Origin of the sequence: Halobacillus sp. B29 (genome assembly GCF_052246755.1) — a bacterium.
Lineage (GTDB): Bacteria > Bacillota > Bacilli > Bacillales > Halobacillaceae > Halobacillus > Halobacillus halophilus.
Genome location: NZ_JBQQCM010000015.1, coordinates 1 through 57,671, shown reverse-complemented (window position 1 = coordinate 57,671; position 57,671 = coordinate 1). Strand labels below are relative to the sequence as shown.

Sequence of the window (57,671 nt, the reverse complement as noted above, 5' to 3'; positions counted from 1 at the left end):
AATTTTTAATTATCGGTGATGGCCCTCTAAGGAAGGAAATAGAAAGAAAATATGCTAATTCAAATATAAAATTCTTAGGTAAAAAGAGTAGAAGTGAAACACTACATTATTTTAAAAAGTCTGATATATTTATCTCTTTGAATCCGCATGAACCTTTCGGTCTTGTATATCTAGAAGCTGTTATAAATAAATGTAAAATTATATGTCCTAATACAGGGGGGCAAACTGAGTACTTAAAGTTCAAAAATGATGTACTATTTATAGATATTAATAACCCTCAAAAGCACAAAATGGATATTATCAATTTAATTCAAAGGAATGCTTATAAGGATGTTAACTTGAAGGATTTTTTTGATTATTATAATTATCAAAGGGTTGCGAATGATTTATTGAGATTAACCTAATCGAGATTTGAAAAATAACTTTAATGGTGGTGTTTTATTTGAAAATATTAATTATTTCTAACCATTATCCGCATGGTGAGAATAATGAATATATTTTTGTTAAGCAATTAGTTGATAAATGGGTGTTACAAGGTCATGAATGTACAGTTATCTCTCCTGAAAGTTTAACAACCAGTATAAAAAATAAACGTAAGTTAAGGGGATATATTACAACTTATAAAGTAAGTAATGATAAAAGTTATAAGTTGTATTCTCCTAAGTTTATGACATTTTCAAATTTTGCTTTTATAAAGAAGTTAGCTAACAAACTTTTTAATAGGGCTGTGATGTCAACTGTAAAAAAAAATGAGATTGAATTTGACTTAATATATTCACATTTTCTTAGTCAGGCAGGAGCCGCAGCTTACGAATGTTCAGTTAGGTACCAAAAACCATTTTTTATAGCCTTTGGGGAAAGTGAATTTAAATTTCAAAAGGATTATAGTAGGAAGATGATACAAGAAATTTTTAATAGTTGCTCTGGATGTATAGCGGTATCAAATGAAATGAAAGAAAGGCTTTTAGATTTACCATATAAAATAACGGAAAATAAAATATCTGTTCATTCAAATGGATTTGATAAAGAGAAATTTCACAATATTAGTAAGAGTACGGTTAGAAATGAATTAAAAGTAAATGAGGAAGACTTTGTGGTCATTTTTGTAGGAAGTTTTATAGAAAGAAAGGGAATTAAGAGAGTAAGTTCTGCTTTAGAATCTATAAATAATCCTAAAATCAAAGCAGTTTTTATTGGTGATGGTCCTCAAAAGCCTAATTACAGATATACTATATTTAGTGGAAAAGTTAACCATGATAATATAGTTAAATGGTTAAATGCTAGTGATGTATTTGCTTTGCCTACCTTAAATGAGGGGAGTTGCAATGCTATCATTGAGGCAATGGCATGCGGTTTACCAATAATTTCTTCCGATAGACCTTTCAACGATGATATATTGGATCCTGCATTTGCAATACGCATAGATTCAATGGACATTGTAAGTATAAAGGAGGCTATTTTAAAATTATATAATGATAATCTCTTAAAAGATAATATGAGTAGAAGTGCATTAGAAGCTTCTACATCATTTAATTTAACCAAAAGAGCTACAAATATCCTTTCATTCTTAGAGAGAAAGGCTAGTGAATAATTCAGGTTGAGGTGCATTATGTCTTTATATTTAAGCAAAATAATCTACGTGTTTTTAATAATATATATGCTCTGGTTTCAAGTTATATTCTTTTCAATACCAAACTTTTTACTGGGCTCTGGAATTGGCTTGTTAGGACTTGTTTTGTTTCACGCCTACACTCAATCTACTAACCTTAAAGAAGTATTACCAATTGAAATAAGATTTTGGATTTTATTCACGTTGGTATCTTTGATGGTTGGAATGTTTGTAGCATTAGATAAGGTCCTAATGATAAATTCAATAATTACCTATCTCCAATTTTTAATACTGACTTTTGTAATTATATATGTATCGATTGTAGAGAAGAGTGTCGAATTCTTCGTTAACACATTTATCTTTTTAGTTATAATTTGTGCTATAACAACTTTGTTTTGGGGAGTAGATTACGGCGGTGGTAGGATAACCATGAGTCCAACGAATAACCCTAATACCCTTGGTTTAACTATGACCATAGGAGTAGGTTTTATTTTATATAAATTAAATATAAAGGAATTATTTTCTTCAATTTTATATTTGTCTTGTATATTAATGTTTATATATATCATCCTCTTTACTGGATCAAGAAAATCACTATTAGCAGTGGCTTTACTCTTAGTTTCTTGGTTATTAATGATTAGCATCTCTCAACTTAAGTTACTTACGATAGCAAATAAGGTTAAGTACACAACTCTAATAATAGTATTAATAATATTATTATCTAATGTGTTATATCCTTTATTACAAGATTCAGTATTATTAACCCGACTTATGGCCTTTTTTGAATCTGGAGACAGTACAAGGGAACAAATGTACAGGGAAGCATTTTCGATTTTTGCGAATAACCCCGTGTTTGGTGTAGGATTTGATCAATACAGAGTTATTTCTATATTTGGCACCTATTCACACTCTACTTATGCTGAAATTTTAGCTAACACGGGTTTGTTAGGTGCGGTATTATATTTTTCACCATACTTTGTTTTAATGAAAAACTATACCATCCAATGGTTTAATAAAAAAAATAATTTTATAACTAACCAAAGATATAGAGTGCTTTTCATTATGTATGGTGTTTTGTTGTTTTTAGGATTTGGGGTTATACATATTTATGATAAAACTTCTATTCTCTTTCTAGCTATTTTGATAGCTTTTTATCGAGTAGAAGTAAAAAAATCTAAAATAATTAAAAATGGTGGTATTTATGAATAAATTAAGAGTGCTAAAAAAAATAGTGAGTAATCCTTTTTCAATAGTTAGGATATTAGGAGAAAAAAATTTATTTAATTGGTTGCCTGATAGCCTTTACTTAAAGTTAATTTATAGAGCAGAAACTGGGAAGCAACTGAACATTAAAAATCCTAAAACTTATAATGAAAAACTTCAATGGCTTAAACTCAATGCCCGTAACTCTACGTATAGTAAGTTAGTAGACAAGTATGAAGTACGTAATTATATAAAAGACACTATAGGTGAAGAATATTTGATACCAATTTTAGGTGTTTATAATAACGTAGAGGAAATCGACTGGAAAAGACTCCCTGAAAAATTTGTACTTAAGTGTACACATGGCTCAAGCTCAAACATTATTTGTACAAATAAAAGCAATCTTGATATAGAGGGAAGCAAAAAGAAATTGAGAAAATGGATGAAGAAAAATTGGTACTGGTTTGGTAGAGAGTGGCCCTACAAAAATGTTAATCCACGGATTATTTGCGAAAAATACATGGTAGATGAGTCTGAGACAGAACTAAAAGATTATAAAATATTTTGTTTTAACGGCAAGCCAAAGTTAATCCAAGTGGATTTTAATAGACATATTCATCATAAAAGAAACTTATTTACCGTAGATTGGAAATTGGTTGACGCGAAAATAAAATATGATAATGACCTTTCTAAAGAAATTCCTAAACCAAACAGGTTAGAAGAAATGCTTACCCTTGCCAAGAAATTATCTCATAATTTCCCACATGTAAGAGTAGATTTTTATTCGATAAAAGATAAATTATATTTTGGTGAAATTACCTTTTATCATGGATCTGGTTTTGAACAGTTTGATCCTCCAAACTTGGAAAAGAAAATGGGAGATTGGATAAAATTAGATAATTATGATGAGCAAGTATTTTAATTGAGGTGTAGATAAATGGATATAATTATAGGTGGGGATTTAGTACCTACTAGTTCAAATATGAATCTGTTTGAAAAAGGTAATGTGACCGAATTATTAGGTGAGGATTTGCTATCAAAATGGGAATCTGTTCAACATAGGATATTTAACTTGGAAACACCGCTTGTTGACCATGAAACACCTATAAACAAGTGTGGGTCTAATTTAATTTCCAGTACAAAGGCAATCTCAGGGATAAAGAACTTAAAACCTTCATTAATTACATTAGCTAATAATCATATTTTAGATCAAGGAAATAATGGTTTAAAATCAACTGAAAATATACTGAGAAATAATGCTATCTCTCATATAGGAGCAGGGGATAACCTAGAAATAGCTAAAGCTCCTTATATATTTAATCAAGAAAATACTAAAGTGGGGGTTTATACATGTGCTGAGCACGAGTTTACGATCGCTACAAAAGCGGACCCTGGGGCAAATCCATTTGATCCATTAGAAAGTCTAGACCATATAGTAGAGCTTAAGAAAGAATGTGATTATGTCATAGTTTTATTTCATGGTGGTAAAGAACATTATCGATACCCTTCTCCTCTATTACAGAAAATTTGTCGAAAAATGGTGGAGAAAGGTGCCGATGTAGTAATTACTCAGCATAGCCATTGTATAGGGTGTTATGAAGATTACCTAGGTTCTAAAATCATCTATGGTCAAGGGAACTTTATTTTTGATAATTCTGAAAGCGATTTTTGGAAAACTAGTTTGTTAATTAAATTAAAGCTTAATAATTCGTTAAATATTGAATATGTTCCTTTTGTGAAAAAGAATAACTTGGTAAGACTAGCTAATAATAATGAGGCTGAGAAAATATTAAATAATTTTTATTACCGATCAGAGGAAATAAAAGAAATTGGCTTTATAGAAAAAAAGTATAAAAAATTTGCGAGTGAGAAAATAGAGGAATATTTAAGAACATTTGTAGGACATGGAAGGTTAAAAACGAAACTTGATCGAAGGCTAATGAAAAATTCTATTCTAAAAAGTCGTTACAGTAATGACAAGTTAAATCAAATACGTAATTATATAGAGTGTGAAGCGCATAGGGAGCTATTGTTAAAAGGTTTAGAAGGAGACACTTGGGGTGGAAGCTGAGAAATTGCAACGTAAGATATTTAGTGCAACAAAATGGTCAACAATAACTGAAGTACTTGCTAAATTAATTGTTCCACTAACAAATATTATACTGGCACGTATACTTACACCTGAAGCATTTGGTATTATTGCTACTATTACTATGATCACTAGCTTTGTAGAGATGTTTACTGATTCCGGATTTCAGAAATATCTTGTTCATAAAGAATTTAAGACGGAAGAAGAAAAAAAGAAGAGTGCTAATGTTAGTTTTTGGACAAATATGGGACTTTCTCTGTTAATCTGGGCTTTAATAGTAATATTTAGTGCGGAAATTGCCCGAGCTGTTGGAAACCCGGGGTTGGGGTTTGTGATAGCAATTGCTTGTGTGCAGTTACCTCTAACTTCTTTTTCAAGCACTCAATTAGCTTTATACAGAAGAGACTTTGATTTTAGAACACTATTCGGAATAAGAATATTCGCGATTCTAATTCCATTTGTAATTACTATACCATTAGCCCTTTTAGGTTATGGCTACTGGTCATTGGTTATAGGTACGATCAGTATGCATGTAAGTAATGCATTCTTACTTACATTTAAATCTAAATGGAAGCCAAAGTTTTCTTATGACATTAATACGCTAAAGGAAATGATGTCGTTTAGTCTATGGTCTCTGATAGAAGCTTTTTCAATATGGCTTACAGCCTGGGTAGATGCGTTTGTCATTGGTTACTATTTAAATGAATATTATTTAGGGATATATAAAACTTCTACAATTATGGTTAATTCATTGTTGGCTTTAATTACTGCTACCATTGCTCCTATACTTTTTTCAACGCTTTCCAGATTACAAAATAATGAAAATGAATTTAAATCCATGTTCTTTAAATTCCAAAAATACATAGCGATGTTAGTTCTACCTATAGGTGTGGGCGTATTTATATATAGAGATTTAGCTGCTGACTTACTTTTAGGGAGCCAATGGGAAGATGCAGGAGGCGTCATAGGTTTGTGGGCTCTAAGCAGCTCTATTATGATAGTATTTGGACACTTTTGTAGTGAGGTTTATAGGTCAAAAGGGATGCCTAAATTATCTTTTAATGCGCAAGTTCTTCACCTGATATTTTTAGTGCCGACATGTATAATATCTGCTAAATACGGATTTTGGCCACTGGTTTTTGCAAGGTCTCTGATAAGACTTCAATTTGTTGCGGTTCATTTAATGATAATGGAAATAATAATGAAAATATCAGTTTATAAGACTTTCAAAAATATTTTTCCTTCTCTAATAGCAGTAACTCTGATGGGTGGATTTGGTTTTTACCTAACAACTTTAAGTAACAATATATTTTGGAGTGTAATATCAATCATTTTATGTGTGTTTGTGTACTTTGGAGTATTATTACTATTTTCCAGCGTAAGAAAAGAATTAGTAAGTATAAGGTCTAATATTATTGAAAAGAAGTTTTAGTATTTTTCCTGTTAAGATTAAATAATAAATTCATTTTGAGGTGAAGAAATGTATAAAAAAATCGCAGTTGCAGGAACGGGATATGTTGGTTTAGTTGCAGGCGTGTGTTTTGCTGAAATGGGGCACAAAGTTACTTGTGTAGATATTGATGAGGACAAAGTAAAACTTCTGAAATCTGGAGTTTCTCCAATTTTTGAAGAAGGATTGGAAGAACTTATGAAGAAAAATCATGCTGCAAGTCGAATTGATTACACTACAGATTATCAATCGGCATATAAAGATGCTGAAGCTGTGTTTCTCGGTGTTGGGACTCCCGAGAAGGTCGATGGGTCTGCGGATCTTTCCTATATAGCAACCGTCGCTAGACAAGTAGCTGAATCTGTAGAAAAAGATTGTCTAGTAGTGGTGAAATCCACAGTACCTGTGGGAACTAATGATAAAGTGGAACAATTCATCCAGGACTTCTTAGTTAACGACGTAAATGTGGAAGTAGCTTCTAACCCAGAGTTTCTTGCTCAAGGGTCTGCTGTTCATGACACCCTTCATGCGGAAAGAATTATTATTGGTACAGAGACAGAGTGGGCTGAACAAATGTTGAAAGAAATCTATGAACCTTTCAATCTTCCAATAGTTTCTGTGAACCGTAGATCGGCTGAAATGATTAAGTATGCTTCTAATGATTTCTTGGCATTGAAGATTTCTTATATGAACGATATCGCGAACCTTTGCGAATTAGTTGGCGCAGACATTAAAGATGTTGCAGAAGGTATGAGCTACGATGAACGTATTGGTTCGAAGTTCCTGAATGCTGGTATCGGCTTTGGAGGGTCATGCTTCCCGAAAGATACACAAGCTCTTGATTACTTAGCTCAGCAAAATGGCTATGAGCTTAAGACAGTGAAGGCAGCTATTGATGTAAATAAAAATCAAAAAACTTCCCTTTATAGGAAAGCAAGTAATCGATTGATTACGTTTAATGGTCTTAAAGTTGCAGTCTTAGGTTTAACCTTCAAGCCGGGAACGGATGACCTGCGTGAATCGCCATCACTTGATAATGTACCTTTACTATTGGATCAAGGTGCTGAGATCTATGCATATGATCCAGTAGGAGCAGACAACTTTGCAAAAGTTTATCCCGAAGGTCCTAACCGTCAGGGTTCGATTACGTATGTTAATAACGTAGAAGAAGCATTAGAAAATGCTAATGTTTGTTTTGTGTTTACGGAATGGGGCGAAGTAAAAGCTGTTACTCCAGAGCTGTACCGTGGCTTAATGCGTACACCGTTAGTCTATGATGGCCGGAATATCTATGATATCGAAGAAATGAAAAAGGCTAAGGTAGAGTACCACTCAGTTGGTAGAGAACCAGGGAGAGTGGAAGTGACGAGAGGAGAAGCATATGAGCTACAATCCACTAGATCCTAATAAAACTTATCTTGTAACCGGCGTAGCTGGCTTCATTGGTTATTACCTCTCGAAGAAACTGCTTGAGGAAGGGTGTAAGGTAGTCGGGCTTGATAATATGAATGATTATTATGATGTAGGACTTAAAGAAACACGTCTAGGTTTACTGGAACCGTATGACGACTTTTCATTCCTTAAGAAAAACTTAGCAGATAAGGAAGCTATTGATTCAGTCTTCAAAGATTATCAACCCGATATTGTTGTTAATTTGGCAGCCCAGGCTGGTGTACGGTATTCTATTGAGAATCCAGATGCTTACATGGAGAGCAATGTCATTGGCTTCTATAATATTTTAGAAGCTTGTCGTCATAACCCTGTAGATCATTTAGTCTACGCGTCATCTAGTTCTGTGTATGGAGCGAATAAAAAGGTTCCTTTTGAAGAAACAGATTTTGTTGATCATCCGGTGTCCTTATATGCATCGACTAAAAAGTCGAACGAGTTGATGGCTCATACCTATAGCCATCTTTACAATATCCCTGCAACGGGCTTAAGATTCTTTACAGTATATGGCCCTATGGGGCGCCCGGATATGGCTTATTTCGGATTCACAGATAGATACTTCTCAGGGGAACCTATAAAGATTTACAACAATGGTGACTTTGAAAATGATCTTTACCGTGATTTTACTTATATCGATGATATTGTAGTTGGAATTGAGCGACTTTTGAGCAATGAGCCGAATAGAGAGCAAGGTGCTCCGCATAAAGTTTTCAATATTGGTAACAACAGTCCTGAAAAGCTAATGACGTTTATTGAATCATTAGAAAAAGCACTAAGTAATGCTCTAGGAGAAGATATTGAGTTTAAGAAAGAATATGAGCCTATTAAGCCAGGCGATGTACCTGCTACTTATGCTTCTACTGATCAACTACAAGAAGCTGTAGGGTTTAAGCCGGAAACGACTATTCAGGATGGCTTGCAGAAGTTTGCTGACTGGTATGTGGATTACTACAATAAGAAGTAAATTCTATTGACTGACACCATAAAGTTAGACAATTAGGATGGAGTAACACCAATATTTTCGAATTGGTGTTACTCTTTTTTTTATTATAATTTATATTTTTATATGTTCATATAAAATATATGAAGATCAAGGTCTCATACCCGGTACATTAACATTCTAAAAATATTAAAATTTATAATATTAAAAATCTACCAAAAGGTGGTTGGTTATGGTAAATTATTAAGATTTTATACCTATAAAAAACACTTGTATTGATTAGTCTAAATGTATTAAGGAGGAATTAAATGAAAAAGTTTAGTAAGAAATGGATTGTCAGTTTAATGATGTTAACGGTTAAGAATATGGATATTACTCAACTAGATAAGAGTACAATCCCTAAGGTTCCCTTATGATTGGAGGTTCTCCTTGCCAAGGGTTTAGTAATTCTAATAGGAAGAAAGGAAAGAATTACTTGGATGACCCTAACAACAAGCTTGTTAAGGAATACATCAAATCCATTAAGGCGAATGAGAATTGCCAGGTCTTCGTTCTTGAGAACGTCCCACAAATCTTTAGTGCTGGAGAAGGTCAGTTTAGAAATGAAATTTACGATGCTCTTAGTGATTTTGAAATCACGTCTGGTATATTAACAGCAGCGGATGATTACGGTTCGGCTCAATTGCGACGGAGGGCTATCTTTATTGGTTCGAAAATAGGTAAAATTGAATTACCTGAACCAGAAGTTACTCCTGAGAACTATATGAGTGTTCGAGAGGCATTTGATGGAATCACGGACGATATTGAAAACCAAATTGATTACTCCATACCAAGACAAAGCACGATTGATAGGATGGAATGCATTCGTCCGGGTGAAAACTGGAAAGCCATCCCCGAAGAACTTAAGACTAGCAAGATGAAAGAAGGAAGTGGTCCACATAGTTCAGTGTATCGTCGTTTAGTGATGGATGAACCATCGATTACGATAACAAATGTAAGGAAGTCGAATATTACACACCCTATTCTAAATCGTTCTCTTACTATTCGAGAATGCGCCAGACTATTCGGATTACCTGATAGCTTTGCCTTTAAAGGTAGTCTCGATGCTATGCAGCAACTAATTGCCAATTCAGTACCAGTGGATATGGCACGCTCGATAGGTAATGTGGTTAAAAAAGCGATAACGCAATTCAACATCAGAAACAAAGATGTCGCTTTAGTGTAAACATGAAATTATAAGCAAAAAAGCCAGTAGCTATTTACTGGCTTTTTTATATATGGTTTCAATAAGGATTAGTGAAGATGCTTAAAGATATCATCACTTCCCCGCCCCCTTAGCCAAATCATATATGAATGCTTCGAGGAATTATGGGTTTTTTTATCGCTTATGAAAGAAATGCATTATCATTTAAGGGCAAAGATGAAAGTCTTTGAAAACAATATAAAAGGAGCGATTTAAATGAGTGCATTTGAAGCATGGGGAGAAGCGGGCGTAAACTTTATTAATTTATCCGAAGAGGAAATTGTTCAATTAAGGAACAAACCAGACGAAACGATTCCTGTTTTAATGAGGAAAGGCAAAGTGAAGTTAAACGGAACGGTATTCTTCCCTCCAGAAAATGATGATAATGATGATTTGTACGAAGGTCATGATACGGAAATTGAAGGGATATTCAACCCACAGGACATTTTAGATATTGGACAACGTTTCCCGAAATAAATCATGTATTATTACAGCAAATTACTATCCATAAGATTGTCGCTTTTGTAAGTAAGAAATTATAAGCAAAAAAGCCAGTAGTTATATACTGGCTTTTTTATGTGCCGTGCGATTCTCTTGTTATCGGTATTTTACCAGGCAAAGTTAAAGACATTGCCCATGGCTTCTCTTACCTCGTTGATGGAACGAAGCGTTTTAATTTGACTTGTTATGGCTTGAAATACTTCTTCGCGGTTCTTATAGTCAATGTGGGCAAGTTCTGTGTTTAATTCATGCCTTACTTGTTCTTCTGTGTATCCATCAAGGATAGCTGCAACTAAACTCACAATGTGGTTTTTAGTCTCATTAACTGCTTCCATCCGTCCCCACTTGGTCTTGAAACCATTATATTCTTCCATGATTCTACCTCCTAAAGGGTCATCAGAATCCATGAGATTTATCAAGTGTTGCTCAAAAACCTCTTCTTCTTCATCATTTAATTCAAGGTATTCATCAATAAAAGCTAGTATAACCTCTTTGGTGCTTTCCACAGGGTCATGTACTGAATACAACATATAAAAAGATTGGTATTTCATAAGTGGTCTTTCTTCTTCATGGTGCTTCATCTTCCCTACTAGAGCGATGGCAGCAAGGTTGTCAGCGCGTTGGAGCAGGGTTTCTCTCCATTCGAAATCTTTCAAATGTTTCTTTCTATAATGGTACTGGGAAACAAACGGTAGTTCGCCCTCTACCGAACCGAGTACAAATTCGTCAGGAGTGTTTACCGGGCATCTGTCGGATAAAATGGCTAATGGTATATACTCCACTTTATTTCCTTTGTACTCCTTGTATTCCCTTTTATAAGGAAAGTAATCTCCGTACAAACCATACAGACGACAGAAGTATTGAAACATCCGTTGAGCGAACTTATCATGATACTCCCCTTGGCGATAGGATTGAAACTCAATATGGACAACAAAGACGCTGTTCGAGTTACCTTCATCAGTATTTCCTTTCGGAGGGCAAAGTAATACAGTATCGTAAAAAAGTTGATTGTGCATGTGGGCCATATCATTTATGCCTTCTGTCACCATTATAGATTCTGAAAGGTCCAACCATTCACATAAATCTGGAAAGGTTAGCTGAACTAATCCTTCGGGAGCAATTTTTGAGAGTTGCTTAAACAAGAAGTCGTGGTCTTTATATTTAGACACCTAAGGGTCACCTCTTTGTATGATTTGGTTATTCGTTCTCTTAGGTGGTGTATCCATCTAGTGTTGCTGATGGTTTAAGTTTACCATAAATTTCATGTAACATTAATTGAATTTTCAGAATTGTAGGTATGAATAAGCGAATAACTTCTTCCTCTCGCGCATTTGTATGTTTTTGCCTTCATTGATTAGATGCGATTCCTATCTACTACAAGGGTGATTGTGCCGCTAATTGGAGTTATAAAGAAATCAATGGGAGTAACTTCGAAAATAGAAGGTCACTTGTTCAATAAGGGGTTCTTTGAATAACTACTATATAAATCAATGATTGGAACGGGGGTACTGAAAGGTGCAAATTTTTAACATTAGGGAAAACATAGGGAAAACATGAGGATTGGGGCGACCTTTTTTTCCGGCAAAGCCGGTTATGGGGATACATCTTAGAAAGACATTAAGAAAACACTTAAGATATAAATAGTGATATTTAAGATGAAGCAATCGATTGGATAACGAACCAAACCATTGAGAAAACAGGGGGAAACCACTAAGAATGATGGAACGGTCCTCTCCGTGATTTACATCTTAGCTTTTCCAATTAAGATAGAAACGGAAAGTACTAAGATAGAACTGAGTTATATACCAAGACTTATAAGAGCTGTGTATTCGAGGATTTCTCTTGGGAGGTTGCTGATGAATCAAGTACATCAAGTAGTATTGTATCTAATATTCAAGACGCCCTGTCTAATGTACAAATCCCTTTACAGGTAGCTAGTCTATTCTCTGGAGCGGGTATCATGGACCAAGGGTTCAAGGAAAGTGGATATGACATACAGTACGCTGTTGAAATGGATAGATCCATAAAGGAAATTCTTTGTTTCTCCTTTTTTTCTCAAGTCGTTTTACAATCTATAGGAACCAAAAATATCATAAAGGGGAATGAACAATGAATCTTAAAACCAATCACTTTATTAAAGGACAGGAAATCGAAATTGGAGATATTTTAGAAGGGGAGACCATGTACCCTCAATATGTAACCATCAACGATGATGGAAAATTGGTTACAGAATGCATCCGAAGAGAAGGGAAGGATGGAGATGGGATATTTGAAAGGGAACAAATCACACGAATGGATATATGGCATGATTTAGATGTCATCTTGAGTAGCTTAACCCTTATCCCAGCTAAATCTAGGAAAGTACACATGGAATAATGGGTTCAAATGCTATCTTCTTTACCAAAAATTAAATTAAATGAGGAGTTTTTTATAATGAAAAGTAGGTTTTGTCTAAATTGGATGGTTTTACTACTCGTTATGACCCTGGGGGTTCTTTCACCATTTCAAGCAGTTCAAGCTGCATCCAAAGAGTTTGTAGATGTAAAAGAAGGTTCGGTTTATTATGAGCCTATTCAGGCTTGGGCTGGAGAAGGAATTATCAGTGGGTATGAGGATGGGACTTTTAAACCTGGAAATCATATAACTAGAGCAGAAGCTGCGATAATCTTAGCTGATCTGTTTAACCTTAATACTGAGGATGTACCTGCTACATACCACAAAGATGTTAAACAAGGGGTCTGGTACTCTAAGGCCATTAATGCCTTGGTTGATGAAGGAATTTCTTCTGGAATAAGTGAAGAGAAATTTGGTCCTAATGAGAAAATTACTAGAGCCATGCTTGCCAGATTTATTGTAGAAGGATATAACCTGGAATTGAAAGGCGATGGAGAAACGCCATTTACGGATGTAAAGTATAATGTATGGTATACTCACTCCATCAAAGTTTTATATTCACACGGTTTAATATCTGGAACCACGCCAACGACGTTTGAGCCCAATGCCCCAATGAAACGTGCAGATTTTGCTTTACTATCCTATAATACAGAATCTAAATACGGAACTCGTTTCCTGGAAATTGATGAAATCGAGCCGCAAAATGCAAACAAAATCACTGTTATATTTACAAATGATACCCGAACAACTATTGAATTAGACGAGCCGTTGAAAGATGGAGAAAACGAATTATCTTTCACTTATAAAGGTAAAGTTTTTGAGGTCACCTTGGATTACGATGCTCCAGACACAGAAGCCCCAGTGTTATCTTCTGAAGGGCTTTCTAGCTATTATATCCAGGCGGGATTGGAGTTCATCCTTCCACAAGTGACCGCTGCAGATAATGAAGATGGAAATGTAGAAGTGCTTACAAGCATTGAGAATAGTAGTGGGGAAGAAGTAGAAAAATTGGATACAAACAGTTCAGACACTTATACAATTACCTACCAGGCAAGTGATAAAGCAGGAAATGAATCTGAGCCTGTCGTTGTAACGGTTAAGGTTAAAGACCAGGTGGCAGAAGTAGAAGCTAAAGATCGTAAACATCTAAATGTTACTTTGCCAAATGGCACCATTACAGATATCACTTTGGAAACCGCTCTGAAGCATGGAGATAATGAAGTTTCTTTCCAGGTTGAGGATGAAGGATACAAGATGATAGTGAACTACGATGCAATAACTCCTGCCATAGAAGCTGCGGAGAAAGCCATAGCCGAGCTTCCAAATGACATTAATCCTGAGGATGAAGAAGTGGTAGTAGCAGCGCGTACCTTGGTAGAGGAAGCGTTGGCCATGGATTCATCTATTTCTATAAAAGGAATTGAGAAGTTAGAACAAGCTGAAAAGATGATCGAATATTTTAACGAGGGTTATCTTTCTCTTAATAAAACACGTGATGAATTGAAACCAGGGTCTACTGTTCAGTTAAACGCTACAGTTACACCAGAACTCCCTACAATGGCTTATTCCTGGAGTTCCAGTGATCCTTCTGTTGCGACAGTTTCAGAAGATGGGTTCGTAACCGCCATTAAAGATGGTCAGACAACGATTACGGTTAAAGCAGCCGGAGGTAAAACAGCAACAAGTCAGATTACCGTAAGAAACAAGCCGTACCTAACATTTAGCAACGGAACTGTAACTATTAACAACGTTATTAAAAAAGTGAATACCTCTTTCAATAACTATAGTCACAGAAACGTAACGGTTGAAAAAATAGAAATCTATGAAAACAATAAGGTGAAATCTGTGTACATCAATAGTTCGCTTAAGAATAATGGAATAGATACGGAAATAGGTTATATGGAAAAATTCGACCTCAGTATTTCCTATAATTTTGGCGGTCTAAGGACTACAAATGATAATAAATTAAAATACACCATTAGAGATGGAGAAGACACCTTTGAGTATGAATTTTCCATCCGCTAGAGAAAAACAAACCTGGCCTAGCTGGGTTTGTTTTTTTTAAATAAAACACTTTATTATCAATTAAACGATCTAATTGGTAAACATATAGATACATAAGTTTGAAATTGGATATTCCAAAACGGTAACCCCGAATAGGAAAGAAGCAGTCAGATATCCATAAAATAAGGTATAATATAACATCTCCCCACCGTTTCATGGTAAAATATGTGTCGGTATTTCACTTAAAACGGAGGCTTTAGATGAATCTATCCAAAGAGACGAATAGGAAGTTTAGGCCGGAGATTGAAGGGTTACGCGCGATAGCTGCCCTATTAGTTGCCGTGTACCACATCTGGCTGGGAAATGTTTCAGGTGGAGTGGATGTGTTCTTCGTTGTATCCGGATTTTTAATAACAACATCGCTTTTAAATATGTATGAAAGAACGGGTAAAGTTGACGGCATTGGATTTCTCCTTAAACTAGGGAAGAGGTTATTTCCAATAGCCTTTGCGGTACTCGCATTTGTCATTATTACGAGTTTTTATTTCTTACCTCAAACGCAATGGGTAACCATTATTAAAGAAGTCGCAGCTTCTTTAATCTATGTAGAGAATTGGCAGCTGGCCAGTAATTCAGTTAATTATTTGGCGCAGAATAACGCCGCTAGTCCTGTGCAGCACTTCTGGGCGATGAGTACCCAGTTTCAGTTTTATATCATTTGGACCTTAGTACTGCTAACTGTAATAGGGATTGCAAGGAAATTAAATAAGAATATTAGAGTTCTATTTTTCTATACTTTAATCGGGATGTTTGTCGTATCCATTGGCTATTCCGTGTATATGACGGGCGTTAATCAACCGTGGGCTTATTTTGATACGTTTGCGAGAGTATGGGAATTTGCCGCTGGCGGAATACTTTCCTTGCTTATTGCCCATATTTCTTTTAATAAATGGATGAGCGTAGTGGCTGGCTGGATCGGGCTGCTTGGCTTAGTTACCTGCGGACTGCTCTTACAGGTGGGGACGATTTTTCCCGGCTATGCGGCTCTTTGGCCGGTGATGTGTGCCGTTTTAATTTTAATCGCGGGAAACAGTGGTGGAAAGCTTGGCGTCCATCATCTCCTCAGTGCGAAACCTTTAGTGAAGTTCGGCGGGATTTCGTACGGTTTTTATCTATGGCATTGGCCGCTGTTAGTACTGTATTACAACATCACGGGGAATCAGACCGTATCTGTCGTTCACGGTTTATTAATCATTGGACTCGCCATAGTCGTTGCGTATGCAACTACGAATCTAGTAGAGAAACCAATCCGAAACAGAAAAATACAATCTAAACCGAAATTAGCACTCATCTTACTTGGAATCGCTATTCCTGTGGTGGTTTTAAATGGATCCTGGACGTATTACGTAAAAGATACACAAGCGGCCTCTGCTAGTGTTGAAATCACGAATACAGATTACCCCGGAGCTGAGGCGATGGAACCAGGTAAAGAATTTAGTACCGATGAACCGTTTAGGCCCACCATCTTACAAGCAAAGGACGAAGTGCCGATAAGTTACGGTGATGGGTGCCACCAGGGGATGGAAGAGTCAGAAGTGATCATGTGTGAATATGGAGACGTCGAGGATCCGGAATACACCATCGCTTTAGTTGGGGGTTCTCATAGTGCACATTGGTTAGCTCCATTGAAAATATACGCGAACAACAATGATATAAAAATATTGAACTACACCCGGAGTGCATGCAGGTTCTCCAGCGAATCTTATCGATTGACCACGAAACTCGATCAGGAAACGTGCGCTGAGTGGAATGAAACGGTGATGGATAAATTAATCGAGAAACAACCGGATTTAGTTTATACACCGGCCGATGCTACGGAATGGGAAGGCATACCAGAGGGCTATGTCGATCAGTGGAGAGAACTGAATGAACATGATATCAACGTGTTTGCCCTGAAAGACAACCCGAGAGCTGAGTTTGATATCCCGACGTGTATTGATAAGAACGGTCCAAATGCTGAAGAATGTATAACGAAGAATAACCTTGAGGATTTATCAAATGAAGTCGATCAGCTAAATCTCGACAATGTGTACTATGCTGATTTGACGGATAAATTCTGTAATGAGGATGAATGTAAGCCGATTATCGGAAATGTACTCGTTTACCAGGATGGTCACCATCTAACGAGAACGTATGCAAAAACGTTGGCGCCTTATGTGGGCGAGAAAGTAACGAAAGCGTTGAATCATTTTTATGATGAGTAGCCGGATTATATGGTTATGGGAAGAGCACCTCTTTTGGAGGTGCTCTTTTTAATGTACGCGGTAATCATGTGAATCCTTCCTCTATTGCTTAAAACCGGGATTTAATGTAATTGTTTGAATTTACTAATTTCACCATTATAATTAAAAGAAAAAAGGTGGAGATATAATAGTGAAAATTCCTGTAAAACCAATAGTAGATATAGCGAAGAAAAACGGCCCACATCTGATTAAGCAATATGGACCTTCTCTCTTGGGGGCGATTCCGAAGGGTTCTTTATCAAAAAAACTACCTCACCATAGAAGAGAAAGATTTAATACACATGTAAAAGAAACACTTCAAAACTTAGATTCCTATAATAGAGAACAGTTAATCAGTCTCGAACTAGAGGTAGAGGAGTTTTTATTGCAAATCGAAGATGAAAAAGCAAATAAAAGAGTACCACTTAATCCGAGGATTAATAAATGGAAAGATAATTAGAAAAATATACTTAGACAGGTTTCAGCGAAAAGAAAGAATAAAGATTATATTGAATATATCAAGATATATAATAATCCAGATTATCATAGTGAATATTTCGTAGGTTATGAAGGTCATATTAAAAAGTACAAGGAACTGATTAGAAAAGAAGAACAGAGAGAGTTAATAGACTATATTATAAGTCAGACGGGGAAAAGTGAAGAAGAAATAAATAGAGTGATATTTTAATCTTTTAAATCATGGAAATTCTAAAAACTAGTTTCTTAAATTTAATGCTGGGAGTGTATTTGGTTGAAACCCAATTTATTTGATTACGCGACTTCAGAACTTTCTCAAGATGCCTTTCTTAGCTGGTTCGTATCATTTGCTTCTTCTGAGTTTAAGGACTTATTCCCTTTGTTACACCAAGCGTCTATAGAATTTCTAGAAGAGTTGTTTGAGTTGCATGACCTTACATTACCCCCTATAGAAACCATTGATATTACGAAACAGTTTGGCAGTATAGATATTCTAATAGAAATCAATAATCACTGGGCAATTTTGATCGAAGATAAAACATTCACTAAACAGCACTCCAATCAATTAAAACGATATAGAGATCATATGCAGCAAGAAAGACCCCATCTTCATCAAGTTCCTATCTACTTAACCATTAATGAGCAAAGCAATCTTCAACCTGTACTTGATGCTGGATATCAAGTCTATCCACGGTCGCAGTTCCTGCAGTTATTAAACCGCCACAAGCATATCACCAGCGATATTTACCAAGATTACTTAACATATTTAACTAAAATAAATAACTCATTTTATCGATACAAAGATGAACCATTCAATAATTGGAAAAAAGAAAATTGGGTTTGGTTTGGTGTTTATGAGTCCCTAAGAAGTGCAGGTATTGAAGGGAATTACGGTTATGTGGCCAATCCAAGAGGGGGCTTCAATGGTTTTTGGAGCAGATTAGACATAGATCATTCATTATCTCCTTACATACAATTAGAAAAGGAGAAGCTTTGCGTGAAAATAAAGAGGAATGACCCTGAATTTGGAATTAAACAATTAAGAAGGTGTTCATCGTATTTAACAGAAAACATTGATGAACTGACACGTCCGGCACGTCTCAAAGTAGGAAAATCCATGACAGTAGCTGTAGCAGATTATATAGTTACAGACTCTGTTGATATAATTGATGTGGATTCAACAGTAAGAGTAATAGCGTCTTTGAAGGAAAAGATAAGAAATCTTGGTTTGATTCCTTCTGCAAATCTATGAGGTTAAGGCGATTGAGTACGAGATGGGGCTTATGCCTAACACGTATACTGTAGGACTTGTAGGTGAAAGAGATAAAAATCTTTATGAGAAATTAATAGAGAATGGCGCTGTAAAAGTAAATCTGCTGGATGAAAATGAAGAAGTGATTAAGTCAAAAGTAATTAATACCTTTGAGATAGACATGTGACCAGAAGATATATAATGGAAAAATCTCAAGCTAGGAAGGGTAAACCACTGATCCCCGGAGGCCCGGGACCACACGTTTTTTCATGCTATTCATATTCTAAGGAGAAGTAAATTTGGATAGGGGAGAATCAGGTGGGAGATTTAATTCCTTTTCGACCGTCAGGAAAAGAAGGACCTGACGATGTTTTACAAAGCTACAGAATGCATGTGAGGAAGCTGCAGGAAGCGGAAACAAGAGCGGAAATGAATTACCATTATCATCAAGCCAAGAACATCCTTGAAAAGGCAGGATATAGGTTAGAAGATTGAGGCCTTTAAGTTTTGTTCGGATATAGGCCATTGGTATTTCAGAATGCGGCAATGGAGCTTCAAGCATCCCAAAGGGGGTGCTTTTTTATTTTGGAGATTATTATAAGGTAAACGTAATGCTCGGGTAGGGTATTATTTACTAGGTTCTTTATACTTCATAAATAGTAATTATTGTATATTTCAGGTTTACATAAATATTACTATCTTATAACATGGAGATTACGAGTCTTGTTCATGCATACATAGGAAAGAGCATTCCACTGAAGATACCTATCAGAATAAGGTTGCTCGTGGTTTCGTCTTCTGTATGAGGTGAAACTTCCTAACTTTCGAGTACATGGTCTTTAGGCTCAGGAAAAGTGATGCAGATTATTTTAATATATTCGCAGCATCATAGTCCTATAGTTTTCCAAACCAAAATCTAGATAAATCCATTTTAGGAGGAGATAAGAATGAACAGTAAAAAAATAATCGTTTCTACCGCGCTAACCGCATCCCTTGCACTTGGTGGGACATTCGCAGCGCCGAACGTTATGAATACAAATGTGGTACAAGCAGAAACATCCTTCGATCTTACACAGGATTATGCGGATCAATTAAGCAATGAAAATACAGCTTTTGATTCAGTCGTTGATGAACTAGGAGAACCGGATCAGCAAGATAATATAGAAGGTATTCAGTCTGCTTCCTGGACAGACGGTGATGGAGATTTCTTAACCGTGAGTACGGGTATAGACGGTGAGAACGTTGAATCCGTCGTGTTCTCTGAATCTGGAGATATGGATTTTGAAAGCGTCGATGCTGACCTGGCAGCAGCATTTGAAGAGATAGAAGCTGGTGATTCTTATGAAGATGTGGTGGATATTATCGGCGCAGAAGGTACCAAAGGTGCTTCAAGTAAAGCACAATTTGAGGATATGAGCTCTACATCTTCCGTTTACACGTGGCAGACAGAAGACTTAGACATCCTTTCTGTGGCTTTCTCTGATGGTGGCATGATTGCGATGACGTTATTCAGTGATGGAGAAACGGAAAACTTCGTAGCTGACGGCCCAGAAGTACCGGAAGAAGAGAATGATGATACCGATAATGATGCAGAAGAAGAGCCTGCTGAAGAAGAAAATAACGACAGTCAGGAAGATTCCGCTGATGAAGGCTCTGAAAGTGAAGAGCAGGAAGATCAGTCCGGTGATGACAGTGAGCAAGAAGAAGCTCCTGAATCCGAAGAAGAGAATGTTTCTGAGGAAGACTCCGGTGACATGAAAGATGAAGAAGCTGCTAATGATGAAGCATCTAACGAAGAAGCAGCAGATGAAAATGAAGAAAGCGCAGAAGAAAAAGAAGGCGGCGAGCTGCCAGACACTTCTTCTTCCCTTCCGCTTGGAATGTTAGCTGGTTTGGGTGTAGCGCTCCTGGGAGCAGTAGGCCTGGGCATTCGTAAGACTAAATCTCAATAATGAAGAAGGCAGGCGTTTTAACGCCTGCTTTTTTTTATGGATAAAGGGCGGGGATGTGATAATTCGTAGACTGAGAGTGTTAATGTTTATTATAGGGATCATATTTGTGAATAGCGCCCTCATGGAATAAACTATAGAGAGTATCAGAGTAGATGGAGGTAGCCCTATGATTATGGTTGAAAATACGGAATTAAATGCGGGCGTAGAGGTTTCAGGAGACTATCATGACTTTGAAGCCTTGTATGAAGCATTACATAATATTGTAGGAGAAGAAGGGGAATTTCCTCCCTATGAGGGGGCACGACTTCACGTGCTGGCGGTGTGCTATGATCTTCGTCATGCCATGATGGGAGATCGTTCATTTAAACGAGTGGAAAACGGGTTGGATCGGGAGAAAATGAGATACGTATCGATGATCGCAAGTGAAGAAAATATCTATTTAACGATTCAGGTTCTGTGGCCGGAACTTCTATTTGTAACGATGGCCCTCAACGACTTCATTAAGGAACATGCTGGCAAAAATGCCCGGCACACAAGTATTTCCTTAGAGCATACGAAGAACATTTGGAGTGAGGATATCGCTCTCGTGCGGATGTTTCAATCGCAAATTGCTAAAGCAATTGCTGCGGTGGTTTCCCCATCTTCCTACACACGTATGATGAACATGCTGAACAAGAATGATTATTGGACCATGAATTATACCACTCAATACCTGACCGTGTTAAATAGCAAGTTTATCAATATGGATGCCGATGAACGAGTGAGAAATCTGACCATTGTGGCGAAGCGTTTAACCGAAGCTGGTAAAGAATATAAGGAAGTAAAGGAAGAAGTACGGGAAGCGGCGAAGAACTACCAATGCTCTCCACGGGACATTCGGCTGAAGGTGCATTTTCCGGAGGAGATTGACTGGTAGAGACAGAATTGATCTTAAATCGATTGGTGCCTGACTGTGGGGTCAATCTTAGACGGAATCAAAAGAGGCGGTGAAAGTGGGCTTATTCAACTAACGCCCCCCGAGTGTTTAGCACTCGAAATCGCGATATGTTACATATAAACTTCAGATTACATCTTAAATGCCTGAACTGACGACCAGATCCCAACGCTATGTCTTGTTTGGAGATGGTTCGCACTTTTGGTTTTTCCATGCGCAATCGAGGCATGGACCCTAAAAGATTACGAAAAAATCCTTTTTTATTACTCATTACTTTCGTGAGCAGAGATTTTTTTACAGGTGTTTGGGGGACTTAGAGAATCTTTTCTACCTCTAGCTATCTATGGTAAAATATGACTATGCACACATTGATGATGGAGGGGTTGTATGTCGTTAACAAAAAAGATTAGTAGTTCCCAAGAGAATGATAAAAAGTTCAAGGATATTCTCTTAAAAGTCACACCTAAGAAAAAAGATTTTCATACCATGAGCGGGAATGCTCCGTTTTCTAAGGTTGAATACGAACTTCTTGTACCCAATAAACTGACGAATCAAGGCTTATCTAGTTTGGTAGGTACAGCTTTTGATTACCTAGCCAGGTTTAAGATTGGACAATTCATCGGTGAGCCAGGGGTAACGGAAGATTTGGTCGCTTACGAAGCTATCCCAAAATTAAACAGCGTTTTGAATGTGGAAATTGACGAAAAACCAGTTAGGGAGTGGAAGGAAAAAATTGATTCATTCCTCCAGGATAAATCTGCTTCTATAACCTCCATTTACACTGAAGCTGTTCGTTTGGCGAGACTAGAACACGTATTTAGAGCTCCAATTAAAAAAGAATATATTCAAGTAGATGACCTTCTCTATGGAACCCCACCACAAGATACCATTCAAGAATTGGATGGTCTTATGAGCCTATTTGAACAGAGATTCTTAATACCTGAAATTATTACTCCTGAGAGTGAAGTTATCTTCAATCCTCACTTTGGTGCAGCTTCTTTCTTGGTAGAGGGAGCGGATGCTGACATTTATATTGATGGAACACTCTATGATTTTAAAACGACTAAAAAAGAAGGATACGCTCGTAAAGATGTCTTGGAGCTTGTGGGATATTACTTCCTAAATGAATTCGCGATAAGAACAATGTCTGACGAAAATGGCTTCCCTTATAAGGATATGGATATCAAGAGAGTATCCTTATACAAAGCGCGTTTTGGAGAAGTGGAATATTTCGATGTAGGAGAAAAACTCTCTACAGAGGAGAAAGAGAATACAATACAGGAACTTGCAAAGTATTTCCAACCCTATGAGAAAAATCTTCATTTTAACGTGATGGCGGATACTAATGCAGTTAAGAAAAGATTGAAAGAGATGAGAGAAAGTCAGAGAGTATAATCTATATTCATTCAGTAGAAAGTCATGGAGAACCAAAGACGTGTTATTATTCCATAGAACAATTGTTCAAAGATCCAACAGCAAACTTTAATAGAGCCATTTTATGAAAAAATGCTTATATGCATAAGGACGTTTTACATAATTAATAGTGAATAGTTTTAAATAAGAAACTGAGGTCTGACCCTAAGCAGGATTAACATTTTAAACTTCTAATTATATAGCAATAGATCATAAACACTTGGTTCTCAGGTAGCAAATCATACCTGTCGAAACCAAGTGTTTTTTCATTGATTTCGGGGCCTGTTCCCCCGGTAGACTATTTAGAATCGTCAGATGGATGAAAGAGAGTCACCATAGACGATGAATGACATCTTAATGTTAGTTAGCAGAATCGATTGTACTATTGTGAATAGGTGTACGAGCCAGCATGTTGGGAATAGAAAGACAAGAAATCGTTTTATAGAAGGAGGACCTAGACGTGATTGATCCGTCCGAATTACCCCTGGAAATCGTCCGGGATTTTCAGGGGTTTTTAAACTATATCGACCAGGAAAAAGTAACCCTCACCAAAACAAAAGGGTATATGCAGCGCAAGCATTGCCATCAGTTGAACCAGAGGTTTGAAGTGCAGAATACGGGCGTTACGGAGAAGAATGATCAAATCTACTATCCACGAGTTCATTTGTTCTATTATCTGGCCCTGAATGGAAAATTGATGACGCGTAAACGCAACCGCCTTATCTTACTGGACCGGGTCAACGACTATAACCAGTTTTCCGATGTGGAGAAGTATCTATTTTTACTGGAAACGCTATGGGTGGATACGGACTGGATGGTGTTTACCGACCACGGGGAATCGGTCTATCGATCTGTCATTCAAGTTTGCGGCGGGGTGCTCACTCAACCTCCTGAACAGGAGATCAACGTGACCGGGGGAAGGTTTGCTGGTTCTCTCTTTGACATGGGGCATATGGTGCCTGTGCTTTCTTATTTTGGCGTATGGGATTACACGCTTTCGGAAAAATTGGAATCGTTCAAACAAAATATCCATCCAGCATCCATTAAGTCCACGAAGGTGGGCTGGAAGATCCTGCAGATTCTCTTGCTCACTCGTCCGGTATCCGTTTGGAATATTCCAGCAAGAAGGCTGGAAGGCGAGTGGATGGTCACCCCCGGGCGTCATCCGGAAGATGGGAGTAGTCTGATGCTTGTGGAGGATTTCGTCGCAGCAGATTATGGTTTGTCCTTCTCCCGGGGTGATGAGGATGATCGATTTATCGATCGTTTTCAAGATTTGTTTGAAGCGGATGATCTGCAGCCGATTTTTCCGAGAAAAGGGGAAGAGCCGTTTCAAGGTACCTACACGTTTCTAACCACCCTTGGGGATGCGAGCGCTGAGATTCAATGTTCTGGCGTTGACACTATGGAAGATCTTCATATGGCCATTCAACAAGCCTATGGGTTTTGGGAGGGGCATTTGTACAGTTTCTTCATGACCGGGAAAGCCTGGACCGAACCTTCCATCAGCAGTCCGGAAGAGGGGCCGGCAGAACGATCGGCTGATCAAATTCTCATTGGGGAAACCGGGTTAAAACAAGGCGATACGATCCTTTATCTTTATGACTATGGTGAAGAGTGGCGAGTGAAGATAATGGTGGAAGAGATGGTAGAAGACAGCTGAAGTCATGTAGTGAATGAAACCACTGAGTGGGTATGGACTGGATATACCACATAATCAATTATTGATCAAACTGACCCTCATTTATCCCTTTCAATCTGGTAAATAGAAACGCTCTTAAACTTTGATCCAAATGCGATATTTCTTCCGGGTAGTAGATAAGATATTGAGCCTTCCGGATGTCGAGGATATGGATACTCCTGTGCCCGTCATTCTCAAGTTCGGTACGCGTTAAAATATAATCCATTGTATAATTTCTTCCTTCCATTTTAGTAGTAAGGCAGCGCAGCAAATCGTGTATATTGCAGCGCTGCCTTGTTCTTCATTGAGCCTTACTGTGAAGAATGTCTTCTATACTCCTTTCAGGAAACTTATTCCGGAGATTTATACAAATCATCCGGTACGGTTACGTCATTGAATAAGGCAGCAGGACTGACGCCTAGGGCAAAAGAGATCGCAATGATCTGGTAGATGCCGGGATGCCTGTCTGCTCGTTCAATATACCCGATATAATTTGGTGACAGCTCGACTTTATCGGCGAGCTCTTCCTGGGTCATGCCCAGTTCCATTCGTGTTTTACGTACTTGGGTGCCGAATATGGCAATGGCTTCTTCAATAGGTTCTTTTCTCATACTAAAATTTTCGTATGCAATGGGGAAACTTACCACAAACTGAGCGTGATATTTTTACATATATAGTAAATAGTGAGGTGTTTTTTCTATTTATTTCTTAAATGAGGTGGGGAAGGGGAAAATCTCTTAAATAAATGGTAACAAGCAGGGAGGCTGCCTTTTCACAAATTAATTCCATTCTTACAGAATTAGGGTAGAGAAAATTTAATGTTAGAATCTCTTTTTAATTTTAAGATACAGTAATTTTAGTCAGGTTTATTTCAAATTAATTAACAATTTATGATACTTTTATACTATAATAGAGTTTGTGTGAATTAGTATGAATACATAAAAAGAAGGAATTTTCTTCGCAAAGGAAAGAAGGAGAATGAGTTAATGGTATTTGAAAAAGTAAAAATGCAGCGAGTATTTCGAATAGTGATTTTAGCACTTATCATTTCTTTAGTAGCTCCAGTGGTTAGTAACGCAGCTTCGGATGTTACTCCACCAATACTAAATAATTTAAGTGTTTCGAAACAGGAGGTTACAGTAGGAGATAAAGTGAAAGTTACAGCTGATGTAAGTGATAATTTATCAGGTGTGGAGAGGGTCAGCGTAAAGTATGAAGCACCTGCGGGGACATCAAATAAGTATGTATATTTAAGCTTAAACTCTGATACAGGAAAATATGAAAGCAGTTTTAACATTGGAGAATATGACGCAGCCGGGCATTGGAAGATCGATTACATTACTGTCCGTGATAAACAGGATAACTATTACTATTACTATAATTCCAACGGTGGATCAGAATATCAAAGAGAAACCTCGGAGTATATAGATCTTAGTCAATATGATGTAGTCATAGAAGAAACAGACAAAAGTGCACCAGTAACAAGTATCGATCTTACATCTTCCACGCCACTGAAGAATGAATGGTATCCTTCAAATGTTACCGCTGCTCTAAGCGCTGCCGATGAAGAATCCGGTATTCAAAAGATAGAGTATCGGATAAATGAAGGAGACTGGATCGAATATACAGATGCTTTTGAAATTAGTGAAGAAGGCAAAATTCAGCTTGATTACCGAAGCGTGGACCACGCGGGTAATGTAGAAGAAATCCAAACCGAAACCATTAAAATAGACAAAACAACACCAGTGACGACCACTTCTGAAGTTCCTTCCGAGTGGGGAAATGAAGAAGTGGAACTATCCTTATCAGCTAAGGACGAATCGTCAGGTCTGAAATCTATCGAATACAGAATTAATGAAGGCGATTGGACAGCCTATAGCGATCCTATTACGATAGATCATGAAGGATCAACGACAATAGAATATAGAAGTATCGATCAAGCAGGTAATGAAGAAGATATTCAAAGTATCGTCATCAAAATTGACAAAACCTCACCGGTCACTACAGCTTCTGAAATTCCTGTCGAATGGGTGAATGAAGAAGTGGAACTGACATTAAAAGCCAAGGATGAATTGTCAGGCCCTGCTTCGATTGAATATAAACTTAACGATAGTGACTGGAATGCTTATAGTGGCACTGTGACGTTGAGCAAAGAAGGCGAAAACGTGGTTGAGTATCGAAGTATAGATAAAGCTGGAAATGAAGAAGATACGAAGAGCTTAACCTTTAAGCTTGATTTTACTGCTCCAGAAACTTCGATTAGCGATGTAAGCGATCAGTGGCATGGTAAGAGTGTAGAGTTCGCGCTGAGCGCCACGGATTCGTTAACAGGGGTTAGCAAAACTGAATATAGAATAAATGACGGAGACTGGACATCTTATAGTACACCGGTGGAACTTGAGGAAGAAGGTACTCATAAGCTCGAGTACCGCAGCTTTGATAAGGCTGGTAATGTTGAAGATATTCAAAGTAAAACAATCAAAATAGATACAACTTCCCCTGTCACTTCTGCTAATGGGGTACCTGCTGAAAAATGGGCAAATATAGAGACTGAGATTGCGTTAACGGCTAAAGATCAATTGTCAGGTGTATCCACTATTGAGTATAGAATTAACGAAGGGGAATGGACAGATTATAGTGGTTCTATTACCTTAAATCAGCAAGGCGACAACGTCATTGATTATCGTAGTATCGATACAGCTGGCAACACTGAAGAGATTAAGAGTGTAACCGTAAAGTATGATAACAACGCTCCAGAAACATCGGTTAATAATGTAAGTGATCAATGGAATAACTCTGAAATAACGTTAACGCTAAGTTCCTCCGATTCATTATCAGGAGTGGCTAAGACAGAGTACCGTATCAACGAGGAAGACTGGAAAGAATATACTGGTTCTGTGGTGGTTGAAGAAGAAGGTAATAATACTGTCGACTATCGTAGTGTCGATCATGCGGGCAATGTAGAAGAAATTAAGAGTATTAACGTTAAGCTTGACGCAACCTCTCCAGAAACTTCTATGAGTTCTGAAAACCAAGACACTGCGGTAGAGGTAACCCTGAGTTCCTCCGACGCCCTGTCTGGGGTTAGCAAGACAGAATTTCGAATTAATCAGGGAGAATGGCAGGAATATAACACTGCTATTCTAGTAACGGAAGAAGGAACTAACACTGTGGACTATCGCAGTGTGGACAACGCAGGGAACATGGAAGAAATTAATTCTTCAGAGGTAACTGTTGAGAAACCTTCGAATGATGTCAGTTTCAAGGATATCGAAGGACATTGGGCTGAAGAAGAGATTAATTATTTAGTAGAAGATAACTTGTTGGTAGGGTATGATGACGGCACCTTTAAGCCGAATGTAAATATAACGAGGGCTGAAGCTGCGACAGTAATCTCTAGAGAACTAGAACTTGAGAAGGTTGTATCTGACTTTCCAGATGTAGCTGAAGATCATTGGGCGAGCGGATACATTGGAGCAGCCACAAAGGCGAAAATTCTGTCAGGGTACAATGATGGTACCTTTCAACCGAATGAAAATTTAAGTCGAGCAGAAATGGCCATCATCGTTTCAAGAGCTTATCAATTACAAGGTCAAACTTCTATTTTTACAGATACGAAAGAGCACTGGGCAGATTCCTATATTCAAACCCTGGCAGCCAACCATATAACCGTTGGGTATCCGGACGGAACGTTTAGGCCGGAGCAGGAAATTACAAGAGCAGAATTTGCCTCTTTTGTAGCGAGAGTATTGGAAGAGAGTTTCAGACCAACTGAAGGATAAACCTTTGATTAATGTTGTAAAATAAGATTTAAAACATCTTCCATGGGTAATAGTACTTACCCATGGAAGATGTTTTTTAAGTGAAAAGAAAGTCGTTCCATTAAAATAGCAGGTTATTTATCCCTATGCCTTGCGCAGGAATATTATCCCAAGTAGAATGAGAGACAGTATCTTAGAGAGGGGAAAATTATGGACCAGACAGTCGGATTTTCGAAAAGATTTGGAGCTTCCTTATTAGATGGACTCATCGTATTCTTACCGATCGGTCTTATTTCGGTTTTCTTATTTCAGGTGGACATGGACAGTTTTGTACCTAACCTAATCCAATCACTATATATGATGATTGTGCCTGTTTTCTGGTATGGCTATGTGGTAGGAAAGAAATTGATGGGCATCCGCGTCGTGAAAAAGGATGGAAGAAACGTAGGGATTGGCACGATGATCATGCGTGTGTTTGTTTCAGGCCTCGTTTATGCCCTGACGCTTGGTATTGGCTATATTGTCAGTGCCTTTATGGTCGGTTTGCGCAGGGATAACCGCGCGATTCACGATTTTATAGCTGGTACGTATGTGACGGAAGCCGACCCGGGAGAAGCGGTTGGGTTACAGTACAAAGATGATCTGAAGAGCGGTTAACCTTAATCAAAATCGCCGGGTTAACCTGATGCAAAGCTGCCGCTCAAGTGGGCGGCTTTCTTTTTTGTGAGAAGCACTCTCGGATGATAGAGTCATGGATGTATCATAAGCAGAATGATGGAAAGGGGAAGGTTATGGATCAATCGGTCGGGTTTTTAAGAAGATTGGGCGCTGTCCTGCTGGATGGTCTGATTGTATTTCTGCCTATGGGGCTGATCGTGTCCGGACTGTTTCAGACGGATTTGAACAGCTTGATCACGAATGTGATCGAGGGGCTGTATCTGCTGATCGTTCCTGTATTGTGGTATGGCTACGTTGTAGGAAAGAAAATCATGGGAATCCGTATTGTGAAAACAAATGGAAAAGATGTAGGCATAGGGACGATGCTCTTGCGCGTGGTCCTGTCAGGCTTGGTCTATGGACTGACGTTTGGAGTTCTCTATATTGTCAGTGCTTTATTTGTTGCTTTTCGCAAGGATCACCGTGCGATTCACGATCTCTTTGCCGGTACGTATGTAACGGACGCGGAACCCGGGGAAGCAGCGGCCTTGCCGGACGCCTGAGGATGATCGGCTATTAAATAAGGAAATAATTTAGTTTATAATAGTTGACCCTGTGCGTGAAAGCAGGGTCTTTTTTTATGGTAGACTCAGGCTTTTTTATAGAATCTCTCAATCTAGCAAACAAAAAACCGAGCGATGATTCATCGCTCGATTATAGTTTAGACAGCGTTTGTAATTCAAAGTGGTCGGCGACGCGGTCGAAGTCACGGACAACATTAAACATTTGATTTTCTGAGAAATTATTCGTGCTTTCCCACACCTGAGGGTGGACGGTGAACGTGTAATATTTTCCTTCTGTAAAGTAACAGTGGTGAGGCGCGTCCAATAGTTTCTGTAAGGCTTCTTCATTTTTCGCTTCGTTCAGGCGAATCGGCTTTTGGCTGAAGATACTCCGTTTACATTTCGCTTCAATCTGCATAGGAAGCAGCTCCTTTTTATTAATAGATTCTTGTATAATTATCCTATCCAAATAGTCAGAAAATTATAACATCAAATTTGGACAAATTGCAGGTTCTATACGAATATTCCAGCACTTTCTTAAAGTGGCAGGAAATTCGTAGGGCAGGCTTCTTTTTTTTATGCTCCTTTTTGTAATTTTTCTAAAATTCAGTTTACAAAGTTATGAAACTCTTATACAATTTTCAGTATACTGTATACAGGAAAAACATAGGTGGAGTGATTCATGAGAAGGGTCAATAAGATGATGTCCATATCCGACCAGACGTATGACTTGCTGCGTCAGTCGATTGTTTCTGGAGAATTCAGTGCCAATGAAGAATTGCCCGAGGAGAGAATTTCGAAGCAGATCGGTGTGAGTCGAACACCGCTGCGTGAAGCACTGCGCCGCCTCGCTGCAGATGGACTGGTCGTCCTGCAGAAGGGGAAACCGGCCAGGGTGGCGACCTTTACGATGGAGGGAGCCCTGCATCTGATGGAAGTCCGCACGCTGCTTGAAACGCACAACCTCCGAACGATTACCCCCATTCGATCTCAAGCTACCATGGAACAACTGCGGGAGAATGTACGGAACCAGAAGAAAGCGATTACAGAAGAGGATTATGAAGAGTTTGTCGAACTCGACAGGGATTTTCATTTATTGCTGACAGAAGACAATGAGAATAAGAAGTTAAGGGATCTGATCCTGCAAATGAATTCCGGGGATTACCGCGCCTTTATCATCTTATCGAACACGCTGTCTCAAAGTGCAGAAGCAGCCTGCGAGGAACACGAAGCCATCCTGGAAGCGGTGGAGGAAAAAGATGTCGAGCGTGCCTCGGCAGCAATTAACCTACATATGAACAAAGTCAGTACACGCATCACTCAATATCAGTCTTAGGAGGAGTACATATGAAGAAAGTTTTTCTTATATTATTTGCAGCTCTCATCACATTAGCCGCATGCGGACGTCCAAGTTCAGGTGGCGGTGACGCAGAGGATGGAAGCGGAGAAACATACACCATTAGTCTCGCTCACTTAGTGTCCGAGGATCAGTCGTCTCACATTGCAGCCGAATCGTTTAAGAAGAAACTGGAGGAAGAGTCGGACGGGCAGCTGAAGGTCGAACTTCATCCGAACGGGGAACTGTATCCTTCTGACCGTGAAGCGATTGAAGCGGTTCAGCAGGGAAACATTCAAATGACGATTCCGGCCGTTGCGTCGATTTCTTCCTTTAATGAAGATTTCATGGTGTTTGACCTGCCATTCCTGTTTGAAAACTACGAGCAGGCATACAAAGTGTTGGACGGTGAAATCGGTCAGGGACTGCTGGATGATTTATCCGAACAAAATATCAAGGGACTTGTTTTTGCGGAAAATGGTTTCCGTCACCTGTCGAATAACCAGGGTCCAGTCGAGTCTCTCGAGGATATTCAAGGTCTGAAAATGCGTACGTTGGAAAGCGCGGTTCATACGGCAACCTTTAACGCACTCGGCATGAATGCTTCTCCTTTCGCATTCGGTGAGCTTTACACAGCGCTCCAGCAGGGAACGTATGACGCAATGGAAGCACCGGTTTCCCTGTTCTATACGAATAAGTTTTATGAAGTGCAGGACTATCTGACCATGACGGGTCATGTGTATGCGCCAACGGCTCTCTTAATGAACAATGACTTTTACGAGGGGCTACCGAAAGACCTGCAGGAGTTAGTCGTGGAAGCTTCCGAAGAATACCGAACAGAGCAGCGGGAACTGGCACAGAAGCAGGACAATGAGTTCTTGGAAGAGTTGAAAGCAGAAGGTATGGAAGTGAATGAACCTTCTGAGGAACTCATCCAATCCTTCAAGGAAGAAGTTCAGTCGGTATATGACGAATTCGAAGATGATATCGGGAAAGAACTCTTGGAAAAAGTGCAGCAAGCTGTTCAATAACGATAACTTAAAGGAAGGCCGCGGCCTTCCTTTACTACATAACAGGGTGGGACAGACATGTCGAAGATTTTTGCAAATATAGAAAAAGGAATACTGGTGGCTACGCTTGCCCTGATGGTCGTCCTTATTTTCGGTCAGGTAGTAGGGCGGTATATTTTCCAGTCCGCTCCCAGCTGGACAGAGGAAATCGCCCGTTACCTGCATATCTTCCAGGTATGGGTCGGCGCAAGCTACGCCGTGAAAATGAGAGAGCACATCCGGGTCGATGCGTTTGTGACCCTGTTTCACGGAGTCGTAAGAAAAATACTGGAATCAGCGAGCGTGATCCTGTGGTTTCTGCTGGTCCTGTTTTTAGCGGTATATGGAACCAATCTTGTCCTCGATACGTTAAGCTACGGCCAGCAATCACCGGCGATGCAGATACCAATGTGGATTCCGATGGCCGCCGTACCGATCGGGTCAATTGGGATGACGATCCGTTTAGCGATTCAGCTCATCCAAATCTGGAAAGGAAATTATGATAAGCCGAAAAGCGAGGGGATCGCTACATGAGTATTCTCCTCTTATTCGGAACGCTGTTCGTCTGTCTGCTGATTGGGGTACCGATCGCGATCTCTCTCGGGGTCTCGGCTTTCACCGCGATTTACTTCGGAACGACGCTCCCTCTTGATATCATCGTGCAAAAAGCGTTTACTTCGCTGGATTCTTTCCCGCTACTCGCGATCCCCTTCTTCATGCTTGCCGGCATATTGATGGGGAAAGGCGGCGTCTCCAAACGCCTTCTGACGCTAGCGACCTCGATGGTCGGCTGGATGACCGGCGGACTATCGATGGTAACGATTGTCGCCTGTATGTTTTTCGCGGCGATCTCTGGATCAGGACCAGCCACCGTTGCCGCGATTGGCGGGTTTATGATTCCAGCGATGATCGCGAAAAACTATAAGCCGGGATTTGCCGCCAGTGTACCGGCGACAGCGGGTTCCATCGGGGTAATCATCCCGCCGAGTATCCCGTTTGTTATTTACGGTGTAACCGCGAACGTCTCAGTCGGAGATATGTTTATCGCCGGGATTCTTCCCGGCATGCTGATTGGCGCGTTATTAATGGTCACGGCGTTTATCATTTCCGCTAAAAATAACTACCGCCCGGACGATACGTCCAAGGCGTCCGGAAAAGAAGTGCTGCGTGCATTCAATGATGCGAAGTGGGCGCTGTTTATACCGGTCATCATCTTAGGCGGCATTTATGGCGGGGTGTTCTCGCCGACAGAAGCGGCCGTTGTATCCGTAGTGTATGCGCTGATTATTGGAGGCTTTATCTACAAAGAGCTTTCGTGGAAGACGATCTATGACTCGTTCATGCAGACGATCGTCATCAATTCAACGACGATGATTATTATCGCCCTGTCCGTATCCTTTGCACATTTTATGACGCTTGTCCAGATACCGGATCAAATATCCGCTTACCTGACGGGACTGACGACGAATCCGATATTCATCCTAATTGTCATTAACCTGCTGCTCCTTTTTGTCGGGATGTTTATCGATACGATCTCAGCCGTGGTTATCCTGACTCCGGTGCTGCTGCCGATTGTGGCGGAGTTCGGTGTCGATCCTGTGCATTTTGGCGTCATTTTAGTTGCGAACCTGGCGATTGGCTTTGTCACGCCGCCGGTTGGGGTTAACCTATTTGTGGCCTCTACGGTCGGAAAAGTAAAGTTCGAGAAAATTGTCGTCGGCGTTCTTCCGTTTTTAGCGGCCATGATCCTGGCGTTACTGATCATTACGTATGTGCCTGCTTTGTCGATGTGGCTGACGAAAATGTATTAATAGGAAGGGAAGAGGTCTTGCAGATTTTGCAAGGCCTTTTCTTTTTGTGCTGGTCTCGAAACTGAGTCTTCGAGAAACGGGCAGGACAGTTGAAGACTTGAATTCGAGATATTAGGCATTTTGAAACTAAATTGGGCTGGTACCGTATAGTTAATAAGAGCATTTTAATAGTCGAGAATGAGAAAGATTATTGAACTAATGTAATGGAGAGGTATTAAAAAGTCTTTAGGAAAACCAATATTATTCGTTCAGGAATCGTTTAGATAGGGATCAGATTTTAAGTGGAAGGAGACATTTTTATAATGCTTAATGGTCCTTTATTAGTATCATTAATACCAGGGATAGTTGTATTGACGCTTACGTGGTGGTTCAGTAAAAAGGGTTTTTCCCTATTGATCAGGATGTTACCTGGATCTATTTTAACGATTGTTGCTGCAATCGTCTTTTATAACGGTTTTGTGAACATTAGGGGTTTTGAAGGTGGAGCTTATATCATTCTTAGTTTCCTTTTAATCATTTTTGCTAGTACGTCTTTTGCAATTGGAGTTAAGGTGAAAAGTAGTTTTAAGAATCGCAATTAAGGGTTTTGTTTATTCAGTAATCACAAGAAGAACAGGGAGGATATACGTATGAAAAATGTTTTGGTTTTGATTACAGATGGTTTTGCTGATTGGGAAGCAAGTTATGTGACGGCTGAGTTAAATAAGCCAGGAACAGGTTATCAAGTTAAAACCATTGCGATTGATAGCCATCCAAAAACTTCAATGGGTGGATTAACTGTTATACCGAATTATAACTTACAAGACTTCTCTTTTAAGGTGCCATTTGAGATGTTGATTATTCCCGGTGGAACTGGATGGAAAGAAGATAAAAATCAACAGGTAAAGAAGCTTGTTGAGTTCAGTTTTGAAAAGGACATTCCTGTTGCAGCGATATGTGACGCCACCACTTTTTTGGGTAATCACGGGTTTCTTAATAAACATGCACATACGGGTAATTCATTGTCGTACCTAAAAGAAGAAGCCCCTAATTATGAAGGTGAAGAAAAATATATCAATGCACAATCTGTTCGTGATGGATGTCTAATCACGGCTAATGGAAGTGGAGCTGTAGAATTTTCAAGAGATATTCTAAGCAAGTTGGATATTATAGAAGGTGAAGAACTAAGAGAGTGGTATGATTTATTCAAAAAAGGCTTTATTAAAAGTTAGTTTGAACCTCTAGATAGTAAATTCCTTCACGACGGCAGGAATAAAACGGGCCTCCTTACGAACACTATTAAGAAAAGGGGGAGGTCCTTGTGAAAACAGCGATTATCGGGGCAGGACTTGCCGGTCTTTCATGTGCCGTGACATTGGAAAAACATGGGCATACTGCTGATATATTTGAACAACGAAAGAAAATAGGTTTTCACTATGACATTGCGGAATTAATGACGCCTATTCTTCATGCACCCATCAAGGACGCGGTGAAATTCTTTTCTGAAACACATGATATTCACTTAAAGCCAACCAGCAATGTTCAGAAAATATATGTCCATTCCGAAAACGAATCCGCCTATGTAGAAGGAAAGATCGGTTTTATCAATATGCGGGGCGAATATGAGGAGTCCTATGAGAAGCAATTAGCCGAGCAGCTGGTGCATAGTACAATCCATTATGACAGCCATGCGACTTATGAAGATATTTCAAAAGAATATACCCATGTGGTATTAGCCACTGGCAATCTACTTGATATACAGCAAATCCAGCCATATGACCTAGCCTATCCTTCTACTTTTGCAGGTGCACTTGTTAAAGGGGATTTCGTCCGTAATGAGGTACATACCTGGTTCAATAACCATTTTGCTCCACAAGGTATGGGTTACTTGCTGCCTCACTCCACTACACACGCGACTCTCGTGAACGTCTATCCACAATATGAAGACGATTGGGTGCATAGAAGAAATGAGTTCTGGCAAGCAATGGTGAAGCAAGCTTCTCTTAATCTGAACCAGAAGATTACGATTGAAAAAGAGTTCACGATCACTGATTACATGGTAGGAAAATGCAACTACCCTCGAATTGGAAACACGTTCTTTGTTGGCAACTGTTTTGGAGCCATTACTCCATTCTTAGGTTTCGGGCAGACGGGATCGATTCTTAGTGGCATTTATGCAGCTCAGGACATCTGCGGGCTTGGGAATTATGAAGAGCTGAGTAAACCGCTCTATAAGGATTATGATGATTCCCTGGTACTCCGGAGAGCGATTGAAAGCCTAAGCAATCATCAACTGGATTTAGTGACAATGTCCCTACGCAATTCGATGTTGAAGAAAATAGTCACCCAGCCAAACATGAGTGTTTTGAAAGGACTCAGCCACTTGTTGAAGCCTTTTACTTCGAAATAACGAATACTTTCCCTCTGAAGATTAAAAGAGCCTGACTCCATTTTTATGGGAGGTCAGGCTCTTTTATATAATGTAAAAAAAATTGCTCAAATTATTATGGCTCATTCATTATGATTAGAATCTAGCTGTTCTTCTACTTATTATCTAGGAAGTCTTGTGGGTTTTATAAACGAAACGAACTTTTTCGTAATAAAACTTCTCCAACATGTGGAGTGTTTTTACTTAATGTATCCGTGACTTCGGCGGATGCTCATGCCTTCAGACAGGTCCTCGTCCCATGTAAGGATTCGCTGGACATTTTCGCATTCAGTCTGGCCGAAGAAGTTCTTCACTTTTTCTCTGAATTCATTGTAGCGGATTGAGTCCTGAAGCATCTTGTCATAGGACTTCTTATACACCTGCACCGCGTCTTCTATGGCACATTCATAATCATGACGCAGCTTCTCAAGCGCCTTCGATGGACCGTGGTCCTGATAAGCTTCAGCGGTTAAGTATACTAAACGGTCAACAATTTCATATGGATGATTCTGAACCGGCGCATCTGGACAGGCTTCGTTTCTTGCGCGCAGCTTCCTGTCGAGATCCAGGATCTCTTCTACTGTTTCCGACTTCTTCTGCTGGAAGATCATTTTTATTTTAAGTATGAGTTCGTTGTAACGGATCACTTCCGGGCGGATATCTTCACTTGCTTCTTTATACATCTGAATCGCCTGGCCAAGGGCACATTCGTAATCGTGACGCAGCTTCTGAATGGTTGGGGAGTCATAGCGGTCGTTATAAGCTTCAACGGTAAAGTGAACCAGACGATCGACAATTTTTTGTGGTGTACTCATAGCTCCTCTTCCTTTCGTGTGACCTTCAACGGTTGGGAAGGCCTCTCGGTTTGTTATGGATGATAGTGTTATAACCTATATGACAGAGAAGTAAACCTTTATTGCCTATTGATGTCGATTAGTTGCGTATAAACTTGAATCCTGTCACTTAGTATTGGTGAATATTATTTGATTGTTTGTCAATGTAGTTAGATTGTCAGAATTAATTATAAATATAATCAATTGATAACTTTTTTATGATAAAATAGTAAATAATTCCATTTGTTAGTTTAGGTTGGAGGTTTAAGTTATGAAATTCTTAAATCTTATGTATAAGAAGCTTGTGCCATTAGGATTAAAGTTAATTTCTCCAAAAAAATACAAGGGTAAGGAGAAGATGTCTATGCTTTATTACTTGGACCACCGGGAAAGAGATAATTTAAGAATGCTTAAAAGATCTAACTTAAATAGGATTGGATGGAAGGAAAAAGATTTAGAAGAATTGCTTGTTAAGAACCTGGATCGAATTTTAGATGAAGAAACATTAATGCCTATTTTTACTGAGAGAAGCTTTCAGGAAGAACCAGACATCATGGCATTGGACCATACAGGTAAGTTATACATATTCGAGTTGAAAAGATGGAAATCTAACGAAGAAAATCTACTTCAGGTATTCAGGTACGGTCAGATTTATGGACAGAAGAATTACGAAGATCTAGAAAAACTCTTTTTAAAATTTAATCCTAACTCTAATTCATTGGTTGAAGAACATAGGGAATATTTTAAATTAGCCAATGAGGAATGGATTAATAAGGAACAATTTAATCATCAGCAGCATTTTTTAATTGTCACGGATGGTACTGATGTTAAAACAAGGAACGCAGTAAACTATTGGAAGAAGACAGGGTTAAATATCGATTCAATAGTTTATCGAGTGTTTGTGACCGATAGCAATGAACAACTTATTGAATTTAATGCCTATTCGCCGTTTCAGGATGTAATTGAAATGGAACAATCAAACTTTATTTTGAACACTAATTATAAAAGAAATCCTCGCTCACACGATGAGATGATGAATGAGGAAAAAGCTGCCGCCTACTATCATCCGTGGAAGAATAAAATCAAACGAATTCAAAAAGGGGACAAGGTCTTTCTCTACCAAAGCGGAAAAGGTATTGTTGCTATGGGGATTGGGACTGGCGAAGTTCATATGAAAGAATATCAAGGAAAAAGTGACGAAGAGTACTATATGAAACTTGAAGATTTCAATAAGCTCAAACACCCTTTAAGTGCAAAGAAGATGAAAGATGTTACAGACTCCAATTTTATGTTTAACCAAACTCTTTTTTCAGTAGATAAAAAGAAAAGTGACTTGATTTGGAAGTATATTAAAGATAACCACCTGTAGACAATCGATATCCTTAAAGCCATTCAAACATTGAACCCAGCGGAACAACATCTCTTACTTGAATACTTGGTTGATGCTCTCACTGCGTCATCCTCCTTATTGAGAGTCAGAACATATTGTTCGATTTGGGAAATACTCGAACATTGTGATCTGGGAAGAAGTGAAGAAGCAGCGTTACCGCTGTAAAGTTTTGCTAGAGGGTTATTCACTCCGCAAATCAGCAAAGTTGATTGGGGACGTTACCCACGTAACCTTGTTCTATTGTAGGCACAAGATTCTATCGACATTAAAACAAATGGAAAGTTCTATCTTCAAAGGTCTCGTTGAAATGGACGAGACCTATTTCCTGTACTCTGAAAAGGGACAAAGAAAAATTGCAGAGAGAAAACCCCGCAAACGGGGTTGTTCCACTAAGGGATATTTAACTCGAAACTGAGTCTTTAAGTATAGGGCAGGATTATGAAAGACTTGGTTTTGAGATAACTACATAAATAGCTGCTTCACTTCCTTTTATGGAATTAATTGGGATGATGATGGCATATTTAAAATACTTACAGAAGGGGAGGGGATTCTTTGGGTGCCTTCGGAGCTTTAGTAATTGTCGTAGTAGCGGTAGTAGTGGATTTCTTTTGGTTAGATGTAGATCAAAAGCGATGGGGTTGGATGAAAAGTTGGACAAAGTTTCAGAAAGGATTATTCTTCTCAGGATTTGCCATTGTGTCAGTTTTAATTTACGTAGGGTTAAGTCTTGAGTAGTTATAACACTTCCATTATTGGGGGCTTATCTTAATAAGAGGTTTAAATTTTTCAATTAAAGGTGGAGGCTTAGCTATCAATACTATAATGGTCTTGTAATTAGAGAAGGTGTAGTCTTCCTATAAAGGGGGCGATTGTTCAATAGAGCAATCGCTTTATTTTTGAGTAATCTGTATAAAGAGTATAGTTATGATTCTGAATTTTTCAGGGTCTTATTTTAATTAGGTCTTTCCAACCTTTATTTTCCTAGTTTATGGGATTTTTATTTAAAAATGGTTTGTTATGTAGGTCTAAGGGAACTCATTATATAAATATACTTAGGGTGGTTAGACCTTGGATAAAAGAAGAATTGTTTTACCTATAGGAATTATTGGGACGATCATTATCTTATTTATTGGTATTACGGATTATATGGATGATGGAGGTTCTTTGGTTTTTAAGTCCTTGATTGCAGTAGTTGGAATATGGATTGCGGTAAAGAATACTTTTAAGCGTAGAGGTAATAACGAGAGTGATTAGACTCAGAACTTGGACGCTATCTTTTAAGATAGGAGTGGATTGAAGCTGTATTCAATTTTCTTATATTTTTAAGATATCTTGAAATCGGATCTTCAAGTAAATGGGGCTTTAGTTGAATAAACCAAATCAAAAAATCGGTTCCTAAGTGCTGTAAAGGAATCGATTTTTCTATGCTCTGATTTCATTAGTGTGGTGTATTCGAATTTTCCTACAGCTAATCTTATTGGCGATGGTTTTTTAATAAAGGGAAGAGGTGAGAACCTTTTCTCAATACCCTTATGTAAAATACTTTTGACATAATTGTTTTTATTGTGATATTTTGGAAATGTAAAGATGTTTTGACATTTTGAAGAGGTGATATTATTGGTAATCGAATGGGCTGTTTCTATTTTAGTCGGAATATTTATATTTCTGTTTATTGGCCGACTTACTGGGGGTGAGGAGTTTGGAGGTGTGAATAAAAGTGACGATGAACGATCTCAATACATAAAACAAAAAGCAATTGTAGGAAGTTGGTCGTTCCTCTTAATCGTATTTTTTATAAACATTGTTTTTAGTGTTTTCGACTTAAGATCAGGTTTTCTAAAAAATGATCCGTTCAATCATCCAGAGTTATTTTATTTACTCATACTGATTGGAAGCTATTTTGTATATTATCTAATCTATAGTAGACGGGTAAGTGGAAATGCAAAATAAGATTTTGGAACTGCGGAAAAGCGCAGGATTAACCCAAGATATGCTAGCAAAAAAATGTAAGGTATCACGCCAAACAATTAACGCTATAGAAAATGATCGGTATGACCCTACCTTGCAACTGGCATTTCAAATAGCGGCAGTTCTTAATACAACTGTAGATAATGTTTTTAAAACTAAATAATGAAGAGTGCAAATATTGAGAAATAGATTATGGATGGGTTATTTTTTGTATTAGGTTCTGCAATGGTAAGTAGTATAAATTCGCTGAGCTTCCTTTTTAAGTCGATTTTTTCCGATGTTGCTTTAACCATGCTATTTATTGTAGGAATTGTAAAAATAAAACGATGATATGCGCGATTGCTCAAAAGAGTGACTGCCCTTAAGTTCCAACTAATGGGCCGAAAAATAGAGAATATCCTGAATTGGAATTTTGCTGTATAGGGGGCTTTTCTCCAAGAACTATAGGGGGCAGTTGTATGTTAGAGACTTTTGAAACGGAGAGATTAATTTTACGAGAAAGAACAATGAAGGACTTAGAAGACTGCCTGCGAATGGATTGTGAGGAAGAAGTAGTTAAGTATATACCTGAAGTGAGAGAGTTATTAAATAGTCCGAAATCTAACCCAGATAAGCACATTGAGTTTGTAAAAAATCGAATGGAAACTACATATCCTAATGGGCTAGGGTACTGGACGATAGAATCCAAAGTTAACAACGGTGAATTTATCGGTTGGATCTTACTTATTCCCATAGATAATATTGGTCCGGAAGTAGAGATAGGCTGGAGGTTAAAACGAGATTATTGGGGAGCAGGTTATGCGACAGAGGCTGGGAATACAATCTTAACATATGCTTTCGATACGGTTGATCTGGAAAATGTAGTAGCCGATATACATCCTTCGAATCGAGGATCTATAAGAGTTGCCGAAAAACTTGGATTTAGTGTAGAAGAATCAATAAATGAAAGTGCAGGTAATTATGTTAGGTACTCAATCTATAAACGATAATCAATATTATCTAGAATTCTAGTCTTCATTTAAGGGGGCGATTGTTCAATATGAGCAATCGCTTTTTTTAGATATTAACAATTACTCAGCGGTCATTCAGCGAAAATAATATAGCTCATATTTTTGGTAGGCAATTAATAACATTAGCACAAAAAGTCAAGTCTCTTAGCAATTATTTGGTTATATTGGATTTGTAAGGTTAGGAGGTGCGAGGTTGATCTATCAAGAGCATGAAAAAACTATTCAAGAAGCATTAAATCTTATCGAACAAAATCTTACAGGTGAATTGCAACTTCCCATTTTAGCTGAACACGATGGTTATTCAAGGTTTCATTTTTTACGGATTTTTTGGAAAATTATTGGGAAATAAGCTGTAAGTTATATTAGGGAACGGCGAATTACTCAAGCCGCCAGGGATTTAATCACCACAGATTGCAGAGTGATTGACATTGCTTTGCTATATCAGTTTGGATCGGAAGAATCATTCACCAGAGCCTTTAAGAAGATATATGGCATGACACCAGGACGTTATCGGAGATTACTCAGAAATCTTATTGTCAAAGGAGAGAATGTTATGACTGGAAATAATAAAGCGCCCATCGGTTGGGTTATGACAGGGGACTCACCATCTGATTATGAAACGGGTTTAGACGATAGAATTTTGCATACTGGTAATTACTCGGCATATTTGAGTTCAAAGGATGAAAAAGCACGAGGTTTTGCTACATTGATGCAACAGATCAAGTCAGATCGCTATCGTGGAGAGCGACTCCGATTTTCTGCATTTGTTAAAAGTATGGATGTTAGGAGATCGGCCGGTTTGTGGATGCGAATTGATCATTCTTCCGGAGATGTACTTGCTTTTGACAATATGATGAATCGTCCAATCAAAGGGACGAATGAGTGGAACCATTATAGCGTTGTGTTAGATGTACCAGTAAAAAGTGAAGTGATCGCGTTTGGGATGTTATTAAATGGCTTTGGGCAAATCTGGATGGATGATGTTAGTTTCGAGATTGTAGATGAAAGTGTTCCAGTAACAGAGCAAATTCCTGCTGAAGATCTATTTGATGAACCTGTCAATCTCAATTTTGAAAGTAATAATTTAATATGATTACGATGGGAAAGTGACTTAATAAAAGGGGGATTGTTAACCATGAAAAGGATTATATCTATTTCATTGTTTATTGTTAATTCAATAACCTTTGTTATTGGCCTTGGGTTTTTATTTGGTGATGATAAAATTGAAAAGCCGTCTGATATTTGACAAGACGGATCATGATTTTTGAAAGAGGTGAGCTTTAAATGACATATGGATGGCAACATGTTCCTGGCTGGTTTGTATTTTTTGCATGTGTTATTTTTGTTCTATTTATAGTTTTTAGTCATTGGTTAACTAAGGGAAAGGTGGAATCAACAGGAGGAGATGGAGTGATAGGAACGAAAGCAATTTATTTTAAAAACCCCCTCAAGATAATGACTAAGAAAGCAGAAATGATTGATATGAAAACGAACTATGTAGGCTGGGTGAAAAGGGAATTTGATAATGTGTTTCAAATGTTAGTCTCGTTATTTATTCCAAATTATTATGTAGATGTTTTTAGTGAAGATGCTAATAGGAATATGTGTATAAGAATACATAAATTAAGAGAAAGAAAAGATTTGGTTCAAAGTAGATGGGAAGTAAAATTAGAAACTAATGATAGTAAAGAAAGGTTTATGATAATAGGTGACAAGAAGTTGATGTCTAATGAAATTCTATCGTTTTCTTATAGAGATGAAAAAATAAGCGTGTCTAAAAATGTAGATGACAATATGGTTTATTTTCATAAAAACGGGAAACAAGTTGCCTATATTTCCACTAATGGAAAATTACCGCCTCGAAGGATAATCATTGATGCACAAGATACAAGCGATTTACCAATGTTATTATTGGCTAGTATATTTGAGATAATTAAATTCTATAAATAAAATTTTTAAAAAGAAGTGAAAAGTACTTAAGGGAAGCGAGGAAACATCCCAGCACTTCCGGCATGAGGTATCAGCCCCCTGGCTTTGATTACCTTGAATCCGATTCTTATAGAAAAGGGGCTTTTCTTTGTTAATTCAAGTCCCTGGAGGTGACTATGTATGGAGAACCAAAGGTTATCAAAATTAGATAGATGGCGTGAAGAATATGGAGCACTAGTAATTGCTTTAGCTTGTCTTTATAGTGCAATTAGCAGTTGGGGGCAAAATTGGATTCTTACGAGTGTTTTAGTTTTCGGCACATTTGTCTGTGGAACGTTTGGTTTCTTTGATATAAAGAGAGCTTTTAAGGAAAAATAATCAAGGTAATGATTTGTCACTAATGTGGTCAATATCATTCCAATGCAATCCTATCGTTTCAAAGGAGTAAAAATAAATGAAAGAACTATTAGAATGCTAAAGCTTTTACGTGAAGCAATCAACAGGAATTAGTACGTTATTCACTTACTATAATATACAGGGGGAGAGAATAGCAGAAGCAAGAGAAGATAGTAGTGTGAAAAACTCAAAGCTTTCTTATGTTCTTCGTTTATTAGGGCTGTACTCAATCTACAGTTACCACATGAAAGTTGTTGATACAGAAGGCAAAAATCTATTGTTTTTTCAACGTAAAGACGGTTTTGGAAAACCATTCGAAGTTTATGATTCGTCAGGGAGCAAACTATTAACATTAAAAGATAAGTTTAAATTGAAACACCCACAAGTGTTCTTTATTGATAGAAGTGGCTATGAGGTAGCTGAACTAAATGGTGAAACTTTTGGGGGAAAAATGAAAGTCGTTGGGGCTAATGGAAATGTTTTGATGTCGATAAATAAGCAAGTAGCATTAAAAAGCTTTAAAGAAATAGCTTCTACTGCAGACATATATAAAGTTGAATTACTAAGTGAATTAGATGAGGATATAAGAAAAAGTCTTATTACTTTTCCAGTCATTTATGACCTCTTGTTTTTTAACAAGCAATAGATACATATAAGAGAAATTATTTTGAATCCAAGTCTATATCGTGGCGATTGTTCTATATGAGCACTTTTTCGTCTACAGTCAGAATTTTCATAGACTCAGTTTTAAGATAACAGTTATTATAATTCGAACGCTTTTTGTGGAACTTAGCTAGCCATCACTACGTAGAGATAGAAAGAGGAGTGGTTCCATGGATGGTGATACATATTTTTACGCTTTGGCAGCAATTGGATTAATTTTATTAATTCCGTATTTTATCATAAGAGATTATAAGAGGGGGCGGAAAGTCTCTTCAATTTTCACTTCTATTTCAATGCCTGTAATTTTGCTATTTATCGCATTAGGGGAAGTATTAAAACCAGTTCTATCGCAAGCATCCATGTTGCATTACAATCAGATTTTCTTTCTTGGGCTTGTTAGTTTTATTGTAGTGCCACTTGTATTGTTATTTTTTTTCACTGGGAAAAAGGAATATAAAAAGTGGGGGGATTCGAAGGAATATAAATACGCATGGCTATACAAAGTCCGATACCTATTGGTAGGGGGCGTGGGGGCACTTTTCTTAGGGGCATTGTATCGATTCTATCAAATATACGTCTATCTTTTTTAATCTTTAAGCGAGTATTACGCGAGCGATAGTTTGTCCCTCTTTACTTGCGAATAGGGGCTTTTCTAATGATAATAAGACTCAATCATTACCTAGCTGAAAACTCAAATAAAGGATGACATTAGTTGGTAGACCCTACAAAATTAAAATACAAAAAACAAAAAAATGGAATACCATGTACTGGAGAATTTTATTTGCAAAAAGACGAAAGTTATAAGAGCAAAGGTAGTATGACTTATTCAATAGTATCTAAAGAAAAAGAAATTGGAAGAGTAGCGGAGACTGATAAAGGTTCCTCCAGTTTGGGTAATAACTTATTGAAAATCTTAAGTTCACTTTTTTTAAATATAAAAGGAATTAATCTAGAAGCATTCGACTTGAGTTTACTAGATCAGGATGGTTATCTTATTGCAAGCATTCGGAAGAAGGCAGGTTTTTTTGCTGATTTTAACGTATATACTAAATTTGGCAAACATTTGGCAACTATTCAATACTCAACTAGGAAGAACTCTCCAACAATTTCAGTCATTGGTCCGGACGGCAAGGATCAGTTTCTAGCGTGGATACAGTCAAACTTAATCGACTTTTCAATTGAAGACAAACAGACGGGAGAGGAATTTTCCACCATTCAAAAGCGCTCATTAGTGCACTCTACGATAAGAGAAAACCTTACTAGTAATGATGCTTTCTTCGTAAATAACAATCAACTGAACCAAAATGTAAATACTAAACTCATTAGTATTGTTGTAGCTTTAGACATGTATTATTACATGGGGCAATAAGTCATTTTAATGTGTGACTGGCATAATGTTTCGAATGTGGTTCTGATATAATGGGGTGAGGACATTTCAACGAGGAGGAAGCACCTCCGTATCGTTGGATTTAGATAAGAAAAATCATTCATGGAAATTCAAGTCTATGATAAGTCCAAGGGCTATAAACAGATTGTAATATTCTGTGGAGGGGTCTTTAATATCTAATTTGAATACATCTAAAGAATCAAATAAGTTTTTGAGGCTTGATGGGATGGTTGTTTTTTTGACCCTCATTAACAAATTTTCATTATTATCTAAAAAATCAAAGCTGTAAGCACTAAAGTCACCTATCCCTTTAATTATTTGTTCGTAACCTTTATAGATAGTTATGGATGTTTTAGGGCTCTTTAACCCGGCTTTCGCTTCTATAGAGTAAATTTCTTCATTGAAAGATTTATATGTATATGTATTTGAAAACCCTCTTGTTTTTATTAATTCTCCAATAAGTTCGTTTTTCTTTGTCATTAGATTTAAATTAACACTAGTGAAAGCATATAGACTTAAGCTTTTTAGTAGCATATTAATTTTGTCTCTTGAACTAGATACATCTTCCTCAATTATACCGACAATGTTCTCGCTACTTGCAAGCCTATAATTTTTACTCTGACTTCTAAATCTATTTTCTTGTTTTATATAAAGTACACTATAGTTTTCCAATAAGGAGTCTCCTTTGCATGAAAGCACTTTTAAAGAATTGAATGATTTAACTTCGTGAAGCATGTTACCAAGTGAACAGTAGTGAGTGGTGGCTTTCAAACTCTTTTCTAATATTTTCATAATTGATTATGGAAATCAATGTTATATGCCTGGTTTAAAGGCTATTTTCATAATCACACGCACATTTGAGTCGTAATCAGGAGCATTCCAATCCTGATAGTCAATTACCTCGAATTCAAGTCTTCCGTTAAAGAGAGCGCTTCCTTAATAAAAGAATTCTATACTTATATTATAGGAAAACTCATTACTCTAAAAATATTTAGTTTCATCCAATATTTAGAAATGATTCATATAATGAGGAGGGGGAAAATGTGAGAAGGAAGTTAGGAATAATTTCTACTGTGTTATTTTTAGTAAGCCTAGTTGCATACATAACGATGCTGTCAGGTAATGATGCTTTTCTTTTTGCTGGAGTGTTTATTTCTTTATTAGGAGTGGTATTTGCTATGTTCTCTAATAAAGGACCATACAGAAACATCGGACTAATTGGCAATGGATTGATCATCTTAGTGGTCATTATTATCCCCTTCATAGTTACTACATTTTTCTGGAATACTCCGTAACTTAGAAGGATAAGAGAATATTATCTTGATATTGGGCCCCAAGATAAAGGGGGGCTTTAGTTGAGTAAGCACAATATAACAAAGAGGAACTTCCATAAAATTGATAGTTCTTTTTTTGTTAGTAATATCAGCACTAAACTTTATCACAGCCAATTAAAATGAAACATAAAGAGGTCAACGAAAATGCATTAGAAAACGAGACCTCCAAGCAGGTGCATACATAATACCTTTATAGAAATAACTCATGAAACAAGTGGTCTTCTGCAGGCTCTTGTTTTTTTAAATCATAATGACAGAAATCTTATTCTTCTTTAAAGATTCAAAAATTCCCATGACGAAACTCCTGATATCAATGATATAATAGGCAATAATAGAGAATAAATACACACAGGGGTATAGGGGGATGATCATGAAGAAATTATGGTGGATCCTGGCAGCCTGTCTCTTCATGCTGGCTGCGTGCAGTTCAGATTCGAGTTCCAGCTCCAGCTCAGAAGCAGAGGGCGGAGAAACGTACCAATCGGAGGAACTGGAAGCCTCCGAGCAAGAGAGCTCATCGAGTGAAGAAAAAGAAGCTTCGGTCGAGGCGGACAAAAACGTACTAGGTGTCAAAGTGACCGTGCCGAAATCTTTTTTCGAACTGCAACATCAGGATCTCGAGGGAATTAAAGCGGACGCAGAGGCTAAAGGAATACCGGAAGTCGTGGATAATGGAGATTCTGTAACCTATAGAATGTCGGAAGCAAAACATAAAGAATTGATGAAAGAAATGGAGAAGCAGATGACTGCGGCCATTGAAGAGATAAAAAATGAAGACAACTACTCTTCCATTCAGGATATTCAAACGACTGCATCTTACTCCGAATTTATGCTGTCCGTAGATCGGGAAGAATATGAAAGCAGCCTGGATGGATTTGCGGTTATGGGTCTTGGTGTCACGGGAATGCTGTATCAATTGTTTGATGGGGCTGGCCCGGAAGAATATGATGTCACGGTTAACGTAGTGGATGCTGAGAAAGAAGAGGTTTTTGACACAATTACGTATCCAGAAGCTTTTGAATCGCTGAAAGAAGTGGAGGTGGAATAAAAGAATCTGTGGGTATGTTGACTCCCTTGCTGATGCATTAAGCAGGGGAGTTTTTTGTATAAAAAAGAGGCAGACTCTGGAGACCAAAACATTTTCAACTTTCATTTGCAAGATATTAGAAATTCTTAAGCCAATAAAGAATCCACCGTCTATAAGAGGTACTAAATGATAACTTATATAAATTATTGTCTATTCTGAATTCTATTTCATCTTCATTAAATAATACAATATTGTGAATGTTGAAACTTTATTTAAATTCTTCGATAACCTCTTTAATTATTTTCCCTACACTAAAAATTCCAACAGCTTGAGCTTCTTTATTGGAAAATTATTCCTTAAATTCGGCCAGTGTATTTTTGTCAAGCATATTTTTTCCTCCAAATTGAATGATTTTTTTATTTTACATTTAATGATCGCTACAAAGTGCTGATAGTATTTAATTAGAAAATTTTATATTATTTAAAAGTACAGATAAGGACCGACTAAATTATTCAATAAGAGATTTATAAGGGGGGGATAGAATGATCGAATACTCAGAAAGCAAAACTTATTCGTACACTAGGAATGAAAAAACCGAGACTAAAACTTTTAAGATTTCGGGCTTAGTAAATATTATCATTACGATTATAAGTTTAATCTTTTTGATATAAAAAAAGCAGGGGAGGGGCCCCTGCTTTTCTCTGACTACTATTTCTAGCTTATGTTAGTCTCTTCGGAAGATAAGTATAACTCCAAAAGCATTTTTTACGTATTCTGATGAATGAGAAATCGTTTCGTGAAGTTCCCAACCAGACTGAGAGTACGATTGAATAAGTCTATTAATTTTTTCGTATCGACCTACGATAAATCCGTTAATATAATAGGTTTCGTACTGAGCCATAGCCACACCTTTTTTCATAAGTAGAAAGGGTGAGACTTATTTCAAAAGTCATTAATTAACCTATCCCTATAAAGTTCTTTGGTGATTTGAGTGAAACGTTCATTTTGTTCATTAAATCTTTTAACGTTTATTTCCAGTTGTGCATAGGCATCTGAATCGCCCGTCGTAGCCATTGGAAAATTTTCTGCGACTGCCATCATGCTTTCCAGCATATTCTGTGTTAACTGGTTTACTTCCTGAAATTCGACATAGGCTGGAGGATCGAGGTCTTTAATAGCAGGAACAATTTCGTAGATTACTGAATTCATAGTAAGTTCCACATACCAATATTCATCTGAACTTGGACTGAAAAGGTGATCGTAAGAGCTTGTAAATGCCGTTGCATCTTCACATGCATATTCATACTCAGCAATTTGTTCTTTAATTGTGGAGATATATTCACTGGTCTGTGTTGTATCAATATTTGTAGAAACCGGCTGAGATGTTTTTTCGCTAAGAGATTCTGGCAGTTCTTCACCTTGTTCTATCACATCATTGGAACTAGAAACAGGTGTAGATTCACGGTTAATTTGGTCCATTTCATGGCCATACCGATTTACTTCAAAAACTACCGCTGCAGCAATGATGATAGATATAATCGCTGCAATTTTATTGATTTTATACTTCATGTTACACACCCCATCATTAATGAGCTTATCAATCTATGACTTGATCCATTGTCGCAGTAACTTCCTCAGCTAATCGATGTGATTCTTGCAGGCTACTCAAAGCTTTGTCAATATCATCCCAGCCGGCTTGAATCATATCTGCATCATTATCTTTTAAGCCGTAACTAAGACCTTCTTTACTATTTAAAGCGCGATTTACTGAAACAAGAATGTGATTAGAGGAGTCTTCGAATTCATGAGGTACTTGAATTGAATTTAGTTTTTCCTTTACTTTTTCAATATTTATATAGGCAGTTTGAAAGTGATAATGAAACTCTTTTTGATACCATAAGAGAGAAAGGCCCTGTGATTGTGAGAGCAGTTTGTTAATCAGTTCCATTTCCTCTAAATAGTCCTCAATAATAGGTGGAATAACGATAAGGTAGTGCATAAGATCTTCATAGTCGGATTCTTGGGCAGTTTATTCTTTAATTTCCTCCCGCCATTCTATTGTTTCCTGTCTTTTCTGTTCACGAGCTTTAATTTTTTCATCAATTATTTTTTGTTCTTCGGGGGTGCGTTCTGCCTTAGCTGGGGAGGTCTCTATCTCTTTATTGGCTTGCACAGCTTCTTCATTATTCGAACAGCCGGCTATGAATAGCAAGGTGAAAGTAATAAAAATCGCGTTTTTTATCACAGAGCACATAGTTGTTTAGCTCCTACTTATTAAATTTTTTATTTCTATTGATTTAGACAAAAGGCATCAATGTCATAAATGCTTGCTTTCGAGATATTTTTTCGCTAATAAATTGACCCTTGGTATCCACAGGGAAGGAAGAAAGGACGTGGGGCTCCTTAAAATCCATTTCCAAGACCTTTTCTCTTTCGAGCAAGAAAAAATGAGTTTCGCTAGCCTAATCATTTATCTCCAAGAGGATGGGAAACCGCAGACATCATAATATTGAAGAGCGGTCATTTGAATGAGATCTGTTTCTCCGTATTGGGTATATTTCGGTACATTGAACGAGATTTCTTCGGGCCTGAATAGTGACTCTATGTATCCAATAATAAGTTCTTTGTTGCTCTCATTTCAGAGCAATTGTATCATTGCTGTTTTTCATCATTCATTCCATTCCTCCAGTTTCATAATTTAAGACATTGCTTTTGTGTCATTATTCAGTGACCTAGCACCGAAGGGGAGATAAAAATACTCTTTCAACATAAAAACTATTTATTTGAAAAATATAAACAAGTGAATGAGGGAGCAACGTTAGGAGTATTAATAGCTTCGCATTAAAACGAGTCCAAAATCGAGATATATCAGTGAGCGATATGAACAAATCCGCCCTCAGATATCTCAATTCGCTGATAACTAGATTAGTAATCCATAGCATCGGGTGAATTTGTACTAAGTATAGGATTATTCTGCTGTAGCTGCTGCTAAATTGTTCGTATGAGATTATTTCTAAAACTAAGTTATAAGTGTAGTTATACTGTCCGGCTTTGATCTTGGATTCAGTCAGTTGAAATTGGATACCATAGTTCCCATACTAGAGTTTGGTAATCGGGAGCTTGCTCAAAATTATCAAACTCATTAATATCGAGCCCATCTTTAAGGGTAATGTGACCTGGTTTATACATGAAAGGTATCTTACATTCCAAAAATTGGCACCTCAAATGTTTTATTTCGATAATACTAAGAAAATATCCTTCTTTTATTCAAAAGCTATGTTAAGGGATAGTGTTGTTATTTAATTAAAATTAAGGAATTCTTAATTGTAGAAGTTCCTTTTTTCATTGAAAATATAAAAAATATACTTAATTGCATAATTACCATACAATAGCTACGGAAAAATTATCTACATCCACTAGATAGTTATTTTTACAACCCTCGCAAATTATTTGTATTCAAAGCACAATTTTGTTCTGAGTTTAGCTATATCTTTTAATATGTTGATGCTTCTTAGGAGTGTATTTAAAACTTGAAAATATAAAAAGTGCTATTAGTATTCAATCAAATATCAATGATATCCATTCTATTGATGGGCATTATAAAATTAAAATTAAACGACACCAAATCTTAAGTTCCTTCGATTATAGAATCGGAGGGCTTTTTTTATGCTCCAAACCTGAGGAGGAAGAGTGTTGTGAATTATATTAAAGAAATCAATGCGTTTTATGACCGGATGGAATTGGATGGGCTGACAACTTCAGAGATTGTGCTGTGGCACACGCTGATGCACTTTCATAATAAAGCGGGCTGGCGGGAAGAAATCACGCTTGCAGCTACTTCGATTCTCGTGAAGTCGGGATTAACAGAGAGTGCGTTTAAACGGGCACGTAAGCAATTAAAAGAGAAGGGTTATCTTACTTTTCGCTCAGTAGGGAAAAATCAGGCGCCTATCTATCAGTTAATGACCCGTGAATATCCGGAAAGCGGACGACTGAGAGACGAGCCGGCGATCCCCCAGGCGGACGTACAGATGAACGAGCAGATGGACCAGCAGGCGAACCAGTCAGCGGACGCATTACTTAAACAAAAAGAAACGAAACGAGACAAAACCACTGTGGTGGACGCCATCCGGAAAAATCCTCACACCTTTTACGAACAGAACTTCGGGGTGCTGAATCCCCATATTGCAGAGTCCATTACGGCGTGGTGCGAGGATATGCCGGAGGAACTGGTGCTCGAAGCGATGAAACGCGCGCTTCAACAGAACAAGCCGTTTTTCCAGTACAGCGGAGGGATCTTAAAGCGCTGGCAGGCACGCGGGGTGAAGACGCTTGAGGAAGTGGAGTCGCTGGATTTGGAGGTGCGGCGGTCGTTAATCAGCAAACCTAATGAAGATCCTTCAGTGGATGATATTTTTGAAGAGATAAGAAGAGAGCGGGAAGGCAACATTAGAGGAGGCGAGTAAGGGGTTGTACTCGAGTAAGTTCGAGTTACCAAACGGAGAATGAATACATTGTAAACACAATCCATGATTGTTTCTAGTTTTACATCTGGCAGAATAAAACCCAAAAACAAAATAAAACGGCAATAGTAAGAGATACAATTGCCGCAGAAGTATTTATTCTGAGCTGCATATAATTTATATGTTTACTTCAAAACCCCCTGGTTCTTTAACCTGCTTATAGTAGTAGAGAGTAAGTCCGATTGTTGGCTTAACTCATCAAGGTATTCATTTAATTTCTTCTTGGCCACACCATACCCTGTTACTGCCATAGGGATTTGTTCGGCAATTCCTTGAGCAGCTGATATATAACCTTTTTCTATTTCATATAGATGCATCAAGTCCTCTGAAGGAGGTGATCCTAGCGATTCAAAAGCTGAGATGACTTCCTTATCTACACGTGCTGCAATGGATTCAAGTTCTTCATATTCAGGAGTATCTGGGTCAATTTCACCTGGTGCGTATGCTTGAGCGTAAGAAATGGCTTCACTATATATCTCTAAAAAGAGTGTATTAACATCTAATAATTCATTTACGTATTGATCGATTTCTTCAACAGCTATTTCCTGTTCAGACAATTCCGGTTCCGCAATATCAATCTCAACCGTCTCTTCAATAAGTTCAGCGTCAGTACATCCGACCATTACGAGCATAGCGAAAGTAATAAAAAAAGCGGTTTTTATTACATAGCCCATATTGACCCAGCTCCTAAGTATAAAGTTTTCTTATTAATAAAGTATTCATTTCAATTGTAAATAAATCCCTCAATTATTTTGATTTTACTTTTTCCTGGATTAAATGGGGGGTTAAAATCACAATACTTGTTTAGTTGAAATGGTAAAACATTTCCTGGAGAAAATGGAAGTCTAAGAACAGGGTGCCGATGTGATCTGATTTTTGTTTCGGGTGGAGGTAGAGGGGGCTCTCTATTACTATGATCTATCTGCTTTTAAGAGGGAGGGAGTATAAAATTCTAGTCTACTTTCTATAATAATAGAAAACTCTCATTATGGCAGGAGATGGCTAACGTGATCAGAAGATTATTCATTACGCTCCTCCCTTTGATTTTCATGGGGATGATCTGGCTGCAGTCCAGCTACCCGATCCAAACGATCAAGCAGTTCCTGGGGTTATTAAAATGAATACGGTTTTTGAAATGATGCATTTTGTTGAATTTGCCACCCTCTATGTTCTTCTTATCGCAGCTTTAGGCGTGAATCATAGATTAACGAAGGTAACGAGCTGCCTGGCTGCCTTATTTTCCATTCTATATGGTGTGGTGGATGAATTTCACCAATTATTTGTGCCAGGGCGTTCTTTTACGGTGATCGATTTAGTAAAGGATACGGTCGGGGTGCTCATCGTATGGGGAAGCTTTCATGCTTTCTATTTTAAAAGGAAAAAGGCTGTTTCACGTGTGCGCAGGCCAGAGTCACATCCGCTTGTAAAACCCCAGGAGTAAAATTCGGAAGACTAAATTGATGGTTTTAAGCTCACATAGAAGTCTGCCCACACTACAGGTTCTATGGTGAAGGGGAACACTGTAACATACAATACTAAAAGACGTTTTACAGGAGGACTGAATGTGGGCGAAGATTATTTAAGGAAGCGGGTTAAACTCTTTATTGATCAGGTCACAGGGAAAGTCACGCCGCCAGTTCCGCTCAAGAATATTCCCCGTCACAGTTTTTGGAAGCGATGGTTTAAGAAAAGAGCCTCTAAGGACTCGTTCTAATCGTTGTTCGTGTTATTAGCACACAAAAAAGCCCCGAGTTGGTAGGAGTCTCCTCGAGAAGTGTAGTAAGAATATCCGGTTCGTGCTCATTTATACGATCTGTCTGGAGGGAAACAGCCCGCTTTTTAGTGGGTTCTCGTTTCCCTTCTTTGTTTGTGCAAATGGTTTAATAAACTTGAAGTACCATTTTGGTTAGGTTTGTTCTTTTTAATATGAGCTTGACGATTCCTTACAAACTCCTTGGCTATGTCTTTTGGGGGTGCTTTGTCCTTATCAGTCATCGTATATCTCCTTTATTTTCAATAAACCAAGCACTTATCGTCTTGGCCTTTTATTTTTCTTTTATCACTTCGTTTGTATCCAAGTAGTACGTGATCATCAATTCCTCGTACAGGATCTTTGAGTAGTTAATAATACTTTGAAGTGCATCGATGTCATATTGTTCAAAAGGTAAATCAAAACCTGTTTTCATAACTATAATAATATGCTCATCCGTTTCCACTTTGTACTGTCCTTCCGATTCTCCTTCGAATTCCTTCTCAAAACACGCTAACCCGACTAACGTATTCTCTCCATTGATTAAACGGTTGGAGTAAACGGCTTGTTGAGTTTTCTCATTTCTTAAGAGGAACTTATACATACGCGTCGTATTTTGGTCCATGTTCTCTGTGGTACTCAAAATAAACAATTCGGATTGTAAATCCGGATAAAAAACTCGTATGTAATCCCGGTAATCAGAAGCTAAATAACTGATGATTTCCTGCTGTACGGTATCTTCTTCCATTCTTCTTTTAAACGATTTCTTATCCTCGTAAATATCGGACAGGATTTCGATATTCTGTTCGAGCATGGATGAGATAAAGGTGAATCGCTGTTGAATTCTCGATTCTGCAAGGGCGCTGTCACTAATATCAAACTCCATTTTATTAATTTTTACTTTTTTAATCATCGATAGTGACATCCATATGACAAACGATCCACCGGCGAGAATTAGAACCATAGCCAACATCCCTGTAATTAAAGGGATATTCGCCATATGTTCAATGATCGTTCCGGGATCAGCGAACATAGGATTATTCCAATATCTCCATGAAATGTAACCACCTACTCCAGCAGCTAACAGCAAGAATATCGTTAGGGAAATGGAGTAGATGCTTTTCTGATGATTCTCAAGCCAGTCAAAAAAGCGATCCACTCGCCTGAAGAACCAATTTTTATACATGGGAACGCCTTCCTTCTGCTACGTTAATTTTTCCTTACCTTTTATTCTATTGAACGTGACCGGTTAACATGAAAGGAGTTGTAGATATTGGCGGAGATCAGGGAAAGGCTTTATTAAAATGACGTGATGGTTTTACTATAGAAAAAGAACTTCCAATTTTATGGAAGTTTCTAGTGGGATTTAAATCATGGATCGGAATCGCCCCGCTGAAATATAATGTTCGTGTCCTTACAAGTTGGAAGTTAGCAAGTACTTAGACGAAATTCCTCCTTTCACGAGATAATCATTGAATATTGTTGCCATAAGGGGGGACTTACCTGGAAACTGAGTTTTCAAGTAAAGCGCAGGTTAGTTCGGGAATCGTGTAACCTGCATCTTTTTTTCTAAATCTAGCCACTATCATTCGCTGGATGATTCAGGTGTTTCTATCCATTTATGGTACATATACAACTTAAGGAGTATAAGGGAGTCTCCTTAGAAAAGTGTGTTTGATAGGTAGAGGCATTGGGAATAGTCTCTCTCATGTGCGGAAGCTATTTAGATAAAGGTAGAGATTGTTAAGGAGACAAGGCTTCAACCTCAATAAGGCAATTTTATTAGGGGTTTTTATGATAATATTTTGAGGAGTGATGACGATGGTAAATAGAAAATTTGTTATGATTACAGGTTCAACATCAGGTCTGGGTTTTGAGTTAGCCCAATTATTTGCGAATGATGGGTATGATGTTGCGATGTCTGGATCCAGTGAAAATATATATCAATCAGCTAAAGAAATTGAAAAATTAGGGGTGGAAGCTTATCCTTTCCAAGCTGATGCCTCAACTTATGATGGTGTTGAAGAATTTTGGAAGTTTGTTAAAAGTAAGGATAGAAAGTTGGATTCAGCTGTTCTGAATGTTGGAATTGGTATGGGAGGTTCCTTCTTAGAAAATGATTTACAAGAAGAGTTGAAGTTAATCGACATTAATATTTCCGGAACGGTTCATATGGCTAAACGTGTAGTGCAAGATATGGTTCCGAATAAAGATGGAGATCTACTTATCGTTTCTTCTGTATCTGCGACGTTGCCCACACCTTACGAAACGGTGTATGGTCCATCTAAAGCATTTGGGTTTATGTTTGCCGAATCTTTAAGAGAAGAGTTAAAAGGAACAGGAGTCAATGTAACAGCCATGCTTCCTGGTGCTACGAATACTAGTTTCCACCATAATGCCGGTATGGATTCTACTTACTTTGGAGACGAGAGAAACAAAAATGATAAAGAATTAGTAGCACAACAAGGATATGAAGCTTTAAAAAATAAGCTAGATCATGTTGTTTGTGGAGACGAAGCTACGAAGAAAGAAGCAGAAGAAAATAAACAAACGCCTGAAGAGATTAAAGCAGCTCAGCATGCTGAAAAAGCAAAACCTAATCAGTAATTTCAGTTATTACGCGACATTTTACAAAGAGGAAGTTTCCTTTTTCTTCTCTTGATGTCTTGATACTATATAAAAGGAATGAATCTTTTAAAAAAGCTTATCTGCAGGATAAGCTTTTTTTATTGGAAAATGGATTTAGTTTTTGTTTATAAGTATTATAAGCCATACATTTTACAGTATGGCTATGGAGTTCCCTGGTGGTGGGGGAGAAAAGTGTACATGTAGGGCCGGTCTGTTTCATGATAATTATCTTGAAACTTAGTCTTCCGGTAAACCAGCTAATAGTTTGTCAACATTTTTCAATAAAAACTTAAGGTAACCCATGTTATACTAAAAATGCGCATGGCAAATAACCTTCCTCAAATGTTTGATTGGAAGGTTTTGTATTATTTAGATG

General features: G+C 37.8%; 62 protein-coding genes and 2 pseudogenes (1 of these 64 running past the window's edge). 52 read left to right on the top strand and 12 right to left on the bottom strand.

Translation table 11 applies throughout. The features are described 5' to 3' along the window. From ACTWP7_RS17470 to ACTWP7_RS17425, 10 genes are all read left to right on the top strand, one after another. A protein-coding gene (locus ACTWP7_RS17470) for a glycosyltransferase family 4 protein (protein ID WP_443124310.1) crosses the window boundary here: on the top strand, positions 1–404 show its 3' end. The gene continues 616 nt to the left of window position 1, outside the view; only the last 404 of its 1,020 coding nucleotides appear in the window; the start codon falls outside the window, past its left edge; its stop codon occupies positions 402–404. A 38-nt stretch (positions 405–442) separates the two neighbouring features. Next, on the top strand, positions 443–1,591 hold the full coding sequence (locus ACTWP7_RS17465) for a glycosyltransferase (RefSeq protein ID WP_443124309.1): 1,149 nt from the start codon (positions 443–445) through the stop codon (positions 1,589–1,591). Between the two features lie 66 nt (positions 1,592–1,657). Next, positions 1,658–2,818 carry an O-antigen ligase family protein gene (locus ACTWP7_RS17460; protein WP_443124308.1) on the top strand — a complete coding sequence of 387 codons (1,161 nt, stop codon included), beginning with the start codon at positions 1,658–1,660 and terminating at the stop codon, positions 2,816–2,818. Continuing rightward, positions 2,811–3,734 (top strand): ATP-grasp fold amidoligase family protein, encoded by a 924-nt coding sequence (locus ACTWP7_RS17455; protein WP_443124307.1) that lies wholly within the window; start codon positions 2,811–2,813, stop codon positions 3,732–3,734. Before ACTWP7_RS17460 ends, ACTWP7_RS17455 begins: the two co-directional genes overlap by 8 nt. Before the next feature lie 15 nt (positions 3,735–3,749). Next, positions 3,750–4,883 carry a CapA family protein gene (locus tag ACTWP7_RS17450; protein WP_443124306.1) on the top strand — a complete coding sequence of 378 codons (1,134 nt, stop codon included), beginning with the start codon at positions 3,750–3,752 and terminating at the stop codon, positions 4,881–4,883. Continuing rightward, a complete protein-coding gene (locus ACTWP7_RS17445) occupies positions 4,873–6,333 on the top strand; it encodes a lipopolysaccharide biosynthesis protein (RefSeq protein ID WP_443124305.1) in 1,461 nt (486 codons plus the stop codon). The genes ACTWP7_RS17450 and ACTWP7_RS17445 overlap by 11 nt, the downstream gene beginning before the upstream one ends. A 48-nt stretch (positions 6,334–6,381) precedes the next feature. After that, positions 6,382–7,758 carry a UDP-glucose dehydrogenase family protein gene (locus ACTWP7_RS17440; RefSeq protein ID WP_443124304.1) on the top strand — a complete coding sequence of 459 codons (1,377 nt, stop codon included), beginning with the start codon at positions 6,382–6,384 and terminating at the stop codon, positions 7,756–7,758. Beyond that, positions 7,733–8,764, top strand: coding sequence for a GDP-mannose 4,6-dehydratase (locus ACTWP7_RS17435; protein ID WP_443124303.1), 1,032 nt, complete (start codon positions 7,733–7,735; stop codon positions 8,762–8,764). The genes ACTWP7_RS17440 and ACTWP7_RS17435 overlap by 26 nt, the downstream gene beginning before the upstream one ends. Before the next feature lie 388 nt (positions 8,765–9,152). Then, positions 9,153–9,965 (top strand): DNA cytosine methyltransferase, encoded by an 813-nt coding sequence (locus tag ACTWP7_RS17430; protein ID WP_443124302.1) that lies wholly within the window; start codon positions 9,153–9,155, stop codon positions 9,963–9,965. 234 nt (positions 9,966–10,199) lie between these two features. After that, positions 10,200–10,460: a hypothetical protein gene (locus ACTWP7_RS17425; RefSeq protein WP_443124301.1), complete on the top strand. Its 261-nt coding sequence runs from the start codon at positions 10,200–10,202 to the stop codon at positions 10,458–10,460. A gap of 131 nt (positions 10,461–10,591) precedes the next feature. Here ACTWP7_RS17425 and ACTWP7_RS17420 read toward each other — a convergent pair whose 3' ends face one another. Beyond that, positions 10,592–11,653, bottom strand: a complete 1,062-nt coding sequence (locus ACTWP7_RS17420; protein ID WP_443124300.1) for a hypothetical protein — start codon at positions 11,651–11,653, stop codon at positions 10,592–10,594. A 710-nt stretch (positions 11,654–12,363) separates the two neighbouring features. Here ACTWP7_RS17420 and ACTWP7_RS17415 point away from each other — a divergent pair. The 12 genes from ACTWP7_RS17415 (at position 12,364) to ACTWP7_RS17360 (ending at position 24,855) form a co-directional block, all read left to right on the top strand. Beyond that, positions 12,364–12,597 carry a DNA cytosine methyltransferase gene (locus ACTWP7_RS17415; protein WP_443124357.1) on the top strand — a complete coding sequence of 78 codons (234 nt, stop codon included), beginning with the start codon at positions 12,364–12,366 and terminating at the stop codon, positions 12,595–12,597. Continuing rightward, positions 12,594–12,860 carry a hypothetical protein gene (locus tag ACTWP7_RS17410; protein WP_443124299.1) on the top strand — a complete coding sequence of 89 codons (267 nt, stop codon included), beginning with the start codon at positions 12,594–12,596 and terminating at the stop codon, positions 12,858–12,860. The genes ACTWP7_RS17415 and ACTWP7_RS17410 overlap by 4 nt, the downstream gene beginning before the upstream one ends. 57 nt (positions 12,861–12,917) lie before the next feature. Then, positions 12,918–14,903, top strand: a complete 1,986-nt coding sequence (locus ACTWP7_RS17405; protein WP_443124298.1) for an S-layer homology domain-containing protein — start codon at positions 12,918–12,920, stop codon at positions 14,901–14,903. Positions 14,904–15,142: 239 nt separating this feature from the next. Further along, the gene (locus tag ACTWP7_RS17400) at positions 15,143–17,146 is read left to right on the top strand and encodes an acyltransferase family protein (protein WP_443124297.1); all 2,004 of its coding nucleotides are present in this window, start codon (positions 15,143–15,145) and stop codon (positions 17,144–17,146) included. A 169-nt stretch (positions 17,147–17,315) separates the two neighbouring features. Further along, positions 17,316–17,624: a hypothetical protein gene (locus tag ACTWP7_RS17395; protein ID WP_443124296.1), complete on the top strand. Its 309-nt coding sequence runs from the start codon at positions 17,316–17,318 to the stop codon at positions 17,622–17,624. Positions 17,625–17,915: 291 nt separating this feature from the next. Further along, the gene (locus tag ACTWP7_RS17390) at positions 17,916–18,893 is read left to right on the top strand and encodes a PD-(D/E)XK nuclease family protein (RefSeq protein WP_443124295.1); all 978 of its coding nucleotides are present in this window, start codon (positions 17,916–17,918) and stop codon (positions 18,891–18,893) included. Between the two features lie 31 nt (positions 18,894–18,924). After that, complete coding sequence (locus tag ACTWP7_RS17385; protein WP_443124294.1) at positions 18,925–19,080, top strand: hypothetical protein; 156 nt, start codon at positions 18,925–18,927, stop codon at positions 19,078–19,080. Positions 19,081–19,211: 131 nt separating this feature from the next. Further along, positions 19,212–19,388, top strand: a complete 177-nt coding sequence (locus ACTWP7_RS17380) for a hypothetical protein (protein ID WP_443124293.1) — start codon at positions 19,212–19,214, stop codon at positions 19,386–19,388. A 452-nt stretch (positions 19,389–19,840) separates the two neighbouring features. Then, on the top strand, positions 19,841–20,845 hold the full coding sequence (locus ACTWP7_RS17375) for an LPXTG cell wall anchor domain-containing protein (RefSeq protein WP_443124292.1): 1,005 nt from the start codon (positions 19,841–19,843) through the stop codon (positions 20,843–20,845). A gap of 166 nt (positions 20,846–21,011) precedes the next feature. Next, complete coding sequence (locus ACTWP7_RS17370) at positions 21,012–21,761, top strand: DUF6904 family protein (RefSeq protein WP_443124291.1); 750 nt, start codon at positions 21,012–21,014, stop codon at positions 21,759–21,761. A 405-nt stretch (positions 21,762–22,166) separates the two neighbouring features. Continuing rightward, on the top strand, positions 22,167–23,174 hold the full coding sequence (locus tag ACTWP7_RS17365) for a hypothetical protein (RefSeq protein WP_443124290.1): 1,008 nt from the start codon (positions 22,167–22,169) through the stop codon (positions 23,172–23,174). Between the two features lie 478 nt (positions 23,175–23,652). Further along, on the top strand, positions 23,653–24,855 hold the full coding sequence (locus ACTWP7_RS17360) for an IS1096 element passenger TnpR family protein (protein ID WP_443124289.1): 1,203 nt from the start codon (positions 23,653–23,655) through the stop codon (positions 24,853–24,855). Positions 24,856–24,913: 58 nt separating this feature from the next. Here ACTWP7_RS17360 and ACTWP7_RS17355 read toward each other — a convergent pair whose 3' ends face one another. Together ACTWP7_RS17355 and ACTWP7_RS17350 are read right to left on the bottom strand one after the other, a co-directional pair. Then, positions 24,914–25,099 (bottom strand): hypothetical protein, encoded by a 186-nt coding sequence (locus tag ACTWP7_RS17355; RefSeq protein ID WP_443124288.1) that lies wholly within the window; start codon positions 25,097–25,099, stop codon positions 24,914–24,916. Between the two features lie 124 nt (positions 25,100–25,223). After that, the gene (locus ACTWP7_RS17350) at positions 25,224–25,484 is read right to left on the bottom strand and encodes a helix-turn-helix domain-containing protein (protein WP_443124287.1); all 261 of its coding nucleotides are present in this window, start codon (positions 25,482–25,484) and stop codon (positions 25,224–25,226) included. A 375-nt stretch (positions 25,485–25,859) separates the two neighbouring features. Between ACTWP7_RS17350 and ACTWP7_RS17345 the strand changes: the two genes are divergently transcribed. From ACTWP7_RS17345 to ACTWP7_RS17335, 3 genes are all read left to right on the top strand, one after another. Continuing rightward, the gene (locus ACTWP7_RS17345) at positions 25,860–28,655 is read left to right on the top strand and encodes an S-layer homology domain-containing protein (protein ID WP_443124286.1); all 2,796 of its coding nucleotides are present in this window, start codon (positions 25,860–25,862) and stop codon (positions 28,653–28,655) included. Positions 28,656–28,844: 189 nt separating this feature from the next. After that, positions 28,845–29,291: an RDD family protein gene (locus ACTWP7_RS17340; protein WP_443124285.1), complete on the top strand. Its 447-nt coding sequence runs from the start codon at positions 28,845–28,847 to the stop codon at positions 29,289–29,291. Positions 29,292–29,425: 134 nt separating this feature from the next. Beyond that, positions 29,426–29,854: an RDD family protein gene (locus ACTWP7_RS17335; protein WP_443124356.1), complete on the top strand. Its 429-nt coding sequence runs from the start codon at positions 29,426–29,428 to the stop codon at positions 29,852–29,854. A 151-nt stretch (positions 29,855–30,005) separates the two neighbouring features. Here ACTWP7_RS17335 and ACTWP7_RS17330 read toward each other — a convergent pair whose 3' ends face one another. Next, the gene (locus ACTWP7_RS17330; RefSeq protein WP_014644633.1) at positions 30,006–30,272 is read right to left on the bottom strand and encodes a hypothetical protein; all 267 of its coding nucleotides are present in this window, start codon (positions 30,270–30,272) and stop codon (positions 30,006–30,008) included. Between the two features lie 264 nt (positions 30,273–30,536). Here ACTWP7_RS17330 and ACTWP7_RS17325 point away from each other — a divergent pair, with 264 nt between their 5' ends. The 6 genes from ACTWP7_RS17325 (at position 30,537) to ACTWP7_RS17300 (ending at position 36,439) form a co-directional block, all read left to right on the top strand. After that, positions 30,537–31,190 (top strand): GntR family transcriptional regulator, encoded by a 654-nt coding sequence (locus tag ACTWP7_RS17325; RefSeq protein WP_443124284.1) that lies wholly within the window; start codon positions 30,537–30,539, stop codon positions 31,188–31,190. A gap of 11 nt (positions 31,191–31,201) precedes the next feature. Then, positions 31,202–32,221 (top strand): DctP family TRAP transporter solute-binding subunit, encoded by a 1,020-nt coding sequence (locus ACTWP7_RS17320; protein WP_443124283.1) that lies wholly within the window; start codon positions 31,202–31,204, stop codon positions 32,219–32,221. Between the two features lie 57 nt (positions 32,222–32,278). Further along, on the top strand, positions 32,279–32,773 hold the full coding sequence (locus ACTWP7_RS17315) for a TRAP transporter small permease (RefSeq protein ID WP_014644630.1): 495 nt from the start codon (positions 32,279–32,281) through the stop codon (positions 32,771–32,773). Next, the gene (locus tag ACTWP7_RS17310) at positions 32,770–34,050 is read left to right on the top strand and encodes a TRAP transporter large permease (RefSeq protein WP_443124282.1); all 1,281 of its coding nucleotides are present in this window, start codon (positions 32,770–32,772) and stop codon (positions 34,048–34,050) included. The genes ACTWP7_RS17315 and ACTWP7_RS17310 overlap by 4 nt, the downstream gene beginning before the upstream one ends. 629 nt (positions 34,051–34,679) lie before the next feature. Next, positions 34,680–35,261: a type 1 glutamine amidotransferase family protein gene (locus ACTWP7_RS17305; RefSeq protein WP_443124281.1), complete on the top strand. Its 582-nt coding sequence runs from the start codon at positions 34,680–34,682 to the stop codon at positions 35,259–35,261. 89 nt (positions 35,262–35,350) lie between these two features. After that, positions 35,351–36,439, top strand: a complete 1,089-nt coding sequence (locus tag ACTWP7_RS17300) for an NAD(P)-binding protein (RefSeq protein WP_443124280.1) — start codon at positions 35,351–35,353, stop codon at positions 36,437–36,439. A 218-nt stretch (positions 36,440–36,657) separates the two neighbouring features. Here the strand turns inward: ACTWP7_RS17300 and ACTWP7_RS17295 are convergent, their stop codons facing one another. Then, positions 36,658–37,272: a hypothetical protein gene (locus tag ACTWP7_RS17295; protein ID WP_443124279.1), complete on the bottom strand. Its 615-nt coding sequence runs from the start codon at positions 37,270–37,272 to the stop codon at positions 36,658–36,660. Between the two features lie 289 nt (positions 37,273–37,561). On the opposite strand from ACTWP7_RS17295, the gene ACTWP7_RS17290 reads away from it, so the two are divergent. The 15 genes and pseudogenes from ACTWP7_RS17290 (at position 37,562) to ACTWP7_RS17220 (ending at position 46,015) form a co-directional block, all read left to right on the top strand. Beyond that, positions 37,562–38,659 carry an EVE domain-containing protein gene (locus ACTWP7_RS17290; protein WP_443124278.1) on the top strand — a complete coding sequence of 366 codons (1,098 nt, stop codon included), beginning with the start codon at positions 37,562–37,564 and terminating at the stop codon, positions 38,657–38,659. A 3-nt stretch (positions 38,660–38,662) separates the two neighbouring features. Beyond that, positions 38,663–39,074 (top strand): annotated as a pseudogene (locus tag ACTWP7_RS17285) (IS1595 family transposase); the annotation flags it as partial. A 158-nt stretch (positions 39,075–39,232) separates the two neighbouring features. Next, complete coding sequence (locus ACTWP7_RS17280; RefSeq protein ID WP_443124277.1) at positions 39,233–39,415, top strand: hypothetical protein; 183 nt, start codon at positions 39,233–39,235, stop codon at positions 39,413–39,415. 333 nt (positions 39,416–39,748) lie between these two features. Beyond that, a complete protein-coding gene (locus ACTWP7_RS17275; RefSeq protein WP_443124276.1) occupies positions 39,749–39,934 on the top strand; it encodes a hypothetical protein in 186 nt (61 codons plus the stop codon). Between the two features lie 363 nt (positions 39,935–40,297). After that, complete coding sequence (locus tag ACTWP7_RS17270; protein ID WP_443124275.1) at positions 40,298–40,630, top strand: hypothetical protein; 333 nt, start codon at positions 40,298–40,300, stop codon at positions 40,628–40,630. Beyond that, complete coding sequence (locus tag ACTWP7_RS17265; RefSeq protein ID WP_443124274.1) at positions 40,620–40,811, top strand: helix-turn-helix transcriptional regulator; 192 nt, start codon at positions 40,620–40,622, stop codon at positions 40,809–40,811. The genes ACTWP7_RS17270 and ACTWP7_RS17265 overlap by 11 nt, the downstream gene beginning before the upstream one ends. Positions 40,812–41,106: 295 nt before the next feature. Beyond that, positions 41,107–41,637: a GNAT family N-acetyltransferase gene (locus tag ACTWP7_RS17260; protein ID WP_443124273.1), complete on the top strand. Its 531-nt coding sequence runs from the start codon at positions 41,107–41,109 to the stop codon at positions 41,635–41,637. Positions 41,638–41,851: 214 nt separating this feature from the next. After that, positions 41,852–42,007, top strand: coding sequence for a hypothetical protein (locus ACTWP7_RS17255; protein ID WP_443124272.1), 156 nt, complete (start codon positions 41,852–41,854; stop codon positions 42,005–42,007). Positions 42,008–42,019: 12 nt separating this feature from the next. After that, positions 42,020–42,163, top strand: a pseudogene (locus ACTWP7_RS17250) (helix-turn-helix domain-containing protein); the annotation flags it as partial. A 48-nt stretch (positions 42,164–42,211) separates the two neighbouring features. Continuing rightward, entirely contained in the window at positions 42,212–42,751 is a 540-nt protein-coding gene (locus tag ACTWP7_RS17245; RefSeq protein WP_443124271.1) for a hypothetical protein, read from the top strand. 191 nt (positions 42,752–42,942) lie between these two features. Next, the gene (locus tag ACTWP7_RS17240; RefSeq protein WP_443124270.1) at positions 42,943–43,608 is read left to right on the top strand and encodes a tubby C-terminal domain-like protein; all 666 of its coding nucleotides are present in this window, start codon (positions 42,943–42,945) and stop codon (positions 43,606–43,608) included. Positions 43,609–43,767: 159 nt separating this feature from the next. After that, positions 43,768–43,965, top strand: coding sequence for a hypothetical protein (locus ACTWP7_RS17235; RefSeq protein ID WP_443124269.1), 198 nt, complete (start codon positions 43,768–43,770; stop codon positions 43,963–43,965). A gap of 109 nt (positions 43,966–44,074) precedes the next feature. Beyond that, a complete protein-coding gene (locus tag ACTWP7_RS17230) occupies positions 44,075–44,629 on the top strand; it encodes a hypothetical protein (protein ID WP_443124268.1) in 555 nt (184 codons plus the stop codon). A gap of 187 nt (positions 44,630–44,816) precedes the next feature. Continuing rightward, positions 44,817–45,236: a hypothetical protein gene (locus ACTWP7_RS17225; protein WP_443124267.1), complete on the top strand. Its 420-nt coding sequence runs from the start codon at positions 44,817–44,819 to the stop codon at positions 45,234–45,236. A gap of 122 nt (positions 45,237–45,358) precedes the next feature. Then, positions 45,359–46,015 carry a hypothetical protein gene (locus ACTWP7_RS17220; RefSeq protein WP_443124266.1) on the top strand — a complete coding sequence of 219 codons (657 nt, stop codon included), beginning with the start codon at positions 45,359–45,361 and terminating at the stop codon, positions 46,013–46,015. Positions 46,016–46,129: 114 nt separating this feature from the next. Here the strand turns inward: ACTWP7_RS17220 and ACTWP7_RS17215 are convergent, their stop codons facing one another. Next, a complete protein-coding gene (locus ACTWP7_RS17215; protein WP_443124265.1) occupies positions 46,130–46,825 on the bottom strand; it encodes a hypothetical protein in 696 nt (231 codons plus the stop codon). A 251-nt stretch (positions 46,826–47,076) separates the two neighbouring features. On the opposite strand from ACTWP7_RS17215, the gene ACTWP7_RS17210 reads away from it, so the two are divergent. Both ACTWP7_RS17210 and ACTWP7_RS17205 read left to right on the top strand, forming a co-directional pair. Continuing rightward, complete coding sequence (locus ACTWP7_RS17210; RefSeq protein ID WP_443124264.1) at positions 47,077–47,328, top strand: hypothetical protein; 252 nt, start codon at positions 47,077–47,079, stop codon at positions 47,326–47,328. A 409-nt stretch (positions 47,329–47,737) separates the two neighbouring features. Further along, positions 47,738–48,415, top strand: a complete 678-nt coding sequence (locus ACTWP7_RS17205) for a hypothetical protein (protein ID WP_443124263.1) — start codon at positions 47,738–47,740, stop codon at positions 48,413–48,415. A 703-nt stretch (positions 48,416–49,118) separates the two neighbouring features. On the opposite strand, the gene ACTWP7_RS17200 is transcribed toward ACTWP7_RS17205, so the two are convergent. Genes ACTWP7_RS17200 through ACTWP7_RS17185 form a run of 4 tightly spaced genes read right to left on the bottom strand, consistent with a single transcriptional unit; the run spans position 49,119 to position 50,648 of the window. Next, positions 49,119–49,313, bottom strand: coding sequence for a hypothetical protein (locus tag ACTWP7_RS17200; protein WP_443124262.1), 195 nt, complete (start codon positions 49,311–49,313; stop codon positions 49,119–49,121). 23 nt (positions 49,314–49,336) lie between these two features. Beyond that, on the bottom strand, positions 49,337–49,963 hold the full coding sequence (locus ACTWP7_RS17195; protein WP_443124261.1) for a hypothetical protein: 627 nt from the start codon (positions 49,961–49,963) through the stop codon (positions 49,337–49,339). Between the two features lie 28 nt (positions 49,964–49,991). After that, the gene (locus tag ACTWP7_RS17190; protein ID WP_443124260.1) at positions 49,992–50,393 is read right to left on the bottom strand and encodes a hypothetical protein; all 402 of its coding nucleotides are present in this window, start codon (positions 50,391–50,393) and stop codon (positions 49,992–49,994) included. 30 nt (positions 50,394–50,423) lie between these two features. Beyond that, the gene (locus ACTWP7_RS17185; protein WP_443124259.1) at positions 50,424–50,648 is read right to left on the bottom strand and encodes a hypothetical protein; all 225 of its coding nucleotides are present in this window, start codon (positions 50,646–50,648) and stop codon (positions 50,424–50,426) included. A gap of 1,441 nt (positions 50,649–52,089) precedes the next feature. Between ACTWP7_RS17185 and ACTWP7_RS17180 the strand changes: the two genes are divergently transcribed. Further along, on the top strand, positions 52,090–52,860 hold the full coding sequence (locus ACTWP7_RS17180; RefSeq protein WP_443124258.1) for a DnaD domain-containing protein: 771 nt from the start codon (positions 52,090–52,092) through the stop codon (positions 52,858–52,860). A gap of 182 nt (positions 52,861–53,042) precedes the next feature. On the opposite strand, the gene ACTWP7_RS17175 is transcribed toward ACTWP7_RS17180, so the two are convergent. Continuing rightward, entirely contained in the window at positions 53,043–53,591 is a 549-nt protein-coding gene (locus ACTWP7_RS17175) for a hypothetical protein (RefSeq protein WP_443124257.1), read from the bottom strand. Between the two features lie 443 nt (positions 53,592–54,034). On the opposite strand from ACTWP7_RS17175, the gene ACTWP7_RS17170 reads away from it, so the two are divergent. Continuing rightward, positions 54,035–54,358 carry a VanZ family protein gene (locus ACTWP7_RS17170; protein ID WP_443124256.1) on the top strand — a complete coding sequence of 108 codons (324 nt, stop codon included), beginning with the start codon at positions 54,035–54,037 and terminating at the stop codon, positions 54,356–54,358. A gap of 123 nt (positions 54,359–54,481) precedes the next feature. Continuing rightward, positions 54,482–54,631, top strand: a complete 150-nt coding sequence (locus ACTWP7_RS17165) for a hypothetical protein (RefSeq protein ID WP_158512384.1) — start codon at positions 54,482–54,484, stop codon at positions 54,629–54,631. 331 nt (positions 54,632–54,962) lie between these two features. On the opposite strand, the gene ACTWP7_RS17160 is transcribed toward ACTWP7_RS17165, so the two are convergent. Further along, complete coding sequence (locus ACTWP7_RS17160; protein WP_014644610.1) at positions 54,963–55,853, bottom strand: hypothetical protein; 891 nt, start codon at positions 55,851–55,853, stop codon at positions 54,963–54,965. A 635-nt stretch (positions 55,854–56,488) separates the two neighbouring features. Here ACTWP7_RS17160 and ACTWP7_RS17155 point away from each other — a divergent pair. Beyond that, on the top strand, positions 56,489–57,274 hold the full coding sequence (locus tag ACTWP7_RS17155; protein WP_443124255.1) for an SDR family NAD(P)-dependent oxidoreductase: 786 nt from the start codon (positions 56,489–56,491) through the stop codon (positions 57,272–57,274). Positions 57,275–57,671 lie beyond the last annotated feature (397 nt).

What these genes read in the sequence shown, in the direction of transcription:
- ACTWP7_RS17375 (WP_443124292.1), top strand. Translation starts at nt 19,841, where the DNA reads ATGAACAGTAAAAAAATAATCGTTTCTACCGCGCTAACCGCATCCCTT.
- ACTWP7_RS17240 (WP_443124270.1), top strand. Translation starts at nt 42,943, where the DNA reads ATGACATATGGATGGCAACATGTTCCTGGCTGGTTTGTATTTTTTGCA.
- ACTWP7_RS17175 (WP_443124257.1), bottom strand. Translation starts at nt 53,591, where the DNA reads ATGGGCTATGTAATAAAAACCGCTTTTTTTATTACTTTCGCTATGCTC.
- ACTWP7_RS17315 (WP_014644630.1), top strand. Translation starts at nt 32,279, where the DNA reads ATGTCGAAGATTTTTGCAAATATAGAAAAAGGAATACTGGTGGCTACG.
- ACTWP7_RS17405 (WP_443124298.1), top strand. Translation starts at nt 12,918, where the DNA reads ATGAAAAGTAGGTTTTGTCTAAATTGGATGGTTTTACTACTCGTTATG.
- ACTWP7_RS17215 (WP_443124265.1), bottom strand. Translation starts at nt 46,825, where the DNA reads ATGAAAATATTAGAAAAGAGTTTGAAAGCCACCACTCACTACTGTTCA.
- ACTWP7_RS17205 (WP_443124263.1), top strand. Translation starts at nt 47,738, where the DNA reads ATGAAGAAATTATGGTGGATCCTGGCAGCCTGTCTCTTCATGCTGGCT.
- ACTWP7_RS17310 (WP_443124282.1), top strand. Translation starts at nt 32,770, where the DNA reads ATGAGTATTCTCCTCTTATTCGGAACGCTGTTCGTCTGTCTGCTGATT.
- ACTWP7_RS17200 (WP_443124262.1), bottom strand. Translation starts at nt 49,313, where the DNA reads ATGAAAAAAGGTGTGGCTATGGCTCAGTACGAAACCTATTATATTAAC.
- ACTWP7_RS17435 (WP_443124303.1), top strand. Translation starts at nt 7,733, where the DNA reads ATGAGCTACAATCCACTAGATCCTAATAAAACTTATCTTGTAACCGGC.
- ACTWP7_RS17430 (WP_443124302.1), top strand. Translation starts at nt 9,153, where the DNA reads ATGATTGGAGGTTCTCCTTGCCAAGGGTTTAGTAATTCTAATAGGAAG.
- ACTWP7_RS17330 (WP_014644633.1), bottom strand. Translation starts at nt 30,272, where the DNA reads ATGCAGATTGAAGCGAAATGTAAACGGAGTATCTTCAGCCAAAAGCCG.
- ACTWP7_RS17340 (WP_443124285.1), top strand. Translation starts at nt 28,845, where the DNA reads ATGGACCAGACAGTCGGATTTTCGAAAAGATTTGGAGCTTCCTTATTA.
- ACTWP7_RS17355 (WP_443124288.1), bottom strand. Translation starts at nt 25,099, where the DNA reads ATGGATTATATTTTAACGCGTACCGAACTTGAGAATGACGGGCACAGG.
- ACTWP7_RS17350 (WP_443124287.1), bottom strand. Translation starts at nt 25,484, where the DNA reads ATGAGAAAAGAACCTATTGAAGAAGCCATTGCCATATTCGGCACCCAA.
- ACTWP7_RS17425 (WP_443124301.1), top strand. Translation starts at nt 10,200, where the DNA reads ATGAGTGCATTTGAAGCATGGGGAGAAGCGGGCGTAAACTTTATTAAT.
- ACTWP7_RS17190 (WP_443124260.1), bottom strand. Translation starts at nt 50,393, where the DNA reads ATGCACTACCTTATCGTTATTCCACCTATTATTGAGGACTATTTAGAG.
- ACTWP7_RS17370 (WP_443124291.1), top strand. Translation starts at nt 21,012, where the DNA reads ATGATTATGGTTGAAAATACGGAATTAAATGCGGGCGTAGAGGTTTCA.
- ACTWP7_RS17365 (WP_443124290.1), top strand. Translation starts at nt 22,167, where the DNA reads ATGTCGTTAACAAAAAAGATTAGTAGTTCCCAAGAGAATGATAAAAAG.
- ACTWP7_RS17305 (WP_443124281.1), top strand. Translation starts at nt 34,680, where the DNA reads ATGAAAAATGTTTTGGTTTTGATTACAGATGGTTTTGCTGATTGGGAA.
- ACTWP7_RS17185 (WP_443124259.1), bottom strand. Translation starts at nt 50,648, where the DNA reads ATGTGCTCTGTGATAAAAAACGCGATTTTTATTACTTTCACCTTGCTA.
- ACTWP7_RS17235 (WP_443124269.1), top strand. Translation starts at nt 43,768, where the DNA reads ATGGAGAACCAAAGGTTATCAAAATTAGATAGATGGCGTGAAGAATAT.
- ACTWP7_RS17225 (WP_443124267.1), top strand. Translation starts at nt 44,817, where the DNA reads ATGGATGGTGATACATATTTTTACGCTTTGGCAGCAATTGGATTAATT.
- ACTWP7_RS17450 (WP_443124306.1), top strand. Translation starts at nt 3,750, where the DNA reads ATGGATATAATTATAGGTGGGGATTTAGTACCTACTAGTTCAAATATG.
- ACTWP7_RS17460 (WP_443124308.1), top strand. Translation starts at nt 1,658, where the DNA reads ATGCTCTGGTTTCAAGTTATATTCTTTTCAATACCAAACTTTTTACTG.
- ACTWP7_RS17170 (WP_443124256.1), top strand. Translation starts at nt 54,035, where the DNA reads ATGAATACGGTTTTTGAAATGATGCATTTTGTTGAATTTGCCACCCTC.
- ACTWP7_RS17195 (WP_443124261.1), bottom strand. Translation starts at nt 49,963, where the DNA reads ATGAAGTATAAAATCAATAAAATTGCAGCGATTATATCTATCATCATT.
- ACTWP7_RS17385 (WP_443124294.1), top strand. Translation starts at nt 18,925, where the DNA reads ATGCCTAACACGTATACTGTAGGACTTGTAGGTGAAAGAGATAAAAAT.
- ACTWP7_RS17295 (WP_443124279.1), bottom strand. Translation starts at nt 37,272, where the DNA reads ATGAGTACACCACAAAAAATTGTCGATCGTCTGGTTCACTTTACCGTT.
- ACTWP7_RS17290 (WP_443124278.1), top strand. Translation starts at nt 37,562, where the DNA reads ATGAAATTCTTAAATCTTATGTATAAGAAGCTTGTGCCATTAGGATTA.
- ACTWP7_RS17265 (WP_443124274.1), top strand. Translation starts at nt 40,620, where the DNA reads ATGCAAAATAAGATTTTGGAACTGCGGAAAAGCGCAGGATTAACCCAA.
- ACTWP7_RS17345 (WP_443124286.1), top strand. Translation starts at nt 25,860, where the DNA reads ATGGTATTTGAAAAAGTAAAAATGCAGCGAGTATTTCGAATAGTGATT.
- ACTWP7_RS17245 (WP_443124271.1), top strand. Translation starts at nt 42,212, where the DNA reads ATGACTGGAAATAATAAAGCGCCCATCGGTTGGGTTATGACAGGGGAC.
- ACTWP7_RS17455 (WP_443124307.1), top strand. Translation starts at nt 2,811, where the DNA reads ATGAATAAATTAAGAGTGCTAAAAAAAATAGTGAGTAATCCTTTTTCA.
- ACTWP7_RS17320 (WP_443124283.1), top strand. Translation starts at nt 31,202, where the DNA reads ATGAAGAAAGTTTTTCTTATATTATTTGCAGCTCTCATCACATTAGCC.
- ACTWP7_RS17155 (WP_443124255.1), top strand. Translation starts at nt 56,489, where the DNA reads ATGGTAAATAGAAAATTTGTTATGATTACAGGTTCAACATCAGGTCTG.
- ACTWP7_RS17335 (WP_443124356.1), top strand. Translation starts at nt 29,426, where the DNA reads ATGGATCAATCGGTCGGGTTTTTAAGAAGATTGGGCGCTGTCCTGCTG.
- ACTWP7_RS17160 (WP_014644610.1), bottom strand. Translation starts at nt 55,853, where the DNA reads ATGTATAAAAATTGGTTCTTCAGGCGAGTGGATCGCTTTTTTGACTGG.
- ACTWP7_RS17440 (WP_443124304.1), top strand. Translation starts at nt 6,382, where the DNA reads ATGTATAAAAAAATCGCAGTTGCAGGAACGGGATATGTTGGTTTAGTT.
- ACTWP7_RS17400 (WP_443124297.1), top strand. Translation starts at nt 15,143, where the DNA reads ATGAATCTATCCAAAGAGACGAATAGGAAGTTTAGGCCGGAGATTGAA.
- ACTWP7_RS17410 (WP_443124299.1), top strand. Translation starts at nt 12,594, where the DNA reads ATGAATCTTAAAACCAATCACTTTATTAAAGGACAGGAAATCGAAATT.
- ACTWP7_RS17325 (WP_443124284.1), top strand. Translation starts at nt 30,537, where the DNA reads ATGAGAAGGGTCAATAAGATGATGTCCATATCCGACCAGACGTATGAC.
- ACTWP7_RS17260 (WP_443124273.1), top strand. Translation starts at nt 41,107, where the DNA reads ATGTTAGAGACTTTTGAAACGGAGAGATTAATTTTACGAGAAAGAACA.